The organism is Embleya scabrispora, from assembly GCF_002024165.1.
In the GTDB taxonomy this organism is placed as follows: domain Bacteria; phylum Actinomycetota; class Actinomycetes; order Streptomycetales; family Streptomycetaceae; genus Embleya; species Embleya scabrispora_A.
On sequence record NZ_MWQN01000001.1, the window covers coordinates 6,755,250 to 6,812,920 of the forward strand.

Below are 57,671 nucleotides of genomic sequence, written 5' to 3' on the forward strand. Positions count from 1 at the left end.
ACAGGTGACAGGCGCGGCGCGACCCCGGGCCGCACGGGCAGGCCCGCAATGCCTTTTGGGCGGCGGCCAGTACGGCACGCAGTTCTGCGCCGTCGCCCTCGGCGAGGCGTTGCAGGTATCCCGTACCGCTGGGCAACGCGTCGTACAGCACGAGGTAGTTGCGGGTGAGGCCGGTGTCCCGGTCGGGCGCGGTGCTGGGCGTGGAGCGGATGTGGGCGGGGTCGCCGCCGTAGCGCAGGGCCAGGCCCAGGTGGAGTGCGGCGGAGAAGGACGCGAGGCGCTCCTCGACGAGGAACGTCGCGGCGGGCAGCAGGATGCGCAGCGCCTCCGTGTGATGCTCGGTGGCGGTGATCACGCGCTGGTCCGCCGCGTGCGTGGGCCGGTCCAGCCGCAGCGTTCTGCACCAAGGGCGATGGTGTGCCATGTCGGGCCGCTTGGCGCGGGATTCGCTCAGCGACTCCTGGACCGGGGTGTGGTTGGGCTCACGGGTGGTGGCGCCGCCGCACTGCGGGCAGACGGTGAAGCCGGTGACCGTGACCGGCGTACCTGCGAAGGCGGTGTCGGGGCGGCGACCGTGTTTGGCGGCGCCGAGGTTGAAGCGGCGGATGACCGCTTCGCGCGCGTGCTCGACGCCGAACGTGGCGGTGGAGTGCCGCCAGGTCGCCTTGATCGCGGCCGGGTCGATGTCGACGGCCGTGGCGACGGTGTACGTGCCCCGGCTGCGGTTGTCGTGGTCGTCGATGATCCGTGCGTCGTCGCGCTTGTCGCGGGCGGTGACCTTGTGCGGGACGATCACCTGATGCAGGGCGCTGTGGTCGCCGATACCTCGGCCGCCACACCGCGGGCAGGCCGACTTGTCGGCAATGGCATTGGCGGTACGGACGTGTCCGCACTCCTTGCAGACCCGCCACATACGCACCGCGGAGCCTTCGTCGGCACTGGCCGGGTCCGTGCCCTGGTTGCGGCTCCCGAGGTCGAAGCCGTCCACGACGTGGCGGTATCCCCGCACGTAATAGGCGTTTCCTGGGGCGAGTTCGGTCAGGGCCGCCTCGGCGGGCCGCTCGTAAACGCGCAGTTCGCTACGCCACCTCGATGCGGGTGCGTCGTCGGTGTCGCTGCCACGTGTCTTCGGGGCGGGTTCCTTGTGCGTGAGCATCGCCTCCAGGCGCACGCCGTCCTCGACCAGGCTGTAGTTGGGCAGCAGGCCGCATTCGACCAGGAAGCCCTGGGCGCCCGACTGGCCGAGTTCCTGGAGCCGCTTGCCGACCCCGATCGCTTCCCGACCGAGGCCGCGCTTTTCGCGGGCCTGGTCTTCGATGTTGTCCTGGAGAGCGTCGGCCGCCTCGTTGATCAGCGCACGTCGCCGCACCAGCTCGATCCGTTCGGCCTCCCACGCCTTCTCGGCGTCGCGCAGCGCACGGGCCAGGCCGCCGCCTTCCACGTGGCGCCGCAACGACTTGCGGGCGTCGTGGGAGACCCCGGAATCGGGTACGCCGTCGATCGTGGGGAACAGGTTCAGGAAGTCCTCGACGAGGTCGGTGCGTTCAGTGACCGCCTTGCCGAACACACCGAGCCAGCCGACTCGTCCGAACAGGGCGGTCGCGCGGTCGGGCAGGGGTGGCACGTCGTCGAGTCGCCCGCGCGCGGCCAGGTCGATCAGGTGGGCGGTGTACTGCCGGCGCAGCAGTTCGCCCGCGGACAGAAAACAGCCGGGCGGCAGGATCGGGCCGGCGATCAGGTGGCGTGGTTCGGCGAGGTGGTACAGGGCCCGCGGGCTGGTGTCGGCCAAGGAGACCAGGAAGGCGTTGCCGGTGGCCCGGCCCGCCCGGCCCGCCCGTTGGGTGTAGCCGGCCGTGGTCGGCGGCAGCGATGCCAGGATCACCGCCTCCAACTGGCCGATGTCGATCCCGAGTTCGAGTGTGGGGGTACAGGAGAGGACATTCGGGTCGGTGTGCAACACGCCTTGTCGAAAGCCTCGTTCGACTTCCTCGCGCTCCTTGCGCTTGAGAACGCCGGTGTGTTCGGCGGCAACCACGCTGTAGGTGTCCGACTCGCGGTACAGCCGCCGGTAGTAGTCGGAGCTGTAGTCGCGCGCGGCGCGCCCGTCCGCCGCCGACGAGGGCACGATCAGCGCGCCACCGCAGCGTTTGAGCGGACACGGAAGTCCGGTCCAGACGGGAACGCGCTCGGGAGGCACGGTCTGCGTCCAGCCGCAGTCCGGGCAGGTCAAGGCGGCGTGTGCGGTTTGGTCGTCGGCGAGTGGGCGGACGCGGATGTGGCCGGGGGTGAGCCCGTACACGCCGTGGCCTCGGTTTCGGCCCTGTTTGGCGTCCCCCGTGGCTCGATAGGCGAGTACGCCGATGTCGTCGCCCGCGAGGAGCGGGATCAGTTCGGTGAGGTACCCGGCCGCGGCCGCGGCGTCCAGGCCGAGGCAGCGCAGGGTGAAGTCGACGAACCAGCTCTCCCGGGTGTCGACGCGCTCGAAGTCCGTCTTGCCGGAGCCCGCACCGACGAGCACGAACGCCGGTGCCTCGGAGTTGCGGCCGAAGGCCGGCATGCCCTCCGGGCGTCCGCCCCAGATGGAGTAGCGGCGACGGCCTTCCGCGGTGATGAACGCGTCCAGCCACGCGTGCCGGATACCGCCGCTTTGCCGTACGTGCTCCAACAGGCCGCGAATATAGCCTTCGAAGCGCCGCAGCCGTTCCGGGCCGGCGGCAGGTAGCGCGTGGCGGGCGGGGACAGTTTCATCCGGTGCTTCACCGAGCGGAAGTTGGCCCTCCAGATGCTTGAGATACAGGGCCTCGGCCGTCTTCGCCACGCGCTCGGCGTTCGGCACGTGCACCTCGGCCGCCACCGTGCGGGTCAGCTCCAAGGTGCGCCCCATGCGCGAATTGAGGCCGAACTCCAGGATGGTGTTGAGTGCCAGCCGCTCTCCGACCAGATTCCAGGCACTGGGCGAGACGCGTTTCTTGCGTGCCAGAAGAGCCTTCACCTGGTCCACGTCGTGCAGGTCGGGCGGAACGACGGAGGAGAGCAATCGCTCTTCGGAGACCGCGGCGCGACTGACCAGCGCGGCGATGAGCTCGTTGAGCGGGATCCCCTCGGTGCCCAGTACCGGATTCTCCCGCGCGCGCGACTCCAACTGCTGGTGTACGAGGGAGCGCAGGGAGAACTTCCAGGCTCGACTGGCCACGAATCCGGCGCGGTGTGCCGCGTCCTGGACCGAGTCGTTGAAGATCAGCGTGCGCCGGTGGTCGCGCCCGTGCTTGTCGCGCTTGGGCAACTCGCCACCGGTGAACAGTTGGGTGACCACGACCGAGGCGAGCGGGGCCACTCCGGCGCCGAGGAAGCGGATGCCCTGGGCCTGGGCACACGCGGGACAGCGATCCTGTTGGGAGTTCGCGTCGGCTTCGGCGTTGTCGAACCAGGCCAGCACGTAGACGCCGTTCTCGGGGGCGTCGGCGATCCGGTGGTCGTCGAGGAGGACTTCGTCGGGGTCGATCCGACGCAGCGCCTCGCCGTTGTCTTCGAGCACGAGCACGGTCGAGTCGTGATTGGCCCCACGACGCCCGCGCCGTGTGCGCTGATGGAGGATCGCCCGTGCCTGCTCGGCCGCCTCGGTCGCGGTCGCGGCGACGAGCGCTCGCACGCGGCCCTTGCCCGCACCGCCGCCCGCGCTGAGTCGGTAGATCTCGTCCGGTGCCGTCACCAGCGAATTCGGGTTGCGCTCGGGGCAGATCGCGCTCCAGCCGGACCGTCCACAGTGTCGGCAGTACACGGCGGGCAGCCGCCCGGATCGCCGGGCCAGGCGGCGGCGTTCTTCCTGCGGTGAATCGGCTCGCGGCGGGCGGCCGTTGCCCAACGCCGCAGGGGCCACGTCGACGGCGGTGGCCGCCGCCTGGTCGGCGTCGGACCAGGAGAAGACCGGTGTCGGGGCGACGAAGCGGAGTACCCGGGACAGCGCGCGCAGCCACAGGTGTGTCTCGATCATCAGCAGGGGCCGCTCACGCCCGGCGGGGGCGGCGGGGTCGTGGGCCACCGAGATCAACGCCACGAAGCGGGCCAGCGCGGTGGCCGCGATCTCGGGCTGTCCCGCCGCGGCGGTGCGCCACGCGGAGGTGGGATCGAAGGAGGACAGGGCTTCGACGGCGGTGAGCGGCGCGTCCACCTCGGCCCGGAGCAGGGCATGGGTCAAGGGGTGCGCGAGCAGTCGACGACCCAACTCACGCGGGTCGACGGCGTCACAACCGACGGTGGCACGGGCGACCGCGTCCAAGCCGGCGGGTGTGCGGGCCGGATCGGGTAGCGCGACCAGTTCGGCGGGGCTGGGCAGCGGCAGGGTCAGATCGACGGGAGACAGGAACGCGTCCAGCTCTTGGCGGTCCTCGCCGACGACCGAGTCGTCCGGAAAGCGAACGCCGAACACCTGCGACGCGAAGGTCAGCATGGGACGCGGGCCGGCGCCGGTGGCGTCCGGTGCGGGCGCGGCCGACGCCGGCAGACCCTGCGCGGCGCCCAGCGTGGCAGAGGTCGCCACCGGGCAGATCGAGCCGAGCGGACGCCCGGGCTCGCAGACCCCGACGGTGGCGGCGAGGCGGCGCAGCAGCATCGCCACGTCGGTGCCCTGCGCGCCGTCGTAGGTGTGGAACTCGTCGATCACGATGTAGGCGAGGTCCGCGTCGCGCCACAGCGGGGCGTCCTGCTGCCGCTGGAGCAGGAGGTCGAGCATTTTGTAGTTGGTGATCAGGATGTCCGGCGGGTTACGGCGGATCTCGGCCCGGTCGACCATCACCCGCCCGTACGGCGATGCCGTGCGTGACGCTTTGGCCTCGCCGATGTACAGGCCCGCCGTGACCTCGGCGAGGCGGCTGTCTTCGAGCAGTCTCCCGAGTCGGTCGGCCTGGTCGCCGGCGAGCGCGTTCATCGGGTACATCAGGATGGCCTTGATGCCGGGCCGGCCGGCTACCCGTGCCCGACGGCAGTGGTCGAGCACCGGCGTCAGGAACGCCTCGGTCTTGCCCGAGCCGGTGCCGGTCGTCACCAGGGTCGGCTGCGGGACGTGCCCGTCCTTGGTGGTCAGTCGGGCAAACGCCTCCGCCTGGTGCGCGTATGGCCACTGGTCTCCGGGCCACCAGTCCAGGTGCCGCTGCCAGCCGTCGGCGGCCGGCCGGAACGGGCGCCGGATGCGGAGGTAGGGGCCGCGGAACAGCCCGTCGGCCGGATCGGTCAGGAAGTCGGTCAGCGCGTCCTGGGTGTCGGGCTCCGCGAGCGCGAACGTCGTCGTCAGATACTCGACTGTGGTGTCGCGCAGTGTCTGCGCGGCCAGTGTGGGTCTCATGACGCTCGCAGGCCCCCGTGGTCGGTCAGGATCATCGATATCCGCTGCGCTCGATGATCCGTCCACCTTACTGGCGGTGTCCGACGGTGAGCCTGTTGTTTCACCTGGTGCCGGTTGGGTCGGTGGTGGCTACTTGGGACGTTTCCGCCGATCCGGACCGGGCCGCGTTTTCGATGCGGTCGCGTTGGGGGCGGAGGAATCGGCGTCGGCGCGGTGGAGGCGCAAGTCGGCCCAGACCGTCTTTCCTCGTCCACCCGGCTCGGGGTACCAGCCCCATTCGGTCGCGGTGCTCGCCACGAGGAGCAGGCCACGTCCGGATTCGGCGATCGGGGCGGTGTCCTCGCGAACGCGGGCGGCGCCGGGGACGGGAAGCAATCCGGAGCGCGAGTCGGTGACCTCCACGCGGATGGTCGCATCGTTCGCGGCCAGACGGAGCCGGAAATCCCGCCTGGGGGCGTGGCCATGGCATACGGCGTTCGCGCACAGCTCCCCCACGATCAGTGTCATCGCATCGTGGGGGTCGCTGTCGTACGGCACGCCCCATTCGTGCAGTCGGTGGGCCACGAGCCGCCGCGCGAGACGGGCGCCGCGCGGCGTCGAGCTGAAACGCATGGCGAAGTGGTGGGCGGGCTCGGCGAGATCCACAGGAAACGCGGTTTCGGGAGATGTGTCGGACTTGATCGTCATGCCGCCAACGTCCCAATCGGTGGCGTAGCGTGACCAGGGGTGACGCACGGACGTTTCGGGGTTGTATGCGTCGGGGTGGGACGAGTAGGCGGTGTGCGCCGTGTAGAGGACTTCGACGGCGCGTTGGGCTGGGGAGGGTGGTGAGGCCGAGTGGGTCAGAGCGAGATGGAAACGGCGGGCGCGAGACGATCGGACAACGGCCGGAAGACGAGCCGGGGACGGGCTTGGTGGCAGCTTTCGGTCGCCAGTTGAAGCTGCTGCGGATCAGGGCCGGGGTGGAGCGCGTCGAGTTCGGCGCACAGATGGGCTACTCGACCGCGACGATCGCGGCCTACGAGCAGGGTCGGCGCATCGCGCCGCCCAAGTTCATCGACAAGGCGGACGACGCGCTGGATGCGGGCGGGGTACTCAAGGCGCTGAAGGAGGACTTGGCGCGGGCGCAGTATCCGGCGTTCTTCCGGGACGCGGCGAGGTTGGAGGGAGAAGCGGTTGCCCTGTCGGTGTATGCCACGGTCGCCGTTCCAGGTCTGCTGCAGACCGAGGACTACGCGCGTGCCGTGTTTCGCATGCAGCGCCCCCTGTTGGACGACGAAGTGATCGAACAACGACTGGCAGCGCGTTTGGCACGACAGCGGATCTTCGGCCGTCGGCCTTCTCCGTTGATGAGCTTCATCATGGAAGAGGCGGTGCTGCACAGGCCGATCGGCGGCCGGATGACGCTGCGCGGTCAGCGGGAGCAGATCCTCCTCATCGGGCAAAACCGTAACGTGGAGATCCAGGTCATGCCGACCAATCGCGAGGACCACGCCGGTCTCGGCGGCCCGTTCAACCTGATCGACACCGCGCAGGGACAGCGCGTCGCGTACACCGAGGTACAGGACGACAGCCGCTTGTACACCGGGCTGCCAAAGATCCGCGAACTTGAATCCCGCTATGGCATCCTGCGGTCTCAGGCTCTCACCCCGAGTGAGTCGTTGGCCTTTGTCGAGCAACTGCTGGGAGAACGATGACCGTTCAGCGTGCCGCGCCACCTGTCCCGGAGGGCGCATGGTTCAAGAGCAGCTACAGCAGCGGCGGCGGCGGCGAGTGCGTGGAAGCGGCGACAGGCACCGAAGTCGTTTACGTTCGGGACTCCAAGAATCACGACGGTCCGATCCTCGCGCTGTCGTCCAAGGCGTGGACAGGCTTCGTCGTCTTTACGGTTGATCGGGCCCACTGACTCGAACTTGCGCACACCAGCCGAGAGGGCCATGCCTACGGATGAGCAGTGGCATGGCCCTCGATCTGGTAGCGATCACTCCCCCACGCTCCCGGGCGCCTTCGCATCTCCAGGCTCCCAGCCAGCTGCTCGCAGACGGCGGCTGAACTCGTCGTGCGCAGCACGCATTTCTCGCCTACGGTCTGCGCGATAAAGCGGGCCGACATAACTATCGGGGACAGTGGCCTCAAGCGGAAAATTCTCATGCGAACTGAGCTGCTTCCAGGCGTCCTTCGGCTGGCCGTAGCCGTGGACCTGATGTGCTTTGGTAATGCGACGCCCGGACGCATCGAACCACATATTCTCCTCATACTGCTGAAGCACTGGGAATCGAGCTTCGTATATTGCCACCAGCTCATCGGCACTGATCCCCAACCAGACAGCTACTAGGGCGTCGATCTCCACCAATGCAAAGCGGCGCAAACGCTCGGCACGGAGCGGGGTGTCGCGAGTCCACTTCGGAGTGACACCCTGAGCTAGATGCGTGTCAAACCGACCCGCGAGATCCTCAACCCAGGCGTCTTCCTGCCAGGCGGGATCATAAAGTTCTTCCCACAAGGCTGCGTAGGCGTTCGTTTGACAGTTGAGCCGTAGAGTACGCAACAAAAGTGACGCAGCCAAGGGGTGTCCAGGCGTCGGAGCTGGCAAGACCTTCGCATCAGAAGTGTCCAAATGCCCTCGCCCGGAGATGCGCAAAGCGTAGTCCAGAGGCAGTGAGGCAAAGAAGCCCGCCACCAGCACCGTGTCCACGGCGGAAGCAAGCGCAGCGCTCCGAACCGCATGGATATGATTGGCCCCTGGCGGGATCAAACTTGCGTAAAGACTACGCTCCGTATTCGATGCAATCATCTCTCGCCATGCAACACGATAGAACTCGGAAAATGGACGCATGCTCGCCGATCGAAGAATGTCTTCGATCGCAATTTGACGCTCCATGCCGCACAATTTAGGTTCCACAATATCGACTTCAGCCTCTGCCGCGGCATTGGCTGCTGAGTCATTCCTCAATTGCAAGAACCGCGCATGATCGACCCAGCGGTCCTGCCCGCGACGTATCGAGACTGCTCGGACAACTGCCGATAGTTTGTGCAAGGCACCGCATCTTCGGCAAGGTCAACATGGTCCCAAGGATCGTAATCCCGCATTGTTTTGGAACCAGTCTTGGGCGGTTGCTTCGAATATGGCGTTGCAACACCCAGCATCGTTCCCTGGATAATGACTTGATTCCAATGCTGCGCAACGCCTGGAGACCACGAGAAATATCCGGCCGTGCGGTCGTTCTTCTCGTCAAATCCGCGGCTGATACGCGGCTCCAGGGAGCCAAGGCGGTGAGACCACCGTGCCAATGCGGCGATAGCCGACTCTTCGGATCGCATAACCGGATAGAGCAGCTTCACCTCTTCGACAGGAGAAGCAACCTCTTCACCCGCCAGCGCTCCCCACTCAGCGAGTGTACGGCGGTCGACGGTGATGATGCGATCACGATGCGGCCGCAAATCCCATTTGCCCTCGTGCTTCACAGCAGGAACGGCACCGGTCCCATCATGCCGTAGCGACCTGGCCAGCACCTGCGGGTGCAGCAGCCAGCTCATGTGCTGAAACCGAATCTCACTATCGCTGGAATAGACATTCACACTGAAGTGGCTGCTATTGCCGACAGGGTTAGCAAAGAGTAGAAGCTCATTGGCAAAGTCTGCATGGAATCGCAGATGTCGATAGGCGGCCCGCCGCAGAGCCCGCTCTTTCGCCCCAGCCAGATGTGTCGATGGGTGGATGAGCCCAGCCACGCCTTGCCTCCCCGTCGTGCGCCAGGCCAGCACCATGAAAGCTCGATACAAATCCGGCTGCGTACCGGCAAGCTCAGGGTACATATCCAGCGATGCCATGAATTCGGAAGCCGCTGCATTTTCTCCTAGTTCACCCAGAAATGCCGATCGTGCACCTGGGCGCACCAGCACCGCCCCCTTGCGTTCCGCCCAAGCCTCGTTACTCGGCTTTTCGGCGAGTTCGAACCAAGGCTCGAACTCGGCGAGAACACCACCTTCCCTCCATTCCTGCTTGACCCACGGCGGGTTCCCCACCATCAGGTCGAATCCGCCCTCAACGAAGACGTGTGCGAAGTCCAATTCCCAGTGCTGAAACCCCTGTTGCGCCGAGATGTCGTACGCTCGACCGAACCAAGGGAAGGTCCCCCCAATATCGGTGGCCTCCGCCCAGGCCGAGATCGAAACCATCTTCGCGTCGAGTTCGCGCTCCACCGCATCGAGCTGTTCGAGGTCACGTACCTCCGGAATCTCAAACAATGAATCGCCATCCGCGTCCACACGACCCACGACCGCTTCGGCGAACTCCAGCCAGTCGTCCAGGGACTTGAGCGCCACCTGACGCACATCGCCGTTCTCGTCCTTGAGCCCCCGCTTGATCTTCGTCAGGTCCTTGTCCCCCACGAAGTAGGCATCCCGATCGGTACCGTCGAGCAAGCCAACCTCTTCCAACGGCCAGAACCACAGCGCGCACCACGTGTCCATCAGCTGCTTCAGCCGCCAGTACGGGCTGCCCTCCGTGCGCAGCGCTGCCAACACCGCGTCCCGGTCCATGACCGCGCCGGCCCGCGGTTGTGCCAGATCCTCCGGCCGCGCGCCCCACACGTCGATGCTCCGCGCGATCTCCTGCTCGGAGAGCCGAAGCCGCAGAACGACGAGCCCCCACAGGTACTCCACCCGCAGCGCGAGCGCCCGCAACCTGCCGGTCTGCGACCTCAGTTCCGCCTTGTCCTGGGTGTCCTCACGCTTCTGCTCCCGCCTCACAGCGGCGAGTCCGCGACCGCTGCCGCCTCCCGCGCCGGCCCCCGTGAGATCAAGCCCAGGCTGCTCCCAGATGTCCATGCCCAGGTCGAGCGCGCCCTGCCCGGAGTCCGCGTACACCGCGGGCAATCGCGGAGACTGCGCCGGCGTCGACACCTTCCCCGCCTGCTTCTTCGCCGCAGCGGCGACCGTCTTCGGGTCCCCCTTCGGCGCCCGCCGCATCGCAGCGCGCCATCGCATCATCGCCTGGATGCGTTCCGGCTCCAGCCAGTCCGCGACGGCCCCGGCCACCACACTCTTCGGGGTCTGGTCCTCCGCGTCCTTTGCCGGCTTGCGAATCGACACCGCCTCGGCGACCGATCCCCACCCCAGCGCGGGCAGCAGGAACTGGTGCACCGCCCGTCCGGGCAGCTTCTCGGTCAGCGGCACGTGCCTCGGTCGCTGCTGATCCTTTGCGTTGAGCCAGCCGCCCTCACTGAGCGATTGCCCGCCGTAAACCTTCCGCACCGCGCCGATCAGCGAGTTCCCTCGGTGCAGGTGCAGGCCGTACCAGGGGGCCTTCATCCCCGGATACATGGTGTTCAGCCACAACGAGATTTCGGCCAGCTCCACCGCAGTGTCGTTGAGGTCGACCCCGTACGCGTTGTGTAGCGCGATGTACGCCTTCACCTTTTGCAGTTCGCGCTGATAGTCCTCCGGGTCGATCTGCTCACCGCGCTCGTGCTGGGCCAGCCGCAAATACAGCTCGGCAAGCTGGTTGACCGCCTCGTTGAGGAACGCCCCCGACCCCAGGGCCGGTTCGCATACGCGCCAGCGCAACACGTCGGCGGCCTTCACCTCGGACTTCTCCGGCTCGCGTGGGTCGACGTTCCCGTCGTCGTCGAGCCGGAAGCGCAGGGCCTGTTCGACCGTGACCTGAGTCAGCGATTCGGGGGTGTAGTACGACGCGCTGGTCTGCCGATCACGGCCCGCCAGCCGGTAGACGTACGACCCCACGGGGTGCACGCGCGATACCTTCTCACCGGAGTCGCGATCCACCTCGTCCTTCACGAAGACGCTGTTGCCCGGCTCATCCGGGTAGCGGCCGGACGCGACCTGGCCGGCGTTGATCAACCACGAACCACCCTCGGGGTCACCGCCCTTGGCTACTTCGTACAGCGCTTCGCGGGCGATGAAGCCGGTGTATGACATCAGGCCCTCGTACACCGCGCCCAGGTGGTTGATGCTCAGGTTGGCGTAGCTGATGAAGCCACCACGCCCGCCCACCTTGCCCTCCTTGAGGGTCAGGTGGCGCAAAACCTGGTGCAACACCTCGTTGCGCAACCGCAGGTCGAGCGGGGCCGGGGTGGGAGCGTCCTCGGGAAGGGCATGTTCCGGGTAGGTGATCTGCTGCCCGACCAGCTTTATGGAAGCCGGGTCGAACAGCCGGGAACGAAGGGCCTCGATGCGCACGCCCTCATACCCGTCGTCTTCGGCAACACTCGCACCCGGGCCCGAGACATCAACAACCGGCTCCGCCTGGGATACCCCCGCCGAAGCCGCCGCGCCCGCGCCCTCGCGCGTGGTGAGCGTGTCCGCCGTCGGGTGTCCCCGGAATACCCGGTCGAAGAGCAGGGCGAGCGATTCGTGGAAGTGCAGGCCGCGTCGGGAACTGCTGCCCAGCTTCTCCTGGACGACCAGCTCGCGCAGCCGGGCGACGCTGTACCCGGTGACGTACTCCTCGCTCTTCATCGGCAGGATGACGAGTTCGGGTCGTGCCTCGGCGTACAGCAGGAACAAGATGCGGTACAGGTAACGCAGCGACTCGGTGGTCAACAGCTTGGGCAGATCGCCCGGTTCCTTGAGGGTCTCGGGCAGCCACTCCTGAAGGTCATCGGGCTGCACATCCTGAGCGCGGGCGCGGTTCAGTACCTCGTTGGCGATCAGCTGGACGGACTTTTGCAGGCCGACCCGCAACTCCGCGGTCACGCCCACCGAGTGGTCGCGCGACTCGGCGAGCAGTCGGGTGATGTCGTCGTCGACGCCGTCTTCGCGCGGGCGCAGCGAGGGCGCGCCGAAGAGCGCGGCGATCAGGTCGATCTCTCCCACCGTCGCTGCCTTCGCGGCCATCCGCGGCAGGGCGGTGTCGAGGTTGACCGCGAGGTAGCGGCCCCGCGCGAAGCCCTCCCGGTCACCGAGCACCAGCACCGCTCCGAAGAGCAGTACCGCGTAGCGCGGCCCGTTGGCCGCGGCGAGCACCCAGGCGGCCAGATCCGTGACGCTGTGGACGGTCTTGCCCGGAGCGACCCGTACCGGCGCGGGCAGCCGGTTCGCGAAACCGTCGCCCCGTGCGTCGTCGACGTTCTCGGCGAAGCCGCCGGCGAGGACCACGACACCCAGCTCGCTGTGCAGGACGGGTACGGCGCTCGGACCGGTGGGGCCGTGTGCGGTGAGGTGACCGGGTGTGCAACGGAATCCGAGCGCGTGCAACAGTCGCGCGTGCCAGTCGGCCAGTCCCGTGCGCCACTGGGCCTCGGGATTGCCGTCGTCGACCGGGCGAGGCGGCTGCGGCTGGAAGTCGGGCACCTCGTGCTGCGGACCGAGCGCCTTCAGCGCCGCAGTGGCGGCCTCCTGCGCGGCGAACGCGAAGGCGTCGGGGACGCTGCCGAACTTTTCGGCATCCCGACCCAGTGCCGCGCGGGCGTCGAGGTACACGCCGGCCAGGTCGCGCAGACCCTGCCGGGGCGTGGGCCTGCCCTGGCGCTCCTGGGCCGTCCAGTCCTTCAGCGGGCCGTTCTTGAGCTGCTTGGGCAGGATCTCGTCCAGGTAGAAGGACGGGAAGTACTCACCCTCATTGATCAGGGAGTCGAACGTCACGCCTGCTGCTCCTGCCCGCTGCGGTCATCGGTGTGAATGTCGTCGTGGCCTGTCATGTGCCGGGCTCCAGTACGGCCAGCACGCGCACCATCGGTTCACCTGCGGTCCGCAGCCGCTGTGCGGCAACGCGCAAGGTGTCGCCGACCCTGTCGCGAGCGCCTCGGCCGCCCGGGAAACCCGGAAGTGATTGCTGTTGCCAGCTCTGCACCCGCGTCTCGTAGTCCCGCAACGGTGCGTCGACTTCCCGATCGGCCTTCACGCGGAGCTTGTCCAGCTCCGCGCGGGTCGCGGCCACTGCCGCGGGGATCAAGGGCGTCAACGCGGCGAGGTCACCACCGGTGAAACCGGTGCTCATCCCGGGGCCGACACCCAGTTCCGCGAGCAGGTCACGGGTGAGTTCCCGGACCGTCGGCTCACTGTCGATTCCCAGGTACACGGCGAGCCACGCGACGACGGTCGGACGGCCCTCCTCGTTGGACCACACTCCTTGGGTGAGGATCACCGGCTCGGGTACACGTTCACCGTCGACCTGGAGCACCAGGGCCTGTTGGCGGCCGAGCTGTACCAGCACCTTGTCGGTGATCCATTCCACGACCGGGTGCAACTCGCCGACGTAATGCGCGTCGGGCCACAGGGAGTGCGAGTTCGTGTCCTCGCGGGCACGTCGCAACGAGTCGGCGGCGTCGTATCGGCTGAAGGTCAGCTTCATCCGTCGGTTGATCCCTTGGTCGCGCAGATACCCGGTGGGCAAAACGTCGAGCCGGTCGACCAGGTCCTTGGGGGTGTCGAAGCTGAGGTCGGTGCCGTGATCCACGGTGTCCAGGCGGAAGGACTCCAGTTCGGCGAGCTCTGCCAGACCGGCCCGAACGTATTCCTGGCGACCGGTGAAGAACCGCAGTTCGTCGACCACCGGAATGGGCGGCAACGATGTGGAATCTGCGCGGGTGTTGCTCTGCTCCGCCGAGCTGCCGGTGCCGGCCTCGTCTTCGGCGAGTGATCCGATGTCGTCGAAGTCGAAGTCGAACGCCGAGTCGTCGTCGAATTCGGCGTCGGCCGTTGGGTCGACGCCGAATTCGCTCATGGTCTGTCGCTCGATGGGGAGTCCGACTGTGCCGACGTCGTCACCCCTGTCCGCCGAGCGGACGATCAGATCGCATACCGCGTCCGCGGGGGCGACGCCCTTGAACAGCGCCTCCATCACCCGGACTTCCTCTTTCTGCGCGTCCTTCTCCTTGGTGGCCGCCTCGACCGCGCCCAACACCTCGTGCACCGTGGCCTCGCGAGCGAGGACCTTTTCGGCGATGGCCCGGTCGTCGAGCGCGAGTTCGTGTTCCGACGTGAGGATCATGGCCCGGAACTCGGGCGGCTCGGTTTGCCCGTAGCGGTCGATGCGGCCGTTGCGCTGTTCGACCCGGATCAGGCTCCAGGGCAGGTCCCAGTGGATGAGATGGTGGCACTGGCGGTGCAGGTTGACGCCCTCGGAGGCGCCGTCGCCGGTCAGCAGGACCCGTACGTCGCTGCCCGCGCGGGCGAACTCGTCGACGTATTCCATCTGAACGGTGTCCGGAATACCGCTGTGCAGGACCTTGACCGCGGCGCGGCCGTCGGCCTGCTTCTTCCAGCCGAGCAGGGCGGGCAGGACGCTGCCAAGCCAGTCGAGGGTTTCCCGACGCTCGGAGAAGACGACGACCCGCGCGTCACTGCCCGCGCCCACTCCGATTTTCTCCAGTTCGGCGACGAGACCGGCGAGCTTGGCCGTGGCGGCGAGGTCGTGAGCGCGTGCCGTCGCCCCGCCGAAGCGCTCCTCGATGGCACGGGACAGCGCGATCAGGCGCCGCAGGGCGGCGACTTCGGAGCCTTCGGCAACTTCCGACGGAGTTTCGACAGCGGGATCGGTGATCTTGTCGTGGCCCTTGGGAAGTTTGTCGCCGAGCTTGGCCAGACGTTGCCGCGCGGTCGTGAACAACGCCCGGTGTGACGAGAGGAAGGACTTGAGCAGGACATACGGGAAGAGGCGGTCCTCGGTGCTCCGGCCGGATGTTCGGGTGGTCTGTGCGGTCTGCGTTTTGGCGAGCCAGGATTCGACCAGTTCGGTGAAGACTCGCTCTTCGAGGTCACCCGCCGGACAGGTCACCGGGTAGGAGCCGCCGCGAGGTGCCCACGATCCCGCGAGGGCCTCGGTGACCTCGGTACTGGTCTTGGTGCGACGCAGCATGAGGTGATGCAGTTCCTCGGCTAGGGGCTTCTTCGGGTCCTTGATCGCCATCGGGTCCAAGAGGCGCATCAGACCGCTGAAGGAGACCATGTCGCCGTTGTGCGGGGTGGCGCTGGCGAGAATCAGCGCGTCGGTGCGCTCCGCGAGGAGGTTCGCGAGCGCACGGCGTTCGCTGCCCTGGTTGATGAGGTTGTGCGATTCGTCGATGACGACCGCGTCCCATTTGACGCTTTCGAGGAGCGGCTTATAGCGCTTCGGGTTCTTGAGGGTGTCCATCGAGACGATGACCCGCTTGTAGTACGTGAACGGGTTGCGCCCGACCGGGATCTTGCGTTCGATCCGGGCGACGCCGACGCTGTCCAGGCGTACCAAGGGAAGCGCGAAGCGCGTCCACATCTCGTGTTGGAACTGCTCCAGGACCGGGGCCGGGGTGACCACGAGGATGCGTTCGCCTCGGCCGCGGCGGATCAACTCGCCGAGCAGAATGCCGATTTCGAGGGTCTTGCCAAGGCCCACCACGTCGCCGATCAGCAGGCGCGGGCGTAGCGGGTTGGCGAGTGCCTTGGCGGCCGGACGCAGCTGGTAGTCCATCCGGTCGAGCAGAAACCCGTCGCTGAGCGCGAGGCCGCGTTCGGCCTGGGGCAGCGGGGTCTTGCGGTGTACCGCCTCCAGGAACAGGCGGCTGAGCCGGAAGCCGTCGGACGTGTCGGCGACGAGCTTTGTGTCCTCGGGGCGCAGCACGCGTGGGCGATCCAATGACGTGACGAAGCGCGCGTTCTGTCCGCGGACGAGGTCGGAGGCGCCGGTGGCCTCGATCAGGAACTCACCCGGACGCACCACGTGACTCGCCCGCACGAGCCACTCCTCGTCGCGGACTTCGATCACGGTGCCGGGCGGGGGCGGGCTTTCGGGCGTGGTCCGCGCTCCTGAAGCCAGCACGACGTCGGGCACCGGTGAACCGGGATCGACCTCCGGGGTTCCGGGCACTGCGTCGGGCATGCTGAGCGGTCCCTTCGGAAACGAGAGCTACGGCAGACTTCGGTGCCCGCCCGAGAGATAGCGCCACCACTCGGCGCGGCTCCTCGGCTGTCGGGCCATGCGTGTCTCGGGGCACGCGACCGGGGATCCCGTACGACGGACTTTATCTCGACGGCGTAGGACGTGTGGACGTGGTGGCTCTACAGACGTCCACTGTGCGAGTACGCCTTGCGCAGCCGTTCGGCGGCTTTGAGCGCTGCGGGTGGGGCAGTGTGCGACGCAGGGGGGCCTGTGGGCGAGGCTTTGAACTCCGAGCCGCTCACCGTCTGTGGCGGCGTCCAATCGGTTCGGACGGCGAAAGGCTCGGCGGCGGGGTCGACGGCCGTCGAGGCGGAGCCGTCGGCCGAGGGCGTCTTGGCAGGCGCTCCGGTTCCCGCCGGCGTCGGCGGCTCCGATTCCCCGTCGAGCACACCGGTCACCAAGGGCAGTGCGGGTTCGGGTTCCGGTATCTCGTCGTCTCCCGGAATCCGCGCACCGAACAACTCGTCGAAGAGGTCGGCTCCCGAGGTCCAGGGACCGTCCGGGGCCCCGCCGAGGTCCACGGCCCGCTGGGCCTGCACCTGTACCGCCGGGTCGATCTGTGCGGAGTCGGCCTCCGGCGGCAGGTCCGGGGTCAGGTTCGATTCTCGAACGGCCGCGCTCAGCTGCTCCGCCGCCGACTCCGGTGTCAGGTCGTGTTGTACGAGCAGTTCGAGCAGCCGTTCTTCCACGATGTCGAGAGTCGGCCGACTCTGTGGAAACTGGATCAGGATCTGGGCGAGCAGTGGAGTGCGCTCGTGGGGCACATCATCCCAAAGCGGCGAGGCGAACAGCGGCTCCGAGGGGTACGGAGGCTTCCCCGTCGTCGCGAAATAGAGTGTGGCGCCGAGAGCGTAGACATCTGCGGGAGTCTTGACGTGCTTGGTATCCCCCACCTGCTCTTTCGGCATGTAGCAGCCGGTGCCCATGGTCATGTTGGACTTGGTGAGCGCCTGGCTGGAACGGCGCTCCGCGAACACGGCAAGCCCGAAGTCCAGGACTACCGGTCCGTCGGGGCCCAGCACGACATTGGCGGGCTTGAGATCGCGGTGCAGAAGTCCCGCGTCGTGGATGGCTCGAAGGGCGTTCACCAAGGCGAGACCCACGGCGACGTAGGGGCCGATGGCCAAACGTTCATACTGAGAAACCATCGCATGCAGGGTCGGACCGTGCACGTAGTCGATGGCCAGCCAAGGCTGCTCGGCTTCAGGGTCGGCCGCGAGCAAAGCGGGGACCCGGTCGCTCACCACGGCACGTACCGCCTCGACCTCCTGGGCGAATCGTTCGCGCTGAGGCTGTCCGCCGTCGGACGCACCGTCATCGAGCAGAGACGGCTTGATCACTTTGACAACGGCCAGGCCGTCCGGCTCGGTGTCGTCGGTCGGTTCGGGAAGGTGGTACATGGCCTCCAGTTCGGGACCGAGCCGCTCCAGCGGAAGCCGGCGTGCGAGGTATGCCCGCCCCATTCCGCCCTCGCCGATCACGGCGAGGAGTTCGAAGGGTCCCAGCACGCGCGGGTCGACCGCGGCATCCAACGGCTTCATCGGCGTTCTCGTCCCCCACATGACTCGAACTCGCTATCCGGGCACCGGGCTTGCACCCGCCTTGGCGGGTTCCACCCGGTCTCGAACGACCATCCTGTTGATCAGTCTAAGACCGGAACGGCGCCGATCGGCGGTTGATCGACGTGCATCGGGTAACCAATCGATCACTGTTTCGGCAGCAGTTCGGGCGTGCCGCGGTTTTGCGGTTGCGCATCCACCGCGATGCCGAGATCATCCCGTCACACACGGTCAACGGGGGTCAATGATGCGCGCATGGGTGGTTCGGGCCGGTCGTGAGGGCGAGCGTGAGCAGGCTGCTCTTGACGAGGGGCTTCTGCTGGTCGGCTGGACCGAGTTGGGCGACCTGACTTCGGCCGAGTCCCGGGAGGATGTCAGGTCTCGGGTGGTGGAGGGGTATCCCGAGGAGGGTGCCGCTGTCGTCGCCAACTGGACCGGCCAGCTGTATCGCTTCCGCTGGGAGATCCAGATCGGTGACTTGGTGGTGCTGCCGCTGCGGTCGTTGCAACTCGCGATCGGCCGCGTCACCGGCGACTACCAGTACCGACCGCAGGCCGCCGAAGACCAGCGACATGTGCGCGCTGTGGAGTGGTTGGTCAAGGATGTCGCGCGCGATTGCCTGCGCCAGGATCTGCTGGACAGCCTGGGTTCCCTGCTGACCGTCTTCGAGCTCAGCCGATACAACCACGCCGAGCGCGTCGCCGCCGTCGTTGCGCACGGCAGCGATCCCGGGCGCCCTGATCAGGACGCGTTCGCCGCCGGGCTCACGTCACCCGGAAAGCTCTCCGACGCGGTCAAGGAGCGCACGTCCGGCGACCCGTTGACGATATCGATTCGGGATTTTCTGGCCATCTGGAACGCGACCCGCAGGTACTCGGCAGAGGTCGACAGGATCGAGCAGGATCTGGCCCTGCGCGGCCTGACCACGAGCCCGCCGTTCACCGAGGGCAGCCTCGACAGCACCATCGCCGTACTGCCGTTGGGTGAGGAACCCGACGAGTCACACACGAGTGGCATCACGCGGTCCGGCATCGCGGTCGCGGAGGAACCGGAACCGCAGTCGGTCGCTTACCTGGTCAGCAACCTCGAAGCCGCCAACCGTCCCCCGGTCTCGGTGCGGGTGGACGACAGCCTGGAGGCGGCGCGCACGCTGATGGTGAAGCACGCCTACAGCCAACTCCCGGTCCTGGACGCCGAGGACAGGCTGCGCGGCGTGGTCAGTTGGGAATCCATCGGCTCCGCAGGGATGAATACCCGCCTGGTGACCTCGGAGCCGAAGCTCGTCGACGCGATCGTGCGCGCGAGGGAAGCCGACCGATCGGACGACCTGCTGGATTGGCTCCCCGAAATCTACAAGGTCGGGTACGTCATCGTGCGCGATCAGGACCACCGGGTCTGTGGGCTCATCACCGCTGCGGACCTGACGGTCCAATTCGGCACCCGGGTACGTCCGTTCGTCCTCATCGAGGAGATCGAGCAGCGCCTGCGCCGGGTCGTGGACAGCCGTCTTCCCCTCGAAACCATCCGGAAGGTGGTGAGGTCTCGGCCGGAGTCGGTGATGTCAGCTGCGGATCTGACCTTCGGTGCCTACGGGCATCTCCTCAAGGATGACGAGAATTGGCAACAGATCGGCTGGCGGGCCGACCGCAACCTCCTCCTGGGCTGGCTCGAAGAGTGCCGCGTCTTCCGCAACGGCTTGATGCATTTCAGCCCGGATCCGCTCACCGACGACCAGTTGGCCCCTGTCGAAGGGTTGCTGCAACTCCTGCGCCGTATGGATCCGGACACCTGACTCCGTCGATGACGCCGCTACCGCCTCAGGGTCGACCGGCCAGTCGAAGTCACCGGGACGGGTTGTCGCGCGGGGCTTCGAGGCCGAGCCGTTCCTGAGGAATGCGGCGCCCGGCGGCGAAGCGCTCGGCGACGGCGTGGCGAAGGTCGGGCGGGAACCACGGAAGCAGCGCGTCGTGGGACCCGCCGGCAGAGTTGCTGCGGTCCGGGCAGAGCCAAGTCCATGGCCCGTCGACGAGGTACCGGTAGTAGGGCGCGGCGCGCTGTGGCCGGACGAGGGCGAGAGGGGCGACGCGGGCCGCTGTGGCATGGGACTTCGAGCGTGTGTCGGCGGCACGCGCGCGGTTCTCCGCATCATCGCGTCGGCTCCTCCAGGTGGGAGCTGCCGAGGCGACTGGGGCGAAGCCTTCCAACTTCGGCCAGCATGTCGGCTTCGAGGCTTTGCAGCCTTCGCCGGTTCTCCGTTTGATCCGCCGCGATACGATCCAATTCGGCGTCTGCCAGAGCGACTTCATCGCGAAGCACCTGCACGTGTCCTTCGGGGCATTCGGAAAGCAAGTCCGTGATGGCATCCCGAAGGCATATGTCCGCGGTCCGGCTGCGAGCAAGTTCCCGGTCGCGGGCCTCGTACGTTCGAGCACGTTCCCTGAGTACGCGTACCGCCGTATCTGCTTCAGCCGTGTCGACGAGCCTGGGAGGCAACCGACTCCACGCCGTCGTGGGTACAGGTCCGCCATGGTGGTCTCCACGGCACAGCTCGCTTGCTGTCGTGCCGAGTACATGCCACCCATGAGGCGGTGGTGATGTCGGCGGTTTCGAGAACCCGTGCCGCGAATCCTGCCTGGTCCGTCGGAACAACAACACCGCAGCCCAGTCGCGCGAGCGGCAGATCTTCCAAAGCGGCGGACAACGTGCTGGCCGGAAGCAGCGCCCTGAGGTGCGTCCAGGGGGTATCCGCGCGGACCCCGGCCAACGTCAGGGCGAGGGTGACGCGTTCCGCCACGCGCTGGTCGTCGAGTGCCGCCGGTGCTTTCGCCAGCTGCTCAATCCGCCAGACCTTGTGCCGTGCGGGCGCACTTCCGTATGCGACCCCGGCGGCTTCGGAGGCGGCGACAGCTTCGTCGGACAGTGCGGCCAACCGTCGTCATAGCAACCCCGCACGTCGGGTGCACTCCTTGCGCAGGGACGCGGCATCGTGCTCGTCCGCGACGGGTTCGATGACCTTGCCGTTTACAGTAGCGCGTGTCTTCAATCTCCCGTCGGGCTCCGCGGCGTGAGCGCGGTGAGGAGCCCGACGGGAGATGCCGTGCATCGGCGTGCCGGAGAAGCAGGTGCATAGTGGTTCTATTCGCCTGTTTCTCCGGGGCGGTGAGGTGCGGTGCCGGGCGTCGTGGAGCCCGGCGGGAGATTGAAGACACACGCCAGGGGTGGGACGGGTCAGGCGCGCTGTTCGGTGGCGCGTTCGGCGGCCTTTTCGGCGGCCTTGTCCGCCTGGAAGCCGTCCTCGTCGCGGCCCTTGCGCCAGTAGCCGGAGAAGGAGATGTCGGTACGGTCGACGCCGCGCTCGTCGACGAGGTGTCGGCGCAGTTCCTTGACCACGCCGGCCTCGCCGTGCACGAACGCGTGCACCCGGCCGGTCGGGAACTCCAGCGCGCGCAGCGCGTCGAGCAGGCCGGGGCCGGCGTCACGGGTGATCCAGGTGATGTCGAGATCCAGGTCGGGGTGCGTCGCGGGCAGGATGCCGGTGGGCGCCTCGGCCGCGGTGCCCACCTCGAGGAGCGCGATCGCCCGGGCGGCGGCGGGCAGCCGTTCCATCGACGCGGCGATCGCCGGGTAGGCGCTCTCGTCGCCGACGAACAGGTGCCAGTCCGCCTCGGGGTCGGGCGCGTAGGCGCCGCCGGGGCCGAGCAGGCGCAGCGTGTCGCCCGGCTTGGCGCGCGCCGCCCAGGGGCCGGCCAGGCCCTCGTCGCCGTGGTGCACGAATTCGATGGTCAACTCGCCGGCCGCCGGGTTGTTCGCGCGCACCGTGTACGTACGGGTGCGCGGCCAGTCCTCGCGCGGGAGTTCGGCCCGGATGACCTCCATGTCGAACGGCTCCGGGTAGGTCACCCCGGGCAGCGGGAAGAGCACCTTGACGTAGGCGTCGGTGTAGCCGTTGTCGGTGAAGTTCCGGTGGCCCTCGCCGCCGGCGACGATCCGGATGAGGTGCGGGCCGACCTGTTCGGTGGTGCGCACCTCGAGTTCGATCAGCTTGCGGGGCTTGCGTACCGGGCTGTCCGCCATGGGGTTCTCCTCGCCTGCACTGTGCGACTCGGCGTGTGTTTGTTAGGTAACCCTAACCTGATGTGCGCGCCGTCGGTCGTGCAGGGCCGGCAAGATCCTCGCCGGGGCCGGGCCGAGACCCCTGGCGCCACGGGGTGAGTTCGGCGCGCTTGGGTGCGCGGCCGTCGCCGGAGGAGCGGCCGGTGGCCCGGCGGGCGAGCCAGGGGCCGAGGTGGGTACGGGCCCAGCGCGCGTCGGCGCGCCTGCGATCGCCCCAGGTGCGCGGTGCGGCGGCGGGCAGCGGTGCGCGCCAGTCGTCGTCGCCGGGCAGGCCGAGCGCCCGCGCGGTGGCCTCGGCGACGCGGCGGTGTCCCTCGGTGGACAGGTGCAGCCGGTCGTCGGCCCACAGCCGGGGATCGTCGAAGACGCGCGCGGTGAACAGGTCGACCACGGTGGCGTCGTGACGGGCGCCGACGGTGTCCACGAACTCCACCAGGCGTTCGATCCGGGGCATCAGCCGGGCGGAGGAGCGCAGTCGGCGGGTGGGGTCGGTGCTGCGGAACAGCACCAGGTGTCCGCCGCCGGCGGCGAGCTTGGCCGCGGCCTGCTCGAACACCGCGCAGACCGCGCCGACGTCGCAGCGCGGGCGCAGCACGTCGTTGAGACCGCCGGCGAGGCTGATCAGCGCGCCGTCGAGCGCGACGGCGGTGTCGACCTGCTCGTCCGCGATCTGCCGGATCAGCTTTCCGCGCACGGCCAGGTTGGCGTAGCGCAGCGTGGGCGTGTCGACGGCCAGTCGGTCCGCGAGCAGGTCGGCCCAGCCCCGGTAGTTGCCCTGGGCGTCCGGGTCGGACATGCCTTCGGTGAAGGAGTCGCCTACCGCGACGAAGGTTTCGAAGGTGGGGTGTGTGTTGAGCATCGCCCTGCGAGCCTAGTGCGGGTCGCGATCGTGTGTCGGTGGGGTGGGGTCGGTGTGCTCCCGGCGTTGGGCCACTCCGAAGAAATAGTCGCCGAGGAGGGACTTGCTGCCGATGACGTCGAGGCCGTGTCGAGGAAGTTCGGCGAGGAAGTCGCGGGCGTCGAAGCGGTCCTCGGTGGGGTGGTCGAACAGCAGGGCCAGGGTGGGGCGGGCCAGTGCGCGGGCGGTCATCTCGGAGAAGTAGAACCGTCCGCCCGGGCGCAACACCCGGCCCACCTCGGCCAGGCAGGCGCGCCAGTCCGGGATGTGGTGCACGATCGCGAAGTCGAAGACCGCGTCGTAGCTCGCGTCCGCCGCGTCCACCGCGGTGCGCAGGTCGGTGGCCGAACCCTGGACGATGGCGACCCGGCTGTTGCCGTGCCAGCGCCGCCGGGCCCGGGCGAGCGAGTCGGGGTCGACGTCGATGCCGTCCACCCGCGCGGCGCCGAAGCGGTTCAGGATCAGCTCGATGCCCCGGCCGGTGCCGCAGCCGATCTCCAGCGCGTGTGCGCCCGGGTCGAGCCGGCCGCCCAGGCGCAGCAGCAGGGGTGTCTCGTACCAGATCTGCGGGCCTCGGCGCAGTGGACTGGCCACGACCATCTTCTCGACCGTGTTCATCCGCATGGCGGTTCCCCCTGGTTCGCCGGGCACCGGTTTGCGCATCCGCCCGGTTGCCGAGTGTGACCGACGCCCCACGATGGGCCATCGCGTGATATGCGTCAAGGACCGGGAGGGGCGGTGTCGGTGTGCTCTCCGTATCGGTGGACCGGAGGCGTTAGCCTTCGGAGGCGGGTCGGTGGTGCGTGCGCGCCGAGTTCGATGGATGGGTGTCGGTCCGGTCGCGGGTCGGCCGTGACCGTGATCCGAAGGTGGTGCGATGAGCCAGACCGCGATGACACGAACGCTGACGGTGTTGCTGGTGGAGGACGACCCGGGCGACGCGCTGATGATCGAGGAGGCGTTGCTGGACCGGGAGCGAGGGCACACCCTGTGTCGGGTCGCGGACGGCATGGAGGCGCTGGAGTGGCTGCGTACGCATGCGCGGCCGGACCTGGTGATCCTGGATCTGAACATGCCGCGGATGGACGGTCGCGAGGTGTTGTCGGCGATGAAGGCCGACGAGCGGTGGCGGACGATCCCGGTGGTGGTGCTGTCCACCTCGGCCGCGCCCGACGACGTGCGGCGCAGCTACGACCTGCACGCCAACGCGTTCGTGACCAAGCCGGTCGAGCTGGAGTCGTTCCTGGAGGCGGTGCGTGGGATCGACGAGTTCTTCCTGAGCCTGGTGACGCTGCCGCGCGGGTGAGCGCGGGCGCGCCCGCCGTCCCGGCGCGGCGCGCTCACCCGCCCTCGGGGATCAGGCCGGCGATGCCGTCCAGGAGGCGGTCCAGCCCGAAGGTGAACAACGATTCGAGGCTCAGTTCCAGGTCGGGGTCGGTCAACGCGGCGGAGTACATCGGGAACTCGCCGCCGGCCAGAATCAGGTCCAGGGTTTCGTCCTGGGCCTGCATCCATTCCTCGCTGGACACGCCCGTGGCGCGCTCGGCCTCGGATTCGCCCGCGAGATTGACCGCGGTGCCGCGTACGTAGTTGAGCATCGTCACCGCGATGTGGATCATCACGCCCGTCGGCAGCCCCTCGAACTCGCCCATCGCCCACTCCACGTGCCGCATGCCGCGCACCGTCGGCAGCGGGCGGGTCATCGACATGACCTGGGCCAGCCACGGGTGGCGGCGGTACATCGCCCACTGCATCCGGCACGAGGTCTCCAGGCGGGCCCGCCAGCCGATGCTCTCCCCGGCGGGGAGCGGCGCCCCGGCGAACACGCTGTCGGCCATCGCGGTGAGCAGGTCCTCCTTGCCGGGCACGTGCCGGTACAGGCTCATCGGAGCCACCCCCACCTCGGCGGCGATCTGCCGCATCGACACCGCCGCCAGGCCGCGTTCGTCGGCGATGGCGATCGCGGCAGCGACCACCCGCTCGCGGGTGAGTTCGGCGTCGGTGCGCGGCGCGTGTGTGGGCGGGACGGCGATCGCCCGGGCCCGGGGGCGCGGGGCGTCGGGGTGGTCGGCGACCACGGTGCCGACCCCGCGCACCGCCCGGACCAGTCCCGCCTCGCGCAGCACGGTCAGCGCCTTGGTGGCGGTGGCCATGGCCACGCCCCACTCGGCGGTGATCGCCCGGGTGGAGGGCACCCGATCGCCGGGACGCAACTCGCCCGTCTCGATCCGCCGACGCAGCTCGTCGGCGATCCGGATCGAGGGCGTGGCGTCGCGGGGCATCGGGGCCTCCCGGGGCTGTCGGTACTCCCTGTCCTGGTGAGTGCACTATAGGGCACCGTCGCCATCAAGCTGGTGCACTATTTTTGGTGCACTACTTAGTGAAGCCTTTGTTTGCGCTGAATATCGGGCTGTTGCTGTGCGGCGTACGGTGTGTTTACTCTGTACGCGGCAGAGCGTACGCCGTACAGGCGTAGTGCGGCGCGACAGTGCGAACGATGGGGGAGATTCCGGTGGCGATCGACGAGACGACCGAGAGGGCGGGGGCGGCGCCGTCGGCGGGGCGGCGCGAGTGGGTCGGGCTGGCCGTCCTGCTGGTGCCGCTGCTGCTGGTGAGCATGGACGTGTCGGTGCTCTACTTCGCGGTGCCGTTCATCGGCCGGGCGCTGGAGCCCACCGGCACGCAGCAGTTGTGGATCCTGGACATGTACGGGTTCGTGCTCTCCGGCCTGCTGATCGTGATGGGCGCGCTCGGCGACCGGATCGGTCGGCGGCGGCTGCTCCTGGTGGGGGCGGGGTTGTTCGCCGGGGCGTCGCTGCTCGCGGCGTACGCTCACGACGCCGAGACGCTGATCGCCGCCCGGGCCCTGCTCGGGGTCGGCGGCGCGGCGCTGATGCCGTCCACGCTGGCGCTGATCCGCACCATGTTCGCCGATCCCAGGCAGCGCGGGACGGCGATCGCGATCTGGACCGCGGTGATGACCGGCGGCATCTCGCTCGGGCCGATCCTGTCCGGCGTGCTCGTCGAACACTTCTGGTGGGGTTCGATCTTCCTGATCAACGTGCCGGCGATGGCGATCCTGCTGATCCTGGTCCCGGTCTTCGTCCCGCGCCATCGCGGCGTCGCGCACGGGTCGTTCGACCTGATCGGCGCGGTGCTCTCGCTGGGCACGCTGCTGCCGGTGGTGTACGGGATCAAGGAGATCGCCCGGTCCGGGGCACAGACGCTGCCGATCGCGAGCATCGGCTTCGGGCTGATCGTCGGCGCGCTCTTCGCGCGGCGGCAACTCACCGCCGAGCATCCGCTGTTGGATCTGGAACTGTTGCGGATGCGGGCGTTCGGCGGGGCGGTGCTCGCCAATGTGATGTCGATGTTCGCGATCGTCGGATTCGCCATCTTCACCACGCAGTACCTCCAGTCCGTGCTCGGGATGAGCCCGCTGCGCGCCGCGCTGTGGAGCCTGGTGCCGTCGCTCGCGGTCGCGGTGGCCACGCCCGTGGCCACCGTGTTGGCCCGGCGGATCGATCGGGCCTGGGTGATGAGCGGCGGATTCACGGTCGCCATCGGCGGGTTCGCGGTGCCGGCGACCGCCCGGCCACACTCGTCGCTGGGACTGCTGCTCGGCGGCGCGGCGGTGTACGCGGCCGGCGTGGTCGCGGTGATGACGCAGGTGACCGAGATGGCGATGGGCGTCGCGCCGGCCGACCGGGCCGCCTCCGCCTCCGCCGTGCTGGAGTCGGGCAGCGAACTCGGCGGCGCGCTGGGCATGGCGCTGCTCGGCACGATCGGCGACGCGGTCTACCACCGGGCGATGGCCGACGCCGGTCCCGAGGGGCCGGCGCGGGAGACCCTGGGCGGGGCGCAGGCGACCGCGGCCCGGCTGTCGGGGGACGCGGGGCGGACCCTGCTGGACACGGCCCGGGACGCGTTCTGCGACGGGATGAACGCCGCGGCGATCGGCGCGGCGGTGGTCATGGTGATCGGGGCCGGCTACTGCGTGCGGTTCCTGCGCGGGGTGCCGGTGGCCGGCGCCGGGGCGGGGGAGGCGACTTCGGCGCTCGTCGACGTGCCGGTCGCCGACGCGCCCGCGGCCGACGTGCCGGTCGACGCCCGCTGACGCCGGCGCTCGGTCGTCGGTTCAGCGGCGCGGGCAGGCACGGGCGGTGTGGATCGTGGTCGCGGCCAGGTAGAAGGCGTCCGGGCGCCACAGGATGCCGGTGTCCGCGTCCGGATCGAGCAGGGCATCGAGGGTGGCCAGGTCCTGCGCGTCCAGGCGGTCGGCCAACAGGGCGCGGCGATGCGTGAGTTCGGCGTGCAGGTGCTCGCGCGGCAGGGCGTCCAGCGGTGAGGGCAGGTCGATCAGGAACGAATGGGTGCCGGTCGGAACCAGGCCCGCGCGGGCCAGCATGGCCGGCCGGTCCTCGACCGCCGCCCGGGCGCCGGGCAGGCCCGCCCGCAGCTCGGCGAACCAGTCCTCGTGGGCGGCGTCGAGCCGGGCCTGGAGGCCGGGGCGGCCGATGCCGATGTCGCGGGGCAGGAAGCGGGTGGACAGGCCGCGCTCGGCGATCGCGATCATCCCGCCGGGACGGAGCACCCGGGCCAGGGCGTCCAGCGCGGCCTGCTGGTCGCCGAGGTGGTGCACCACGTCGCCGGCCCAGATCAGGTCGGCGCTGCCCAGGGTGTCCAGGTCGGCGGGCAACTCGACGTGGTGGGTGTGTACCCGGTGGCCCAATCCCTCCCGGTGTGCGCGGGCGCCGGCGCGGGCCAGCAGAGCGGGGTTGGGCGCGACGGCGACCACGTCGGCGTGGGGGAAGTAGCGGGCCAGCAGGCAGGACGCGACCCCTGGGCCGCCGCCCAGATCGAGGATCCGGTCCACCCGGGTCAGCGTGCGGTCGCCGTACAGCGCCAGATCGCGCAGCCGCGCGGCGGCCTCCTCCAGGAAGGGGGCGTGCAGCTCGGCCTCGCGTTCGAGGAGCGGGCCCGCGTCCCGCCCCGGGGGGTCGGTGCGGGGGTCGGTGGTCATCAGGTGCGTCTCCCGAGTTCTGGGCACCCGTCGCCGTGGTCGGCCGGGTCCGTCGTGTGCCGTGTGCCGCGTGTGAGGGACACAACGTCGGCGAAGGGCCGCGGTAATCCACGATCGGCGAGCGTCTCCGGCGGTGCATCGGACCGGTGACCCGCGCCGCGGGCGCCGCGAGCGCTCGGCGGGGGACCGAAGACACGCCGCGGGGTCGTCGGCGGCGCGGCGTTAGGGTCGGGGGAATGAACGAGGAGATCGTCTACAAGCTGGTCGGCGCCGACGAGTGGGCCGAGGCGGTGCGGGCCGGCCGGTTCGCGGGGGCCGGGATCGACCTGGCGGACGGCTACGTGCACCTGTCCACCGGCGCGCAGGTGGCCGAGACCGCCCGGCGGCACTTCGCGGGCCGCGACGACCTGGTCCTGGCGGCATGGCGTCCGGCCGCCCTGGGCGCGGCACTGCGCTGGGAACCCTCGCGCGGCGGCGCGCTGTTCCCGCACGTGTACGGCGTGGTGGACCCGGCCGCGGCGCTCTGGAGCGCGCCCCTGGACCTGCCGGCGACCCCCGACGGCGACCACGTGGCCGAGGCGGTGCTCGCGGCACTGGCCGCCCACGGGCACTGACCGCCGGGCGGCCGGTTCCGGGAGGCGCGAAGACCGGGGGCTCGGCCCCCGGATCGCCGTCATCGGGTCGGCGTGCGCAGCAGGTCGCCGGAGGTGGTGTCGTCGACGAAGGTGCGGATTCCCGGGCCGGTGAGTTCGCGCGGGGCGAAGTCGTCGAAGTAGGCCAGCGGTACGTGTACGCACAGCAGTGCCGCGGCCACCAGTATCCGATGGCGCGAGCGCACCCGGGACGGGGTCGCGTCGCCTCGCTCCCGTCCCAGCCACCACCACGTCACCACGGCCGTGTTGGCCAGGAGCAGGAACGCCCAGCGGTGGGTGTCCCATCCGGCGAACGCGGCGACCAGCGGTGCGGTGGCCGCCGCGATCGCCAGCGGTCGGCGCGGGCCCGTCACCGTGCCCCCGGCGAATGCCAGGGCCAGTGCCGCGGCGAGGAGCACCGCGAGCGGGACCAGGAACCACAACACCTCGAACGGCTCGTACATGCGCAGACTCTCCGCCTGGGTCCGGCCGAAGATCTCGAACACGTCGGCCCTGGCCGGGAATCCGCCCTCGCGCAGCCGGGCCCGCAGACCGGGCGCCGCCCCGTCGGCGGCCGGCGACACGAGCAGTACGGTGCCGCCGGCGAGCACCGCGGGCAGCAGTACGGCCGCCGCCCGGCGGATCGGCAACCGGTCCACCACCAGCAGGGTGAACAGCGGGATCACCGTCAGCATCGCGATCTCGTGCACGCACACCGCGACCGCCATCACCAGCGCGGCGGCGACCGTACGACCCCGGGCGAGCAGCCACCACGCGCCGAACAGGGCCAGGAAGAGCAGCTGCTCGAAGTAGCCGACCTCGTGGAAGAGGTAACCGCCGGTGGGCAGCACCAGCCACCCGGCCACCAGGGCCCGCCGGGCCGGCACCCGGGTGCGCGCCGCCGCGACCACCACGACCGCGAGGAGCGCGGCCAGGATCACGAACGACGTGCCGGCGAACAGCGCGTACGGGTAGTCCGTCGCCTCCGCGACCGGATGCAGCACCGTGCCGACCACGAACCGCCGGTGGAAGCCGTCCTGGAGCGAGATCGACTGCAATGTCGCGGTCCACGCGCTCGGCGCCCGGATGCCGGTGTACGCGGCCAGAGCGACGCACGCCACGAGGAGCAGCACCCGGCGGGCGGGCGCGGAGAGGCGCGGTCGGCGCGGCGCGGCCGGCGTGGAGATGCCTGCGGACATCGCTCGGACGACCGGCTGAACAACCGGTTCGTAGCACGTTTCGGGCATGACTGACCTCACCGTCGGCGCCCCGACGGAGGAGGAGCGCGAAGGAAATCGGGCGAACGGGGGCTCGGGGTCGGGGAGACCGGCGGGTTGGCTCGGCGCGCGGGTGCGGCGGCCGAACCCACTGGTGACTAGACGAGTCGAGCGGGAGGCGATCTAACGGGTGAGCCCCCGGAATTTCCTGTGGCGCTGATCACAGCGACGGGTCGGCCGCGCGCACTGCGGCGCGGCCGACGCACGGTCAGGGGGTGTCGGCGGGGATCGGCGCGTTCGTCGGCCGGCCCGGAACGCGGTCCAGGGTGATGTCGAAGTGCTCGCGGTAGGCGGCCAGGAGGGCGGCGTCGTCGACGAGTTGCTCCTCGTGGCGGTCGGCGCCGCCGGTCCGGATCAGGGTGCGGTCGGAGATGGTGATCCGGCCGTCGGGGAGCGCGAGCGAGCAGACCGGGGCGTGGGTGAAGCGCGACGCCGGCGCGGTCTGGTGCCACCAGCACCCGGTGACGAAGTCGTCCGACACGCGCGGGCGGGGCTCCAGGCGGTACGCGAGCTTGCCGTCGTGCAGGATGTCCACCTCGCCGTATTCGCCGTCGACGATCCGGAAGACCCCGCCCGGGTCCACCTGGTTCGTGCGCAGGTCCAGCCGTATGGGGTGGTGGGTGAACCGCCCGAAGCCGACGTCGACCAGCCACGGATGCTCCAGGTCGACGCGCAGCGCCAGATGGTCGAACGGGATCCCCACGCGTCCCGAGCCGCCGTAGGTGTACGCCGACAGCAGGGTGACGCGGTAGCCGAGTTCGCGCAGCAACACGGCGAACGCGACACAGAGTTCATAGCACAGGCCGCCACGCCGCCGATCCAGGACCTTCGCGAACAGCGCGTCCTCGTCGAGCGAGAGCGGGCGACCCAGGTGGATGTCCAGGTTCTCGAACGGGACGGTCAGCAGGTGCCGCCACTGCAACTCGGCCAGTGTCCCCGGATCCGGGGACGCCGGGCGAGGGACGCCGAGCAGGGCCAGGTAGCCGTCGATGCGGTTCGGGTTCACCGTGCCTCCGGGCTGTGTGCGTGGTACCGGCCGGGTTCGGCCGAGCCCCAGCATGCCCGGCGGGCATGATCCCGGCCGGCACGCGGCCTTGTCCCCCGGTGGGCGTGAGCCGGCGCGCCAGGCGCGGAGATCCGCACCACACGTCCACCCGCCGACCTGGGCGACTACTGCGATTTCGGTAGGCGGTCCTGTGGTTTCGGTAGGCCCGAGTGTCCGTAGCGGCAGGACGACGGGAGGGATCCTTCCGAACGAACCTCGAAGGGTCATCGCTCGTGGATATGGAGACCCTGACGTGGCGACTTTTCTGTATCGGCTCGGCCTCGCGGCCTTTCGGCGGCGCGGGCGCGTGCTCTTGGTGTGGCTCGGGGTGCTGGTCGTGGTCGCGGTGGGCGCCGCGCAGGCGTCGGGGCCCTCGGACGAGGAGTTCTCGATGCCGGGGATCGAGGCGCAAAAGGCGTTCGATCTCATGGAGGAGCGTTTTCCCGGAACCGCCGCGGACGGCGCCACCGCCCGGATCGTCTTCGTCGCCCCGGACGGGCGCAAGGTGACCGAGGGCGACCCGCGCAAGGCCGTCGAGCAGGCGGTGCAATCGCTGGGCGAAGGTCCGCAGGTGGCCGGTGTCGCGGACCCGTTCGCATCGAAGGCCGTGAGCAGGGACGGGGCGACCGCCTATGCGACCGTCACCTACAAGGTGGAGGCCGGCGACGTCACCGACGCCGCCCGCGCGGCGGTGCACGAGGCGGCCGACCGGGCGCGTTCGGCGGGCCTGACGGTGGAGACCGGCGGATCGGCGATGGACGACGGCGGCGGGCCCGGCGGGAGCGCGGAACTGGTCGGCCTCTCGGCGGCGGCGATCGTACTGCTGTTCACCTTCGGGTCGTTGGCCGCCGCGGGCCTGCCGCTGCTGACCGCGATCGTGGGCGTCGCCGTGAGCCTGTTCGGGATCCTGCTCCTCGCGGGCCCTTTGGGCCTGTCCTCGGACACGCTCACCCTCGGGATGATGCTGGGCCTGGCGGTGGGCATCGACTACGCCCTGTTCGTGGTCTCCCGCTATCGGGAGGAGCGCGGGCGCGGGCGGGCGCCGCACGAGGCGGCCGGGGTGGCGGTGGGTACCGCCGGGTCGGCGGTCGTGTTCGCCGGGGTCACCGTGATCATCTCGCTGGCCGGCCTGTCGGTGGTCGGGATTCCGACGCTGACGAAGATGGGCCTGGCCGCCGCGGGAGCCGTCGCGGTCGCCGTGCTGGTCGCGTTGACCGTCGTGCCCGCGCTGCTCGGCTTGTGGCCGAACGCGGTGCTCGCCCGCCGGGTACGCAAGGGCCGCGCGCGGGGTGGCCCGGCCGCCGCGCGGGACAACCTCGGCACCCGCTGGGCGCGTTTCGTGCTGCGCCGCCCCGTGGCGGTGCTGGTGCTCGGCGTGGTGGGACTGATCGCGCTCGCCGTGCCGACGGCGTCGCTGCGCCTCGGCATGCCCGGCGAGGAGGCCAAGTCCACCGCCACCACCGAGCGGCGTGCCTACGACGCGCTCGCCGAGGGCTTCGGCCCGGGCTTCAACGGCCCGCTGACCATCGTCGTGGACGCGAAGGGAGCGGCCGACCCGCAGGCCGCGGTGCGCGCCGTCGGCGACCGGATCGGCCGTACCGACGGCATCGTGTCGATCTCCCCGGCCCGCTTCAACGAGGCCGGCGACACGGCGGTCTTCCGGGCCACCCCGTCGACCAGCCCCACGGACGAGAAGACCAAGGATCTGGTGGAGACGATCCGCCGCGAGCGTCCGGCCGTGGAGCGGCAGGCGTCGGCGACGTTCGAGGTCACCGGTACGACCGCGCTGAACATCGACGTCGCGGCCAAGGTGCAGTCCGCGCTGGTGCCGTATCTCGCGGTGGTGGGCGGCTTGGCGGTGGTCCTGCTGCTCGTGGTCTTCCGCTCCGTGCTGGTCCCGGTGAAGGCGGCCCTGGGTTTCGTGCTGTCGGTACTGGCGGCGCTCGGTGTACTGGTGCTGGTCTTCCAGAAGGGGCACGCCGCGGACCTGTTCGGCGTGGAGCAGACCGGGCCGATCATGAGCCTGATGCCGATCTTCATGATGGGCATCGTCTTCGGACTGGCCATGGACTACGAGGTGTTCCTGGTCTCCCGGATGCGGGAGGCGTACACCCACGGGGAAGGCGCCCATCAAGCCGTCGTGTCCGGGTTCCGGCACAGCGCCCGGGTGGTGACGGCCGCCGCGCTGATCATGGTCGCGGTCTTCTCCGGATTCATCGGAGAGGACGGGTCGCTGATCAAGATGCTCGGCTTCGGCCTGGCCGCCGCGGTGCTCTTCGACGCCTTCGTGGTTCGGATGGCCATCGTGCCCGCGGTGTTGGCCCTGCTCGGCGACCGGGCCTGGTGGCTGCCGACGTGGCTGGGGCGGATCCTGCCCCGCGTCGACGTGGAAGGCGCGGCACTGAGCCACCCGCACTCGCACAGCCCGCACCCCGATCCGAACGGGCCGGTCCAGGCACACGTGTGACGCCCTCGGCCGCGGATGTCGCCCGAGCACGCCGGCTCGGGCGGTCCGCGGCGCCCGCTCGCGCCGTCATCGGCGACCATGGACCCCGGCACGCCCCCTCACGGAGAGCACGATGACCGGCAGCCTCGAACGGTACGCGCAGCGCCACGCCCGAGTCGCCGACGCGCTGACGGCGGTGGCGTCCTGCGTCTGCACGGTCTTCGGGGCCCGGATCGGCACGTCCGAGTCCGCGCCCCCGCACGCCCTGTGGCCCGCCTGGATCCTGGTCCTGTCCGGGGTGGCCGTGGTGGCCTCCCGCAGCCGTCCGCGGGCCGCCCTCGTGGTCACCGCCGCCGCGGCCGCCGTGCTGACCGCGCTGGGCTACCTGCCCAGCCCGCTGCTGCTGGCCCCCGTGATGACCGCCCTGTACTGGCTCGCCGCGCTCACCGATGCGCGGACCGTCGGCGTCTACGGCTCGGCGACCATGACCGTGCTCCTGGCCACCTCGCTGGCCGGCGCGCCGATCGGCGACGACTTCACCCTGCGAACCGTGGGCACGGTGCTGTGGTTGCTGCTGCCGGTGTCCCTGGGCAGTTGGAGCCGGTTGCGGCGCGCCTACGTCGAGTCCGTCCAGGCCCGCGCCGCGCATGCCGAGCGCACCCGCGAGGAGGAGGCCCGGCTGCGTGTCGCCGAGGAACGTATGCGCATCGCCCGCGAGCTCCACGACGCCGTCGCCCACCACATGGCGGTGGCCCACGCCCAAGCCGGTACCGCCGCCCACCTCGCCGACACCCACCCGGAGCAGACCCGGCGGATCCTGACCGACCTGGTCGGCACCACCACCGCCGCGCTCCTGGAACTGCGCGCCACGGTGGGCGTGTTGCGCCGCACCGCCGACCCGGACGCCGATCCGCTGGAGCCCGCCCCGGGCCTGGACCGCCTCCCGACGCTGGTCGCGGCCTGCGCGTCGGCCGGCCTGACGGTCACCGTCGACACCGAAGGACAGGCCCGACCGCTGTCCCCGGGCGTGGACCTGACCGCCTACCGGATCATCCAGGAGGCCCTGACCAACGCCACGAAACACGCGTCCGACCACGCGGCCCGGGTCCGGCTCCGCTACGACGACGCGCGCCTGTTCATCACCGTCACCAACGACGGCACCACCGACGGCGGGCCCGTGCCGCCGGTGCCCGGCGGCGGATACGGACTGATGGGTATGCGCGAACGCGCCCACTCCGTCGGCGGCGACCTGCGCGCCGGTCCCCGACCCGAGGGCGGCTTCGAGGTCGCTGCCGCCCTGCCCTTCCAGCCCCGCACCCCGGCGGACGCCCCGGCCGGACGACGACACGAGGAAACCCGTTGACCATCCGTGTCCTGCTCGCCGACGACCAGGCCCTGCTGCGCGGGACCTTCCGGCTCCTGATCGACTCCTGCGCCGACATGGAGGTCGTCGGCGAGGCCGCCGACGGTGGGCAGGCGGTGGCGGCGGCCCGCGCCCACCGGCCCGACGTCGTCCTGATGGACATCCGCATGCCCGGCACCGACGGCCTCGCCGCCACCGCCGCGATCTGCGAGGACCCCGACCTCGCCGGCACCCGCGTGCTGATCCTGACCATGTTCGAGACCGAGGAATACGTCGCCCGGGCGCTGCGGGTCGGGGCCAGCGGTTTCCTCGGCAAATACGTCACCACGGACGCGCTCCTCGACGGCATCCGAACCGTCGCCGGCGGCGAGGCGCTGCTGTCTCCGGGAGCCACCCAGGCGCTGATCACCCGCTTCCTCACCACCCCCGCCGCCGGACCGCCCCTGGCGCCGGCCGAACGCCTCGCCGACCTGACGCCCCGCGAACAGGAGGTCACGGTCCTGGCGGCGCACGGCAAGTCCAACGACCGGATCGCCGCGGAACTGGTGCTGAGCGTGCTGACCGTACGCACCCACATCCAACGCGCCATGACCAAGCTCGGTGCGCGCGACCGCGCCCAACTCGTCGTCATCGCCTACCAGAGCGGTCTGGTGCGCCCCGAACCCCCCGGCCTGTGAGGACGGCGGAGGTCGTGCCCCCGGCGCGCGTCGCCACGCCCGCCGGCCTCGCCGGACGGCGGCGCGCACCACGCCCACGGATGTGCCCCTCGTGGGCGTGGGCGAGCGCGGGAGGCTAGGTTGGAGCGCATGCGTGTGGCGTTGATCGATTCCGGGACGGGGCTGCTGCCGACGGCCGGGTGGTTGCGGCGGTTGCGGCCCGATCTGGACCTGTTGTTGTGCATGGACCCCGATCACATGCCCTGGGGCGACCGGAGCGAGGCGGTGATCACCGAGCGGGTGCTGGCCGCCGGTGAACTGGCCGTCGCGCGCGGAGTCGACGGCATGGTGGTGCCGTGCAACACGGCCACCGTCACCGCGCTCGACACGCTGCGCGCCCGACACGAGCCCGCCGTGCCGGTGGTGGGCACGGTGCCCGCGATCAAACCGGCCGCCGCCGCCGGTGCGCCGTTCGCGGTCTGGGCGACCGCGGCGACCACCGCGAGTGCCTATCAGGCCCGGCTGATCGAGGACTTCGCCGCCGGACGCACCGTGGTCCGGATCGCCTGTCCGGGCCTGGCCGAGGCGATCGACCGGGCCGACGAGCCGGCCATCGAGGCGGCCCTCGCCGACGCGGCGCGCCGCACGCCGGCGCACTGTGCGGGCGTGGTCCTGGGCTGTACGCACTACCCGCTGGTCGCCGAGCGGATCGCCGCCGCGCTGCCCGCCGAGGTGGTGCTGTACGACAGCGCCGAGGCGGTCGCGCGGCAGACGTTGCGCCGGCTCGGCCTGAGCGAGGACGCCAGGGCGACGCCGGGCGGCATCGAGGTGCTGCTCAGCGGGCGCCCCGGCGCGCTCCCGCCGAACGCGCTGGCGTACCCGCTCGGCCGGGCCCTCGCCGGTGGCCGTCCGCTGGAGGCGTCCACCGGGATCGGCGCCGGATCGGTCTGAGCCGACCGCGGCTCAGGCGTTCCAGGTGCGGGTGCACAACACCAGCGGATAGCCGTCCGGGTCGGTGACGGTGACGCCGAACCTGTCCCAGTAGGGGTTGTGCGCGGCGGTGCGGGTGCCGCCCGTCGCGATCAGCCGGTCCACCAGCTCGGGGTCGATCGGGCCGCCCAGGTAGAGCACGAACAGGTCGTCGACGGTCGGTGTCGGCGTCAGCGGGTGTTCCGGGTCGTGGGTGAGTTCGAAGTGCCAGTGGCCCCCGGGCAGTCCGACCATCACCAGGTCGTGCTCGCCGGAGACCCGCTCGGTGGTGCGCCACAGGACGCTCAGGCCCAACCCCTCGACGTAGAACCGCTCGGCGGCGGCGAGATCGAGGGAGGGACGGGCGATGCGGACGTGCGTGTCGATGTCGATCATGGCGGTGAGGCTAGCGGGCGCCCGCGCGACGGTCGGCGGCGGACGGGCGCCCGCGAGGGCTCGGGGGCGACGGGGGTCTCAACCGAAGTCGGCGGCGTGTTCCGTCGCCCAGTCCCGGAAGCCGCGCGGCGGCGTGCCGGTGAGGTCCCGCACCGTGGTGGTGGGCACGGCCGGCCGCCGCGGGGCGTCGGCGCCCGCCAGGAGCGCGTCCACCAGCGCCGGCGGGCGCCCGTCGGCGAGCATCCGGGCCCGGGCGACGGCCGGCGGGACCGGCTCGAACCGCAGCGCACGGCCGATCGCCGCGCCGATCAGGGCCACCTGGTCGGCCCGCCCGAGCACGTCCGGACCGGTCAGTACGTAGTCGGCGCCCGTGTGGCCGTCCTCGGTCAGCGCCCGCACCGCCACCGCGGCGACGTCCCCCGGATGCACCACCGGCGCGGCGGGCAGGTCGGGCCCGCGCACGACGCCCGTCTCGCGGATCTGGCCCGCCCAGCCCAGCGTGTTGCTCGCGATCGTCTCGGCGCGCAGGAAGGTCCACGCCGCGCCGGACCGGGTGATCGTGCGCTCCAGCTCGGCGTGCAGGGCGCCGATCGGGTCGTCCCGCCCGGCGAGCGCGTCGCGCACCCGCGACGAGGAGAGGTAGACGACCCGGTCGGTGTGCTCGGTCACCGCCGCCAGCACCTCCGGCGCGCCCTCGGCGGTGAGGAAGGGCCAGACCAGGAACACCGATTCCACCCCGGTCAGCGCCGCGGCCAGGCCGGCCGGATCGGCCAGGTCGCCGGCGACCACCTCGACGCCGGCGGGCAGGCCGGCGGACTCGGGGCGCCGGACCAGCGCCCGTACCTCGGCTCCCGCGGCGAGCAGTTCGGCCACCACATGGCGGCCGACGTTGCCGGTCGCCCCCGTTACCAGAATCATCCATCGTCCCTTTCGTTCCGTCGGGCGGAGGGGAAGGTGTCGCCCTCCGCCCTCGGACGCTCGCGCGACCCGACGCGGACGAGAGGTCAAGCCCGGGTGCGGCGCGGCTTATTCCAGGACCTTGGCCAAGAACGCGGACAGGTTGTCCTTCGTGCGCTCGATCTGCTCGGCCAGGGTCAGCGATTCCTCGAACCGGCCTCCGGGGGCCGGCTTCTTCAAGCCTCGGATGTAGAGCGAGCAGGCCAGGTCGGTGCACATGTACACGCCGACCGAGTTGCCGTCGCGGCCCGCTCGGCCGGTGCGGCGCGCGGTCATCAGCGAGACGCCGCTGCCCGGGTGTGTGGTCAGGCACAGCGAGCACATGCTGCGGTGCAGGTAGCCGCGCCGCTGGGCGGGGAAGCGCAGGGTGACGCCGACGAGGTCGCCGGCGTGCTCGGTCACCAGGTAGGTGCGATCCGGTGCGCCCGGATCGCCCCAGCCCAGGAAGTCCAACTCGGCCCATGGGCGTTCGGCCAGGTCACGGGGCATCGGCAGGCGTTGCGCCTCGCCCTTGGAACAGTTGACGAACGACGTGCGGATGTCCTGCTCGGTCAGTGGGTTCATGCGGCGGAAACTAACAGCGCCTGTGTAGTCTAGGCAAATACCTAGAGGGACTAGGAAACGCGGAGGGCGCGGTGACCGGCGCCTCGACGGAGGTGGCGGGTGGCGCGCAAGGGGCTGACGGCGGAACGGGTGACCCGGGCGGCCGCGGATCTCGCGGACGAGGTCGGATTCGAGAACATCACCCTGACCGCGCTGGCCCGCGGCTTCGGGGTCAAGGACGCGAGCCTGTACTCCCACGTGCGCAACCTCCAGGAGCTGCGGGTGGGGATCGCCCTGCTGGCCGCCGTCGAGATGGCCGATCGCATCGGGGCGGCGGTGGCGGGCCGGGCCGGTCGGGACGCGCTGACGGCGTTCGCCCGGGCGTACCGCGACTTCGCCCTGGAACACCCCGGTCGCTACGCGGCCACCCAGGCGCGGATCGACCCGGCCCTGCTCGCCTGCTCCGACGGCTACCGGCGCAACGTCGACTACACCTACGCGATCCTGCGCGCCTACGGCCTGGAGGAACCGGATCTGACCGACGCGGGGCGGCTGTTGCGCAGTACGTTCCACGGCTTCGCGGTTCTGGAGGCCAATGGCGGGTTCGGCCACGTGCGCCCGCCGGGGGAGTCCTTCGAGCGGGCCGTGCGGGCGCTGCACGCGGCGCTGGAGCGGTGGCCCGACTGAGCGCTTGCCGAGGCGCCGGGCGCGCGGTTCGATCATGGTGCCCGGCGGCGGGTCGTCGCTCGGGCGGCACCGGGTTCGAGGGAGGCGTGTGGTGACGAGGTACGTGGCGCTGTTGCGCGGGATCAACGTGGGCGGACACCGCCGGGTGCCGATGGCGGATCTGCGCCGGGTGCTGACCGGACTCGGCTTCGCCGAGGTCCGCACGCTGCTGCAGAGCGGGAACGCGGTCTTCGCGGCCGCCGAGCGGCCGACCGACGAACTCGCGGCGACGATCGAGGCGGGACTGGCGGCCGAGTTCGGGTTCGCGGTGGACGTGATGGTGCGCAGCGACGCGGAGTGGCGGGCGGTGGTGGCGGCCAATCCGCTGGAGGTGCGCGATCCGGCGAAGCTCGCGGTGGCGTTCCTGCGCGCGCCGTTCGACCCGGCGGTGCTGGCCGGGGTCGATCCGGCCGACTACGCGCCGGAGGAGTTCAGCGCCGGAGGGCGCGAGTTGTACATGTACTTCCCGGACGGCCTCGGGAAGGCGCGGCTGACCCCGATCCTGTCCCGCCGGCTCGGCGACGGGGCGACCGTGCGCAACTGGAACACGGTGACGAAACTGCTCGCGCTGCTGGAACCGGCGGCCTGACCCGCCCGCTCCTGATGCCGGGGCGGCCGGAAAACGCGATGCCGTCCGGATGGCGCGGACCTGGGCGAAAGCGTTGCACAATTTTGTGTGCACAGATTATTGTGCACTCATGGGAGCGACGCCGGAACGCCGCGAGGTCACCGAACTCGAAGCACTGAAGGCACTCGCCCATCCCCGGCGGCAACGGATCCTGCGACAACTGGAGGTGGGCGGTCCGGCCACATCCGCGACGCTGGCCCGCTCCCTGGACCTGAACACCGGCGCGACCAGCTACCACCTCCGGGAACTGGCCCGGCACGGCTTCGTGGAGGATTTCGACGACCACGAGGCGCACGGCCGGGAGCGGTGGTGGCGCGCCGTGCGTCGGGATCTGCGGTTCCCGCCGCGCGGCGAGCAGAGCGCCGAGGTCCGCCCGGTGGTCGACGAGATGACCCGCCTGGTCTTCGCGGCCGACCTCCAAGACTTCCTCGACGCGAACACCGCGCCCAGGGCCGGGGAGGAGACGGACATGCCGTACTCGCGCGGCACCATCCACGTCACCCCGGCCGAACTGGGCGAGTTCTTCGAGGAGTACATCGCCCTCCTGAACCGATACAAGCGCACCGGCCCGCTGCCTGACGGGGTGCGGGCGGTACAGACCCGGTTCTTCACGTACCGGTCCCCGGTGACCGGGGCGGGGACACACCTGCCCGGGACGGACGCGCCGGGGAGCGGCGAGCCGGGGGCGGGCGAGTCCTGAGCGACCGGGATCGTCCGCGACACCCCCGGCACGCCCGGCACCCCCGGCACCCCATCGCGTACCGGCCCGTCCGGCGCCGTTCGGGCCGCGTCCGCGTTCCCGCGCGGGCGGCACCGGCGGCACGCGCACCACCACGATCCGACACCCGAGACAAGGGCGACGCCGCACCATGAGTTCCCACGAGCAGATACCCGAAGCCGTGTCCCTGATCGGAGTCGGACGCGTGCACGGCAAGGGCACCGCCGCCGTCACCGCGCTGAGTGACGTCACCGTCGGCATCTCCCGCGGCAGCTTCACCGCGGTCATGGGCCCCTCGGGCTCCGGGAAGAGCACGTTCCTGCAATGTGCGGCCGGTCTGGACCGGCCGACCAGCGGCACCGTACGGCTCGGCGAGACCGACCTGTCCGGGCTGAACGAGACCGGACTGACCGAACTGCGCCGCGAGCGCGTCGGCTTCGTCTTCCAGGCGTTCAACCTGATGCCCTCGCTGACCGTGCTGGAGAACATCACGCTGCCGCTGCGTCTGGCCGGCCGCAAGGCGGACCGCGAGTGGCTTGCCGAGATCGTCCGGCGGGTGGGTCTGACCGGGCGTACCGAACACCGCCCGGCCGAGTTGTCCGGTGGCCAGCAGCAGCGCGTCGCGATCGCCCGCGCGCTGGTCACCCGGCCCGAGGTGGTCTTCGCCGACGAACCCACGGGCGCGCTGGACACGGTCACCGCCAAGGAGGTGCTGGTCCTGCTCCGGGACACGGTGGACACGATGGGGCAGACCGTGGTGATGGTCACCCACGACCCGGTCGCCGCCTCCTACGCCGACGAGGTGCTGTTCCTCGCCGACGGCCGGATCACCGACCGGCTCGCCGGGGCGAGCGCCGAGCAGATCGCGGACCGGATGACCCACCTGGGCGCGTGGGCCGCCTGATGCTCTTCCTCGCCCTGCGTACGCTGCGCGCCCGAAAAGGCGGCTTCATCGGCGCGTTCGTCGCGCTGATCTGCGCCGCCGCCCTGGTCACCGCGTGCGGCGCGCTCCTGGAGACCGGCCTGCGCGGCGACATCCGCGTCGAACGCTACGCCGCCACCGACACCGTGGTCACCGCCGACCAGAACCTGCACTGGACCAAGCACAAGAAGGGCAAGACCAAGGTCAAGTCCAAGCCGCTGACCGAGCACGCCTGGCTGGACGGTGCCGCCGTGGACCGGCTGCGCACGATCCCCGGCGTGGAGGTGGTGCCCGAACTGACCTTTTCCGCCCACGTGCTCACCGCCGGCGGGCGAGCCCTGGACACCGACGACAACGCGTGGGGGCACGCGTGGGAGTCGGCGCGGCTGACCCCGTTCGGGCTGCGCGCGGGTCGCGCCCCGGCGGCGGCCGGCGAGATCGTGCTGGACGCGGACCTGGCCCGGCGGGCCCGAGTCGAGGTCGGCGGCACGGTCACCGTGCAGGCCGGACAGGCCCCCGACACCTACCGTGTGGTGGGCGTCGCGTCGCCGCCCGGTCGGGACGCGTTGGCCCGGCAGGCCACCGTGTTCTTCGGGACCGAGGACGCCCGGCGGCTGGCCGGCCACCCCGGACAGGTCGCGGCGGTGGGCCTGTTCGCCGCCCCGGGCGCGGACCCGGGCACCGTGCGCAAGGCCGCGAAGACGGCCCTCGCGGGGACCGGCGCGCAGGTACGGACCGGTACCGATCGTGGCCCCGCGGAGTTCCCGGCGGCGGCCAAGGCCCGGGTCACCCTGATCAGCCTCGGCGGCGCGCTCGGCGGTACCTCGCTCCTGGTGGCCGTCCTGGTCGTGGTGGGCACGTTCGCGTTGTCCGTCCAGCAGCGTCGGCGGGAGATCGCGCTGCTGCGCGCGATCGGCGCGACGCCCCGGCAGATCCGGCGCATGGTGGGCCGCGAGGCGCTGGTGGTCGGCCTGCTCGCGGGCGCGCTCGGTGCCTTCGCCGGCCTCGGCCTGGCCCGTTGGCTGCACGCACGGTTCGTCGCGTTCGGCGCGATGCCGGACACGCTGGAATTGAGGCTCGGCCCCTTCCCGCTGATCGGCGCGGCACTGCTGACCCTGGTCGCGGCCTGGACCGCGGCCCGCGTGTCGGTCCGGCGCGCGGCGCGGGTGCGGCCCACCGAGGCCCTGGCCGACGCGGCGATCGAACGGCCCCGGGTGGGCGTCGGGCGACTGATCGGCGGGCTGATCGCGGCGGCGGGCTACGCCGTGCTGCTCCTGGTGCTCAGCGGGTTGGACACCGAGCCCAAGTCCACCCCCGTCACGTTCCTCACGGTGATCCTGGCCGCCGTCGCGATCGCGCTGCTCGGTCCGATCGTGGCCCGCGCGGCGACCGCCGTGTTCGGCGCGGTGGTCGGGCGCCTGTCGCCGGTGAGCGGCTTCCTGGCCGCGCGCAACGCCCGGGCCGCGGCCGAGCGGGTGGCCGCCGTGGTCACCCCGCTGAGCCTGGCGGTGGCGATGGCCTCGACCATCCTGTTCACCCAGACCACCGCGAGCCACGCCGCCCAGGAGCAGGCGAAGGCGGGCACGTTGGCGTCGTACACGCTGGCCGCCGGCCCCGGCGTACCCGGTCGGGCGGCCGAGGCGGCGCGTGTGGTGCCCGGGGTCGAGGTGGTCACCGAGGTGCTGCACACGCTCGTGCGGGCCGGCCAGGACAAGTTCCCCGCCCAGGGCGTCACGCCGAGGGGCCTGGAGCGCACGCTCGACCCGAAGACGACGTCCGGCTCGTTGGCGGCGATGACCGACACCACGGTCGCGGTGAGCGACCTGGCCGCCAAGACCAAGGGAGTCGGGGTGGGCGACGATCTCGAGGTCACGATGGGCGACGGCGTGGCGGTCACGTTCAAGGTGGTCGCGGTCTACGAACGCGGCCTCGGCTTCGGCGACCTGACCCTGCCGTACACGGTCACGGCGGCGCACGTGGACCGGCCGGCCGCCGCGGCGGCGCTGATCTCCGGGACACCCGCGTTGTCCCGGGAGCCGCTGCGGCGCGCGATGGCCGACTTCCCCGGGGTCCGGGTGCTCGACCGCGGCGAGGTCGAACAGGCCCGGCGGGACCGGGCCGGCGCCCAGGCCCAGGTCAACTACGTCGCGATGGGGCTGATCATCGCGTTCACCGGGATCGCCGTGGTGAACACGCTGGTGATGGCCACTTCGGCCCGGCGGCGCGAGTTCGCGCTGCTGCGACTGGTGGGTACCACCCGCCGACAGGTGATGCGGATGTTGCGCTGGGAGACCGGGGCGGTGGTGCTGCTCGCCGCCGGGCTGGGCTCGCTGGTCGCCTACGCGACGCTGACCGCGTACAGCGTGGGCATGACCAAGAGCGCGTCGCCGTACGCGCCGCCGTTGACCTACGCGACCGTGGTGGTCGTGGCGGCGGGGTTGGCACTGTTGTCGACGGTGGTGCCGGCGCGGGTCGCGCTGCGAGGGAACCCGGCGGACACGATGGGGCTGCGCGACTGATCGCCGGGCGAGCGGGGGAATGCCGGCCGGGCCTGGGTGGCCCGGCCGGCGCTGTGTTGTGGGGGAGTCGGGTGGAGTGGGTGCGTCAGACCGTGGTCGGGGCGAGTTCGGCGATCGCCGCCTCGGCGGCGTCCAGGATGTCGCCGTCGTGCGCGCCGGTGGCGACCGTGTCGTGGAAGAGCCGGACTCGGGCATCCTCGATGCCACAGAAGTGGGAGATGCCCACGCGGAGTCGGCGATCGAGCAGGTCGTCCCAACCGCCCTCGGCGAAGTGTTCGCGCGAGTAGCCGGCCAGGCCCAGCCACACCATGCGCCTGCCGGCCAGTCGCGGGCGGCTGCGACCGTAGGCGAAGCCGTGGTTCCAGACCCGGTCGACCCAGCCCTGGAGCAGCGCGGGCAGGCCGAACCACCACACGGGGAAGACCACGACGATGGTGTCCGCGGCCTCGATCCGGGCCATGTGTGCCCGAACCTCGGGACTGTAGAGCTTGTCCCGGTCGGACCAGTCCGGCTCGTCCTCGACCGTCATCCTCGGGTCGAATCCCTCGGCGTGCAGGTCGAGTACGTCCACGGTGTGGCCGTCGGCGAGCAGTCGGGCGTGTGCACGCGCGGCGACCCGGGCGGTGAGCGAGTCGGCGCGTGGGTGGGCGACGACGAGGAGGGCGTGCGGGGCGGTGCCGGTCATGTCGTGACCTCGTTTCCGGAGAGGGGTCAGTCGGCCAGACGAACGAGCATCTTGCCGGTGTTGGCGCCGCTCAGTACGCCCAGGAACGCGGCGGGAGCCCGGTCGAGGCCGTCGAACACGGTCTCCTCGGTGTGCAACGATCCGTCGGCGATCCAGTCGACGGCGCGGCCGATGTACTCGGGGAACAGCGCCAGATGGTCGGTGACCAACATCCCGCGCAGGTTCAGCCGCCGGATGTACGCCTGGAAGAGATTGCTCGGGCCGGGCACCGGCTCGGTCGCGTTGTAGCCGCTGATCGCGCCGATCAGCGCGAACCGGGCGCCGACCTTGGCGTTGCCGATCGCCGCTTCGAGGTGGTCGCCGCCGACGTGGTCCAGGTAGACGTCGATGCCCTCGGGCGCGGCCTGGGCCAACTGCTCGCCGATCGCGCCGGCCCGATAGTCGAGGGCGATGTCGTAGCCGAAGTCGGCGCGCAGCCGGGCGGCCTTGGCCGGGCCGCCGGCCGAACCGATCACCTTCGCCGCGCCCAGCTTGCGGGCGATCTGTCCGGCCACGCTGCCCACCGCGCCGGCCGCGCCGGAGACGAACACCGTGTCGCCCGGCCTGACCTCGGCCACCTCGGTGAGCGCGGCGTATGCGGTCAGACCGGGGGTGCCGAGTACGCCGAGATACGCCTGGGCGGGCACGGCGGAGGTGTCCACGACGATCGTGGTCGCCGCGTCGACGACCGCGTACTCGCGCCAGCCGGCGAAGTGCGACACGGTCGCGCCGACCGGGACGGTGTCGGCACGGGAGGCGATCACCTCGCCGATCGCGCTGCCGTCGAGGGCGGCGCCGAGCGCGAAGGGTGGGATGTACGACTCGACGTCGTCCATGCGACCGCGCATGTAGGGGTCGACGGACATCCAGGTGTTGCGGACCAGGACCTGGCCCTCGGTCAGGGCCGGGATCTCGGCGGTGACCAGGGCGAAGTCGGCGGCGGTGGGGGCGCCGACGGGGCGGGCGGCGAGGCGGATCTCGCGGCCGGTGGTGACGGGGGTGGTGGTGACGGACATGATGGGCTCCGGGTTCCGGTGGGCGGTTCGGGGTGTTCCGAACTCGATGGCAGGACTCTGTCGCCGGCCGCGCACGAAATCCTGGGGGTTTGCGCACGGTCCCTGGCCGGGGGCCGTCAGAGCCCGGTTGACCTGCGATAACGTGGCGGCATGCGCTTCGGGGTGATGGGTCCGCTGGCGGTGTGGACGGCGGACGGGCAACCGGTGCGGGTCCCGGAGTCGAAGGTGCGGGCGCTGCTCGCGGATCTGCTCGTCCATCGGGGGCGGCCGGTGTCGGCGGATCGGCTCGTGGAGGACCTGTGGGGCGCGGATCCGCCGGGCAATCCGGCCAATACGCTCCAGACCAAGGTGTCCCAGCTGCGTCGGGCGCTGGGCGGGCCGGAGTCGGTGGTCCGGCGGCCGGCGGGCTATCAGCTGCGGATCGAGTCGCACGCGGTGGATGCGGACCGGTTCGCCGACCTGACCGCGCGGGCGCGGGCGAGCGACGACGTGCGGGTGCGGGCGGGGCTGCTCGCGGACGCGCTCGCGCTGTGGCGTGGGCCGGCGTTCGCGGACTTCCGGGACGAGGAGTTCGCCCGCGCGGCGATCACCCGGCTCGAGGAGGCGCGGCTGACCGCCGTGGAGGAGCAGGCCGAGGCGCGCCTGGAATTGGGCGAACACGCGCTGCTGGCCGACGAGTTGGCGGAATGGGTGGAGCTGAATCCGGTGCGTGAGCGGTTGCGGGCCGCGCAGCTGCGCGCGTTGTACCGGGCCGGGCGGCAGGAGGAGGCGCTGGCCCGATATGCGGAGTTCCGCGAGCGGTTGGCGGACGAACTCGGTCTGGATCCGGGGCCGGAACTGGCGGCGTTGCAGCGGGCGATCCTGGCTCGGGATCCGAGCCTGGGTGGAGGTGCCGCGGTTGCCGCGCCGGCCGCGCCGGCGGACGGTCCTGCGGGCGGCGCGGTGGCTGGGGCGCCGGCTCGTTCGCGGAGCAATCTGCCTGCCGCGTTGACCGAGTTGGTCGGGCGTGCGGAGGCCGTCGTCGAGGTGGACGGGCTGCTGCGGGGCGGTCGGCTGGTGACGTTGACCGGGCCCGGCGGGGTGGGGAAGACCCGGTTGGCGCTGGCGTGCGCGGCGCGGGCGACGGACGACTACCCGGACGGGGTCTGGCTGGTCGAACTGGCCGGGCGGCGCGAACCGGACGGCGCCGAGATCGCCGACGCGATCGCCTCGGCGCTGGGCATTCGGGACGAGCGGGCCGTGGGTGCGGGGTATCGGGTGTCCGAGTCGCGCGCCCGGGTGGCGGACGCGCTGCGCGGGCGGCGGGTGTTGCTGGTCCTGGACAACTGCGAGCACGTGATCGAGCCGGTCGCCGAGGTGGTCGACCAACTGCTGCGGGCCGCGCCCGGGTTGCGGATCCTGGCCACCAGCCGGGAGCCGTTGGCGGTGGCCGGCGAGGTGCTGTCGGTGGTGCGGCCGCTGGTGGTGCCGGCGGAGGGGGCGGATCCGGTGGCGTTGGCCGGGTCCTCGGCGGTACGGCTGTTCGTGGCCCGCGCGGCAGCGGCGGCGCCGGGGTTCGTGCTGGACGCGCACACGGCGGACGCGGTCGCGGCGATCTGCCGGCGGCTGGACGGGATCCCGCTGGCGTTGGAGCTGGCCGCGACCCGGGTGCGGGGGCTGGGCGTACACGGCCTCGCGGCGCGCTTGGACGACCGGTTCCGGGTGCTCGGGGTGGGGCGACGCGGGGCGCCGGTGCGGCAGCAGACGTTGCGCGCGATGATCGATTGGAGCTGGGAACTGCTCGGCGGCGCGGAGCGGGTGGTGTTGCGGCGGCTCGCGATCCACGGGGACGGCTGCGCTCCGGAGGCGGCCGAGGCGGTGTGCGCGGGCGGCGAGGTGGAGCGTGCCGACGTGCTGGACCTGGTCGGTCGGTTGGTGGACCGTTCGCTGGTGGTGGTCGTCGAGGGGCCGGCCGGGCCCAGGTATCGGCTGCTCGAGTCGGTCGCCGCCTACTGTGTGGAACGGCTGGATGCGGCAGGGGAGTTGGTGGCGGTTCAGGAGCGACACGACCGCCATCTGGCCGATGTGGTCGAGCGCGCCGGGCCTCGGCTGTACGGACCGGAGCAGTGCGAGTGGCTGGCTCGGCTGGACGCGGAGCGGGTGAACCTGGGCAACGCGCTGGAGGGCGCGGTGCGGTGCGGGGACGCGGGGCTTGCGCTGCGGCTGGCGGGTGGGGCCGCGTGGTACCGGTTCCTGCGGGGGCGCTATCGGGAGGCGCGGCGGGCGTTGGCGGCGGCGTTGGCGGTGGAGGGTGCCGGTGCCGGTGCCGGTGCCGGTGCCGGCGCCGGTGCGGGTGAGGTGGTGCGGGCGGCGGCGGGGGCGTGGGAGGCCGGGTTCGCGATGTTGACCGGGGAGGGCGGGGATCCGCTGGGGCGTAGCCGGGAGGCGGTGGCGGCCTATGCGGAGATCGTGGAGGGGCGGGCGCGGGCCGAGTGGTTCCTCGGACTGGCACACCTGCACGTGGGCGACGCGGACACCGGTGGCGAGCTGACCGAGCGGGCGCTCGTGGGGTTTCGGGCGACGGACGACGCGTGGGGGATCGCGGCGGCGCTGGCCGGTCGGGCGAAGTGGGCGATGTTCCGGGGCGACCTGGTCACGGCGGGCGAGGCCGCGGCGGACAGCGCGGCGCGGTTCGCCGGGTTGGGCGAGCGGTGGGGGCGGGTGCAGGCGTCGGACATGCTCGCGTATGTGGCCGAGGTGTCGGGGGAGTACGACCGGGCCGCCGCACTGCATCGCGAAGGGCTGCGCGGGGCCGAGGAGTTGGGGTTGTGGACCGACGTGTCGTATCGGCTCTCGGGGCTCGGCCGGATCGCGCTCCTGCGCGGCGACTTCGCGCGGGCGGCGGAGTTCCACGAGCGGGGGCGGCGGTTGGCGGTGGAGCAATCCGACCGGTTCGCGGAGGAGTTCGCCGAGGTCGGCCTGGGGCTGGGGGCGCGGCGGGCGGGGGATCCGGCGGCTGCTGAGCGGCATCTGCGCAATGCGCTGGAGTGGAATCGGCGGTTGCGGGAGGACTATGGGGTGCCCTACTACGGGGTGACGCTGCTGCTGGCCGAGTTGGGCTTCGTGGCGGAGTCGCGGGGGGACGCGGTCGCGGCGCGAGCGTTGCACGAGGAGGGGTTGGCGGCGGCGCGGGCCTCCGGCGATCCCCGGGCGGTCGCGCTGGCGCTGGAGGGGTTGGCCGGGGTCGAGGCGATCTCGGGGCGGGCGAGCGAGGCTGCGACGCTGTTGGGGCGGGCGGAGGCGCTGCGGGCTGCGGTCGGTGCGCCGTTGCCTGTCGGCGAGCGGGGTGACGTGTTGCGGATCGCCGGTGTGGCGCGGGCTGCGCTCGGGCCGGAGGCCTTCGACGTTGCCCACGCGGTGGGCGTCGCATCCCCGCCCCCGGCGCGTGCGCCAGGTTAGCCCTCAAGCGCCGGCCGGGCTGTTTCGCCTCATGCGCCGGCGGGGCTGGTTGGCCTCAAGCGCCGGCCGGGCTGCTTCGCCTCATGCGCCGGCGGGGCTGGTTGGCCTCAAGCGCCGGCCGGGCTGCTTCGCCTCAAGCGCCGGCGGGGCTGTTTCGCCTCAAGCGCCGGTCGGGCTGCTTCGCCTCATGCGCCGGCGGGGCTGGTTGGCCTCAAGCGCCGGCCGGGCTGCTTCGCCTCAAGCGCCGGCGGGGCTGTTTCGCCTCAAGCGCCGGTCGGGCGGGTTGGCCTCGTGCGCCGGTCGGGCTGTTTTGCTTCGTGTGCTGGGTGGGATGGTTTTGGAGCGTTGGTGGGGCTGGGCTCGGTTGGCTTGTTGGCGTCGGTCGGTGGCCGGCCGTGGGGTCGGGTTCGTTGCCGTCGGCGGTGGGGTGTCGCCGTGATTGCGTTGCTGGGCGGATGGTTGTTGTGGGTGCACTTCCGGGGCCAGGAAGTGCACCCCACAACAGGACCCCGGTTTTACGGGGTTTCGAACGCGGCACCTCGGCCGATGGCGATGAGTTCGTTGCCGAGTACGGCGATGGTGGGGGTTTCGCGCGAGGCGCAGCCGTCGACGAGGGTGGCGGGGGACCAGGCTCCTTCGCGATGGGTGGTGAGCCACAGCAGGCCGTCGGGATCGGTTGCGAGCGCGTAGAGGTCGGTTCCGTGGGTGGTGGCGCGAGGGTCGGTGGCGGCGCGTAGGGGGGTGCCGATCGGTGTGGGCACGGTGCTGCCCGCGGGGTATTCGTACAACACGGTGTCTCCGCCCCGAACGCGCGCCACGTAGCCGAGTTTGCCGCTGTAGGCGAGGAGTTCGGCGTCGCCGCCGGAGGGTGGCGTCGGAACGTGTGCGGCGTGTTCGGTCCAGGCGCCGTCGCTTCCGCGCCGGTGGATCGTCCAGCCGAATTCCTCGCTGCCGCCGACGCCGTACTTGCGCATCACGGCGTTCATCCGAGTGCCGTCCCACGCCAGGGACACGCCGCCGAGGTCGGGTGCGGGCATGTCCGTCTCGGGGCCCCAGGCCGTAGCCGACGTCGTGACGCTGTACCGCTGCTTCCCGGCGTGGTCCACCCGGGCGCAGGCCAGTTGGCCGCCCATGGAGGTGAGGGAGATGGGCGACTCGACGGCGGCCCGGCCCGGTGAGGCGGATTGGTGACGCCAGATTCGGCCGTCGAAGGTGGCCCAGGCGAGCACATCGACGTCGTGCGGGCGGTACACGAGGTGGAGGAGTCCGTCGTGGACGGCGATGGCGGGCGGCGCCCCGACCGGCGCGATGTCCAGGGGAACAAGCCGCGTCCAGGTGCCCGCACGCAGGTCGTAGCGCCTCATCGACAACTCGGGCCGATGGACGAACCCGCCCGCGGGGAGGATCGGCAGAGGTGTGTCGTAGCCGACGAGATTGTCCGTCACCACACCGGTTTCGACAGTGAGCGAGGGCGTGACGATGTTGGGCCGGTCGACGGTGAGCAGCACCGTGCGCACGGCTTCGAGTTCCCCGGACGGGGACGACGCCGAGCCGTGCAGTTCGACCACCAGGTCGCTGCCGATGTTGTGCAGGACGAACTCGGTGCGGCCGGTGACGTCGATGTCCGCCCCCGGGTAGCGCAGACCGAACGAGCCGCCCTCGGCGTCCCAACTCAGCGTCGACGAGCCGCCCTGTTGCACGCGCAACGGGTGGGCGACGAGGTTTCCGAGATGGAAGGTCGGCGGGAACTTGGAGACGGGCAGCGTTACCTCCTCCTCCGTCCAAGGGTCGTCGGGAACCGCGGATCGGCGCACGGTCGCGGTCACCCGGACCACTGCTCGGCCGACCGTCCTGTTCACCGGAACATCCCCGACGGACAGCGTGAGCCCCGTGTCCAGGGCGATGTCGTCGAGGCCTCCCGACGGGGTGAACACCACGTCTCCGAACGGGCCTACGGTGCTGTGCCATCCGTCGCGGTCGGCAGCGGCGGTCACTCCGGTCATCGTCGTGGCGAGATGCGCGGCGCTTTCGCCGACCGGCAGCGTCACCTTGATCTCCCGGCACTGCACCGGGTCCTGGGCGCGGCGGATGAGGGTCACCGCGAGCAGGGCCTTACGCGGGTCGCCGGACGTCGGTGACACGGCGATCGGGTGCGGTGTCGTGGTGAGTCCGTACAGGAGCAACCGCGCGGTCGAGACGCGCGGCGCGGCGGGGGCGGTCATGTCGTTCCTCCGGGAGTCGAAGCGTGCCTCAGACGATGAAGAGGCGGTTGTGGAGGGCGATGAGGCCCGGGGATCGGTCGAGGGGCCAGTCGTCCATCACGGGGACCCCGGCGCTCCACAGTTCGCCGTCGAAGCGCGCCATGTACAGCGTGCGCGAACCCTGTTCCCGGCACACGCAGTAGAGGTGGCCGGCAAGCTCGGCGAGGGCGGGCGTGCCGGTGACGGCCACGGAGCTCATCACGGTCTTGACGGTCCACCACGCGGAGGCCGAGTCGGGCGGTGCGTTGTCGACCTCCGCGCGCAGGTGGCCGGTGGTTTTGAGCCGGTAGACGCCGACGCGCAGGTTCCCGAACTCGGCGAACGCGACGCCGTCGACACCGTTCGTGCCCGACAGTGCTCTGACCGTGCCCCCGCCTCCCGGCACATTGCTGTAGTGCACGTTCGTGGTACCGGAATGGTGGAACAGGTATGTCAGGCGTTCGCCTTGGTTGGCCGCCACTCCCGGCAGCGTCTTGTCTCGCTGGTAATCGCTGGGTCCGTGGATCTCCGACCACGACAGATCGCGGTCGAGCCGCCGGTGCAGGAACTGGTCCCATTGAGGATGCCGGAAGATCCACACGATCGCCGTGCCGTAGCGGGTGATGGCGGCGTCCCGCCCCCGAGCGCGATGCCGGTCCCGGCGAGGCCAGCCGTAGCCGTCGTAGGTCGACCACAGCAGTTCGGTCGCGTCCGTCTGGGTCGCGATCACCGTCCCCTCGTGGCCGGATGCCGAAGCGGGGCGTTGGGCGGAGTATCCGTACCACGGCCAGGTGCTGTCGCTCAGGGTTCCGGTGACGGGTTCGTACGCCCAGGCCGGAGAGAGCGGCATCCCTTGGGGAACGACGATCGGTTCCGTGGGGTCGGACGGTTCGAGCGCTCCGGCCCGAAGTGTTCCCTCGACGACGACGCGTCCCGCGAGCCGTTGGGGGTCGAACACGTACACGGTGATCGACAGCGTGCGCTCCACGAACCCGGATCCGGATTGCGCACGGGCGTTGAGGTGGAACGTCGTGGTCTCGGTGAGCCCGCCCACCTCGATCGACTGCCGGTCGCCGACGGGAAACTCGTGGCCGTTGTACATCAGGGACACATGCGTCGCCGCCGACGCGTCCCAGCGCAGCGTCGTGCCGCCGCCGGGATCGACGGACAGGGGTTCGGCGACCAGGGAGCGCAGATGGAAGCCCAGCGGGTATTTCCCGACCTGGATTTCGGTGGTCTGCGTCTGCCACGCGGTGCTGCCGGTCGCACGCCACGACGCGGATACGGTGACGACGCTCGATCCGACGAGCCGGTTGACGCTCAAGCCGACGGCCTGGAACGTCACCCCGGTGGAGGCGTCGAACGCGGTGTGCGGCGGCTCGTCGGATGCCGGCGCGAACACTGTCGTGCACCGGCCCGATGCCGTGGTGGTGGTGCCCGTCCACCCCGCCAGGCTGATGCGGGTCTGCAGGTCCCGAACGTCGAGTGCGAGGTCGGCCTCGGCATCCCCGACTCGGAAGGCCACTTCGAAGCCGCGTACTTCGATCGTCCGCGGTTCGGCGAGCGACGTGATGAAGATCAGGTCGCCGAAGCCCGGTGTGCCCTCGGACGGCGAGACGCGCAGCGGGTCGGGATTGACCGCGAGATCGAAGAACAGCGGGTCGTTCGCGGCCGCGATCCTCCCCGATGCGGGCGCGACAAGGTGACGGACGAGGGTCATGACGGCTCCGTTTCCCCGGCCGCCTCGGCGAACGGCCGCCGTGCGGTGTCGGATTCCGGCGTCGACGCGGCCGCGAAGCGCACGCCGTGGGCCACCCGGCTCTCCAGTCGGCCCGTGGTGAGGGTCCCGGTGACCGTGAGGTCGTTCACCCTGATGTCCGGGTCGTGCACGCTGACGATCTTGGACAGCGTCGTCCACGCCGCGCCGGAACTGCCGCGTAGATAGAAAACGGTGGTGTGCCGGACACCGGCGACGTCGATCCTCTCGCGACCGGTGACGTCCACCATCACGTCGTCGTAGAGCAGTTGGAGTTGCGTGACGCTCGACGAGCGCCACGTCAGTTCGGCGGTGTCGCCACTGCCGATGACATCCTCGGCGGCGCGGAAGTCGGTCAGCGCGAATGCCTCGGGCAGCTTCGCGATCATGAACCGGGCACTCGCGTCGACGTCGAAGGTCTCCAGCGTGATCTCGGCCATGCCGACCGCGGCGTTGACCTTCACGCCGTCGAGCGTGACGATGACGCCCGCGCCCTGCGGCAGGTGCTCGCCGCCGTTTTCGTGCGCGAACGCGAACGTGCCCTGGCCGCTTTCGACGAGCAGCCACCCGGCACGGTCGACGGAGGGCTTGATGGAACCCACGTCCGAACTCAGGTGCGCGGACGTCGTGCCGATCGGGACCCGGACGCCGAACTCCGCGACGTGGGCACCGCCCGACGCGGCGGCCGAGACCGCCGCGGTGACGGTCACGTAGCTGTCCTGGCCGGGACGGGACACACGAACCCGGTCGGGCTCGGTCCGCACATCGAACGCGAGCGCGCCGCGGACGGTCGTGGGTGTGGATGTGGTCATGGGTGCGGCTCCTGGGGTCACGGGCGATCACCGGAAGCGGACGGGGTCGAGGCCGGGGCGTGCGGGTCACCGGGCGCGGTCGGTCCGGGGACGGCGGCGGTGGGTCCGGCCGAGGCGATCGTGGCCGCGTCGCCGAGCACGACGAAGCCGGTGCGGATGCGCGGGTCGCGTCCCAGCGGCCACAGGTCGGGGTCGGGAGCGGCCATGGGCAGGTTCAGCCACGTATCGCCGCGGCGCTCGGCCCAGGTCCACGAGCCGCCGGCGAGCGCCGGGTGCAGAGCCAACAGGTGCTCGGTGCCCGCCCCGTCGGTCGTTACCGGAGCCACCAGGGGCCCGGCCCGGAAGGCGATGGCGATCGACCGCAGGGCGTCGTCCACGAACGCCGGCGGGATGTGCGCCGATACGACCGGCAGCACACCGGTGGTGGCGTGTACCGCGCCGCGCGGGTCGATCAGCAGGGTGACTTCGGGGGGCGGACCGTCGACGGTGGTCAGGAGCCGTTGGCCACGGTCGATGGACCGCAGGTAGTCGGCTTCGCCGCCGGTCGGCAGGACGGTCTCGATGTGGTCGGCGTCGCCCGCCCGGACGTAGCCGATGAGCCCGTCGTCGAGTTGCCGGGCCTCACCGAGGCGCACGTTCCACGTGTATCGGCCGATCTCCGGCTCCGGCTGCTCGAAGATGGTCCTCCAGGAGACGTCCCTGCGTGGCGCGCCGAGCAGTTCGATGCCCACGGACATGCGCACGAGGGCGACCGGGCGGCCGAAGAAGTACGCCGGCGCGGGAGCCGCCGGGCCTTGCGGGTCGATGAGGGCATGCGCTTCCTCCAGGTGCTCGACCAGCGCGGTGAACCCGGCCGGGCCCCGGCGCACGACCCCGGCGAGGAGTTCGTGCGCGTACGGCGCGAGTTCCGCGAGGTCGTCGAGGTCGAACACGGTCGACCCCGGAAGGGCGTTCCACGACACGCGGCGTCCGGCGCCCACCCCGGTGATGCGCAGGTCGCCGAGCGCCGCCCCGGCCGGGCCGTAGCACGCGAGCGAATCGTCGACGCGGTTGTGCAGGAGCCATCCGGACACGGGGTTGCCGTCGGCGACCAGGTCGGCTTCGGTGCCGGTGCGCTGGTCGAGGAACCGCAGGGCGAGTCTGGCCGGTTGCAGGATCCGCGGGGTCAGCTGCACGAACCGGTCGGGCTCGATGCCGCCTGGTGCCTGGTCCGGGACGAAGGAGTCCGGACGGGCGATCTCGAAGCCCGAGGCGTGCTCGACGAGAACGACGGCGCGGCCGAACCGGTCCACGATTGCCAGCTCGCGGAACTCCACCAAGCCTGCCCGCAGTTGCTGGAAGTCACTGGGCATCCACGACTCCCACTCCTCGGCGGGGAATATCCCGGGTCGTGGCGCGCCGGCGCTGTCGCCGTCGCCGATGTCCGCCGCGAGATCGCCGTGCGGGCGCAGACCGCTGCCGATCAGACGCTGGCCGATCTGCGCGGAGAACCCGTCGAGGCGCTGGGAGAGTTCGTCGGTTTCGAGGAGGATCCGGCGCAGCGCGTCGATGGCCTCGCGGTCCAGGTCCTTGCGGTCCTTGGCGTAGGCGTCCAGGCGCCCCGCGGTGACGAATCCGCTGGTGGGGGTGAGGATTTGGCGTCCGGAGATGGTACCGCCGTAGTCGTGCCGCCCGGTGCCCCTCCAGCGGTACCGCTGTCCGTCGAACTCCCAGTGGCGTTCGCCGTTCGCGTCGGCGTAGTCGATGGCCTTGTAGTCCGCTCGCCAGGCCAGGAAGAGGGGTTGCCACGGTTGACGCCACGTCCGGGTGCCGTACTCGGGGAGCAGTCCGTCCACGGGCGACAACGGGCTCTGGTCGGCGCGTACACGATCCACGATGAAGTGCTCGGTGAGCAGACGGGGGACGATCGCGGGGAGCGCCTCCGTGTTGACCTCGGCCACGTCGGCGGCGACCGAACGGGCGGTCACCGTGCCGATGCGCGTGACGAGGCGTTCCTCCACGCGGCACGGAAGCGCCGAGTCGCGGGTGAGTGGGGCATGCGTGCCGGCGCCGCGCAGGAGCAGGACGGGGTCGGCGGCTTCCTGGTACTCGGCCGCGGGGTACCGCTGCAGCACTCGGGGCGCGGCCAGCCACGCCGAGGCGTACGCCTGCGCCTTGTCGTCGAGTTCCTCCTGGTCCAGCGCCCACGGGATGGCGGCGCGGGCGGCGGCGAGGCGGGTCGCGAGGTCGGCGACGGCGTGTGCGGGGGATCCGGCGACGGTCGCGTCGAGCCTGTCGCGGATGCCCTCGCCGAAGAACGGCGGCCTGGAACGACGCCTGTCGAGCGCCCACAGGTGGTAGAGGTACTCCCGCGCGTCGTGGAGCTCGCGTTCGAGCAGGTCGTGGGCACGTTGGAGGCGGTTGAGCTCGGCGATCCGCTCGGCCTGGACGGCGGCGCGTGCGGCGGCCGCGGCCGGGTCCTCCCGCGGTGCGTCCGCGGGGTTGCCGCGGTCGACGACGCGCCACACGTATCCGCCGGGCAGTGGGCCGAAGCCGGACAGGAGTGCCGCACGAGCGGGGAACAGATCGCCGTCGGTACGCTCGGCCCGATCGAGGCATCCGAGTGCGAACGCGTGGAAGAGACGGGCCTCTTCGGCGTCGAGCAGGCCGTACTCCGCCTCCACCGCGGCGGCGGCCTCGGCTGTGGAGTGGCCGATGCCCACCACGATCGTGTCCGCGGCCGGGATGTCGGAGGGCGGGGCGGGCGCGCCCCGGTCCGGCCGCCAGTCGAGGCCGATGACGCTGCCCGCGTACACCGACGCGCCCGGGCGGCCGTACATCGACGGCAGGAGCCAGCCCAGGTCGGCCATGACCTCGTCGAACCCGCCGCGCTGCAGGATGTCCGCGGACTCCTGCGCGTACCAGCCGATCACGCGATAGCTCACCCGGGCATCGCCGGAGACGTCGTCGAGGGTGTCGTGCATCGACAGCACGTTCCGGTTGTAGGGCTGGAAGGCCGCGAAGCTCAGCAGCCCGGGCCCGAGAGCGGTGAGGAACGGCTCGGGCCGCCGGTCGGGTTCGCGCCACGGAGCAGTCGCGGTGAGTTCGTGCAGTCGTCCGCACCTGGTGGCGGTCGGGCGATCCGTGAACGGGTCGAGAAACGCGCTGGTGCCGTCGTTTCCCAGGTGGTCGCTCTCCACGATCCAGCTGCGCACGCTCCCCGTGCCGTGGCTTCGGACCACCAGCCAGCGGTTGGGCACGAGCGGGAACTCGATGTCCGCGTCGCCGCTCTCGTGGCCCTGGGTGAGGCCCTCGGGAAGATGCCACATCAGATGCACGCCCAGGCGCGAGGGGTCGTCGCGCCACGGTTGCAGTTCCGTGAACGGATCGGGCTCGGGCGACATCCGGCGGGTCCCGAAATCCTGGAAGACCGCCGTCCAGCGGTGGATCGCGTACGTGCCGTCCGTGTCGCGCGCCGCGGGGTTGACCGCGAAGGCCGAGACCTCGATCGGCACCACCAGGGTGTCGTTTGCGGCCATGGTCACACGTTCCCTTCGCGGCGGTCGGCGGGTTCGTCGGGTTCGTCGGGTTCCGGGGTGGCGTATGGCGAGCCGGGTCGCAGGATCTTCTGCAGTTGCGGAGCCTTGATCAGCTGCAGCGCCAGTTGTGCGGACCCGAGCCGGGCGACGCCATGGACCTCGGCGAGCGCCGGTCCGAGCTTGTGCTCGATGTCGAGTACGTCCTGGTCGTTGTCGCGGAGGAACTGCCCGTAGTCGCCTTCGTCGGGGAACTGCCCCCGCGGATCGCCGATCGGCGGCACGATCGAGCGCAGCGGGGTCGCGCCGTCGTCGCCGATGCCGAACAGCAGGCCCTGCGGCGGCTCGCCCATCGCGAAGCCGTCCACGACCACGTCGAACAGCCGGAGCACGAGGTCTTCGTCGATGGTCTCGATGTGGATCGGCTGGATCTCGGTGTCGCCGTGGTAGCAGGTGTAGAGCGTGCCGGGCCATTGCGGGATCAGCCGCGAACGCATGAGGATGCCGGATCGGGGCTGGGTGATGGCGCGCATCTGCCGAGCGAGGTCGTTGAGGTCGGCGTC

Annotated in this window: 40 protein-coding genes (2 of these 40 cut by a window edge); 16 read left to right on the forward strand and 24 right to left on the reverse strand. The window is 71.0% G+C overall.

Going from position 1 to position 57,671, the window contains the following annotated elements:
- Both B4N89_RS29730 and B4N89_RS29735 read right to left on the reverse strand, forming a co-directional pair.
- Positions 1 to 5,338, reverse strand: the 5' portion of a protein-coding gene (locus tag B4N89_RS29730; RefSeq protein WP_078978840.1) for a DEAD/DEAH box helicase. The gene continues 1,733 nt to the left of window position 1, outside the view; 5,338 of the gene's 7,071 nt are visible here — the first part of the coding sequence; it begins with the start codon at positions 5,336 to 5,338; its stop codon lies off the left edge, out of view.
- A 129-nt stretch (positions 5,339 to 5,467) separates the two neighbouring features.
- Positions 5,468 to 6,025: an ATP-binding protein gene (locus B4N89_RS29735; RefSeq protein WP_078978841.1), complete on the reverse strand. Its 558-nt coding sequence runs from the start codon at positions 6,023 to 6,025 to the stop codon at positions 5,468 to 5,470.
- A gap of 65 nt (positions 6,026 to 6,090) precedes the next feature.
- Between B4N89_RS29735 and B4N89_RS29740 the strand changes: the two genes are divergently transcribed.
- Together B4N89_RS29740 and B4N89_RS29745 are read left to right on the forward strand one after the other, a co-directional pair.
- Positions 6,091 to 7,035, forward strand: a complete 945-nt coding sequence (locus tag B4N89_RS29740) for a helix-turn-helix domain-containing protein (protein WP_078978842.1) — start codon at positions 6,091 to 6,093, stop codon at positions 7,033 to 7,035.
- A complete protein-coding gene (locus tag B4N89_RS29745; RefSeq protein ID WP_078978843.1) occupies positions 7,032 to 7,244 on the forward strand; it encodes a DUF397 domain-containing protein in 213 nt (70 codons plus the stop codon). Before B4N89_RS29740 ends, B4N89_RS29745 begins: the two co-directional genes overlap by 4 nt.
- Positions 7,245 to 7,319: 75 nt before the next feature.
- Here the strand turns inward: B4N89_RS29745 and B4N89_RS49150 are convergent, their stop codons facing one another.
- The 4 genes from B4N89_RS49150 to B4N89_RS49155 all read right to left on the reverse strand — a co-directional run bounded on the left by B4N89_RS49150 (position 7,320) and on the right by B4N89_RS49155 (position 17,758).
- The gene (locus B4N89_RS49150; protein WP_143658127.1) at positions 7,320 to 8,219 is read right to left on the reverse strand and encodes a hypothetical protein; all 900 of its coding nucleotides are present in this window, start codon (positions 8,217 to 8,219) and stop codon (positions 7,320 to 7,322) included.
- A gap of 68 nt (positions 8,220 to 8,287) precedes the next feature.
- Positions 8,288 to 12,943 (reverse strand): DNA methyltransferase, encoded by a 4,656-nt coding sequence (locus B4N89_RS29750; protein ID WP_078978844.1) that lies wholly within the window; start codon positions 12,941 to 12,943, stop codon positions 8,288 to 8,290.
- Positions 12,944 to 12,995: 52 nt separating this feature from the next.
- Positions 12,996 to 16,157, reverse strand: coding sequence for a DEAD/DEAH box helicase (locus B4N89_RS29755; RefSeq protein ID WP_078978845.1), 3,162 nt, complete (start codon positions 16,155 to 16,157; stop codon positions 12,996 to 12,998).
- Between the two features lie 179 nt (positions 16,158 to 16,336).
- Positions 16,337 to 17,758, reverse strand: coding sequence for a serine/threonine protein kinase (locus tag B4N89_RS49155; RefSeq protein WP_161500860.1), 1,422 nt, complete (start codon positions 17,756 to 17,758; stop codon positions 16,337 to 16,339).
- A gap of 262 nt (positions 17,759 to 18,020) precedes the next feature.
- Between B4N89_RS49155 and B4N89_RS29765 the strand changes: the two genes are divergently transcribed.
- A complete protein-coding gene (locus B4N89_RS29765; RefSeq protein WP_161500861.1) occupies positions 18,021 to 19,568 on the forward strand; it encodes a CBS domain-containing protein in 1,548 nt (515 codons plus the stop codon).
- 672 nt (positions 19,569 to 20,240) lie between these two features.
- Here B4N89_RS29765 and B4N89_RS49160 read toward each other — a convergent pair.
- The 4 genes from B4N89_RS49160 to B4N89_RS29780 all read right to left on the reverse strand — a co-directional run bounded on the left by B4N89_RS49160 (position 20,241) and on the right by B4N89_RS29780 (position 23,411).
- A complete protein-coding gene (locus B4N89_RS49160; protein WP_143658128.1) occupies positions 20,241 to 20,705 on the reverse strand; it encodes a hypothetical protein in 465 nt (154 codons plus the stop codon).
- Positions 20,706 to 21,004: 299 nt separating this feature from the next.
- Complete coding sequence (locus B4N89_RS29770) at positions 21,005 to 21,850, reverse strand: siderophore-interacting protein (RefSeq protein WP_078978847.1); 846 nt, start codon at positions 21,848 to 21,850, stop codon at positions 21,005 to 21,007.
- A 52-nt stretch (positions 21,851 to 21,902) separates the two neighbouring features.
- The gene (locus B4N89_RS29775; RefSeq protein WP_078978848.1) at positions 21,903 to 22,748 is read right to left on the reverse strand and encodes an SGNH/GDSL hydrolase family protein; all 846 of its coding nucleotides are present in this window, start codon (positions 22,746 to 22,748) and stop codon (positions 21,903 to 21,905) included.
- Between the two features lie 12 nt (positions 22,749 to 22,760).
- On the reverse strand, positions 22,761 to 23,411 hold the full coding sequence (locus B4N89_RS29780; protein ID WP_235618848.1) for a class I SAM-dependent methyltransferase: 651 nt from the start codon (positions 23,409 to 23,411) through the stop codon (positions 22,761 to 22,763).
- A 253-nt stretch (positions 23,412 to 23,664) separates the two neighbouring features.
- On the opposite strand from B4N89_RS29780, the gene B4N89_RS29785 reads away from it, so the two are divergent.
- Positions 23,665 to 24,093, forward strand: a complete 429-nt coding sequence (locus B4N89_RS29785) for a response regulator (RefSeq protein WP_078978849.1) — start codon at positions 23,665 to 23,667, stop codon at positions 24,091 to 24,093.
- Between the two features lie 34 nt (positions 24,094 to 24,127).
- Here the strand turns inward: B4N89_RS29785 and B4N89_RS29790 are convergent, their stop codons facing one another.
- Positions 24,128 to 25,069, reverse strand: a complete 942-nt coding sequence (locus tag B4N89_RS29790; RefSeq protein WP_078978850.1) for a TetR/AcrR family transcriptional regulator C-terminal domain-containing protein — start codon at positions 25,067 to 25,069, stop codon at positions 24,128 to 24,130.
- Between the two features lie 215 nt (positions 25,070 to 25,284).
- Between B4N89_RS29790 and B4N89_RS29795 the strand changes: the two genes are divergently transcribed.
- On the forward strand, positions 25,285 to 26,904 hold the full coding sequence (locus B4N89_RS29795) for an MFS transporter (protein ID WP_078978851.1): 1,620 nt from the start codon (positions 25,285 to 25,287) through the stop codon (positions 26,902 to 26,904).
- Between the two features lie 21 nt (positions 26,905 to 26,925).
- On the opposite strand, the gene B4N89_RS29800 is transcribed toward B4N89_RS29795, so the two are convergent.
- Entirely contained in the window at positions 26,926 to 27,810 is an 885-nt protein-coding gene (locus B4N89_RS29800) for a class I SAM-dependent methyltransferase (protein ID WP_078978852.1), read from the reverse strand.
- Between the two features lie 236 nt (positions 27,811 to 28,046).
- Here B4N89_RS29800 and B4N89_RS29805 point away from each other — a divergent pair, with 236 nt between their 5' ends.
- Positions 28,047 to 28,424 carry a DUF952 domain-containing protein gene (locus B4N89_RS29805; protein WP_078978853.1) on the forward strand — a complete coding sequence of 126 codons (378 nt, stop codon included), beginning with the start codon at positions 28,047 to 28,049 and terminating at the stop codon, positions 28,422 to 28,424.
- A 59-nt stretch (positions 28,425 to 28,483) separates the two neighbouring features.
- Here the strand turns inward: B4N89_RS29805 and B4N89_RS29810 are convergent, their stop codons facing one another.
- The gene (locus B4N89_RS29810) at positions 28,484 to 29,641 is read right to left on the reverse strand and encodes a hypothetical protein (protein ID WP_078978854.1); all 1,158 of its coding nucleotides are present in this window, start codon (positions 29,639 to 29,641) and stop codon (positions 28,484 to 28,486) included.
- Between the two features lie 286 nt (positions 29,642 to 29,927).
- Positions 29,928 to 30,725, reverse strand: a complete 798-nt coding sequence (locus B4N89_RS29815; protein ID WP_078978855.1) for an arylamine N-acetyltransferase family protein — start codon at positions 30,723 to 30,725, stop codon at positions 29,928 to 29,930.
- A gap of 292 nt (positions 30,726 to 31,017) precedes the next feature.
- Here B4N89_RS29815 and B4N89_RS29820 point away from each other — a divergent pair, with 292 nt between their 5' ends.
- The 4 genes from B4N89_RS29820 to B4N89_RS29835 all read left to right on the forward strand — a co-directional run bounded on the left by B4N89_RS29820 (position 31,018) and on the right by B4N89_RS29835 (position 36,180).
- Complete coding sequence (locus B4N89_RS29820) at positions 31,018 to 33,231, forward strand: MMPL family transporter (RefSeq protein WP_078978856.1); 2,214 nt, start codon at positions 31,018 to 31,020, stop codon at positions 33,229 to 33,231.
- 112 nt (positions 33,232 to 33,343) lie between these two features.
- Entirely contained in the window at positions 33,344 to 34,573 is a 1,230-nt protein-coding gene (locus tag B4N89_RS29825) for a sensor histidine kinase (protein WP_078978857.1), read from the forward strand.
- The gene (locus B4N89_RS29830) at positions 34,570 to 35,250 is read left to right on the forward strand and encodes a response regulator transcription factor (protein ID WP_078978858.1); all 681 of its coding nucleotides are present in this window, start codon (positions 34,570 to 34,572) and stop codon (positions 35,248 to 35,250) included. Before B4N89_RS29825 ends, B4N89_RS29830 begins: the two co-directional genes overlap by 4 nt.
- Positions 35,251 to 35,379: 129 nt before the next feature.
- A complete protein-coding gene (locus B4N89_RS29835) occupies positions 35,380 to 36,180 on the forward strand; it encodes a glutamate racemase (protein WP_078979736.1) in 801 nt (266 codons plus the stop codon).
- 12 nt (positions 36,181 to 36,192) lie between these two features.
- Here the strand turns inward: B4N89_RS29835 and B4N89_RS29840 are convergent, their stop codons facing one another.
- The 3 genes from B4N89_RS29840 to B4N89_RS29850 form a co-directional block, all read right to left on the reverse strand.
- Positions 36,193 to 36,594: a VOC family protein gene (locus B4N89_RS29840; RefSeq protein WP_078978859.1), complete on the reverse strand. Its 402-nt coding sequence runs from the start codon at positions 36,592 to 36,594 to the stop codon at positions 36,193 to 36,195.
- A gap of 78 nt (positions 36,595 to 36,672) precedes the next feature.
- Complete coding sequence (locus B4N89_RS29845; protein ID WP_201260935.1) at positions 36,673 to 37,512, reverse strand: NAD(P)H-binding protein; 840 nt, start codon at positions 37,510 to 37,512, stop codon at positions 36,673 to 36,675.
- Between the two features lie 108 nt (positions 37,513 to 37,620).
- Positions 37,621 to 38,115, reverse strand: coding sequence for an FBP domain-containing protein (locus B4N89_RS29850; protein WP_078978860.1), 495 nt, complete (start codon positions 38,113 to 38,115; stop codon positions 37,621 to 37,623).
- 99 nt (positions 38,116 to 38,214) lie between these two features.
- On the opposite strand from B4N89_RS29850, the gene B4N89_RS29855 reads away from it, so the two are divergent.
- From B4N89_RS29855 to B4N89_RS29875, 5 genes are all read left to right on the forward strand, one after another.
- Positions 38,215 to 38,781 carry a TetR/AcrR family transcriptional regulator gene (locus tag B4N89_RS29855; protein WP_078978861.1) on the forward strand — a complete coding sequence of 189 codons (567 nt, stop codon included), beginning with the start codon at positions 38,215 to 38,217 and terminating at the stop codon, positions 38,779 to 38,781.
- An 88-nt stretch (positions 38,782 to 38,869) separates the two neighbouring features.
- Entirely contained in the window at positions 38,870 to 39,409 is a 540-nt protein-coding gene (locus tag B4N89_RS29860) for a DUF1697 domain-containing protein (RefSeq protein WP_101897211.1), read from the forward strand.
- A 109-nt stretch (positions 39,410 to 39,518) separates the two neighbouring features.
- Positions 39,519 to 40,148, forward strand: coding sequence for an ArsR/SmtB family transcription factor (locus tag B4N89_RS29865; RefSeq protein ID WP_078978863.1), 630 nt, complete (start codon positions 39,519 to 39,521; stop codon positions 40,146 to 40,148).
- A gap of 169 nt (positions 40,149 to 40,317) precedes the next feature.
- On the forward strand, positions 40,318 to 41,070 hold the full coding sequence (locus B4N89_RS29870; protein ID WP_078978864.1) for an ABC transporter ATP-binding protein: 753 nt from the start codon (positions 40,318 to 40,320) through the stop codon (positions 41,068 to 41,070).
- Complete coding sequence (locus B4N89_RS29875; RefSeq protein WP_414646432.1) at positions 41,070 to 43,607, forward strand: FtsX-like permease family protein; 2,538 nt, start codon at positions 41,070 to 41,072, stop codon at positions 43,605 to 43,607. Before B4N89_RS29870 ends, B4N89_RS29875 begins: the two co-directional genes overlap by 1 nt.
- Positions 43,608 to 43,692: 85 nt before the next feature.
- On the opposite strand, the gene B4N89_RS29880 is transcribed toward B4N89_RS29875, so the two are convergent.
- Together B4N89_RS29880 and B4N89_RS29885 are read right to left on the reverse strand one after the other, a co-directional pair.
- The gene (locus tag B4N89_RS29880; protein WP_078978866.1) at positions 43,693 to 44,292 is read right to left on the reverse strand and encodes an NAD(P)H oxidoreductase; all 600 of its coding nucleotides are present in this window, start codon (positions 44,290 to 44,292) and stop codon (positions 43,693 to 43,695) included.
- A gap of 26 nt (positions 44,293 to 44,318) precedes the next feature.
- Complete coding sequence (locus B4N89_RS29885; protein WP_078978867.1) at positions 44,319 to 45,347, reverse strand: NADP-dependent oxidoreductase; 1,029 nt, start codon at positions 45,345 to 45,347, stop codon at positions 44,319 to 44,321.
- A 150-nt stretch (positions 45,348 to 45,497) separates the two neighbouring features.
- Here B4N89_RS29885 and B4N89_RS29890 point away from each other — a divergent pair, with 150 nt between their 5' ends.
- Positions 45,498 to 48,785 carry a BTAD domain-containing putative transcriptional regulator gene (locus B4N89_RS29890; RefSeq protein WP_078978868.1) on the forward strand — a complete coding sequence of 1,096 codons (3,288 nt, stop codon included), beginning with the start codon at positions 45,498 to 45,500 and terminating at the stop codon, positions 48,783 to 48,785.
- 515 nt (positions 48,786 to 49,300) lie between these two features.
- Here B4N89_RS29890 and B4N89_RS29895 read toward each other — a convergent pair.
- The 5 genes in view from B4N89_RS29895 to B4N89_RS29915 are tightly spaced (at most 28 nt apart) and all read right to left on the reverse strand, a layout consistent with a single transcriptional unit that may run on beyond the window.
- Positions 49,301 to 51,007: a hypothetical protein gene (locus B4N89_RS29895; RefSeq protein WP_078978869.1), complete on the reverse strand. Its 1,707-nt coding sequence runs from the start codon at positions 51,005 to 51,007 to the stop codon at positions 49,301 to 49,303.
- A 28-nt stretch (positions 51,008 to 51,035) separates the two neighbouring features.
- Entirely contained in the window at positions 51,036 to 52,745 is a 1,710-nt protein-coding gene (locus B4N89_RS29900) for a hypothetical protein (RefSeq protein ID WP_078978870.1), read from the reverse strand.
- Positions 52,742 to 53,593, reverse strand: a complete 852-nt coding sequence (locus B4N89_RS29905; protein ID WP_078978871.1) for a hypothetical protein — start codon at positions 53,591 to 53,593, stop codon at positions 52,742 to 52,744. The genes B4N89_RS29900 and B4N89_RS29905 overlap by 4 nt, the downstream gene beginning before the upstream one ends.
- Positions 53,594 to 53,610: 17 nt before the next feature.
- Positions 53,611 to 57,111, reverse strand: coding sequence for a hypothetical protein (locus B4N89_RS29910; RefSeq protein WP_078978872.1), 3,501 nt, complete (start codon positions 57,109 to 57,111; stop codon positions 53,611 to 53,613).
- 2 nt (positions 57,112 to 57,113) lie between these two features.
- Positions 57,114 to 57,671: the 3' portion of a hypothetical protein gene (locus B4N89_RS29915; RefSeq protein WP_201260936.1), read on the reverse strand. It continues 1,647 nt past the right edge of the window; the window shows 558 of its 2,205 coding nt (coding positions 1,648–2,205); its start codon lies off the right edge, out of view; its stop codon occupies positions 57,114 to 57,116.

Excerpts from the sequence above, each read along its gene's own strand:
- B4N89_RS29735 (WP_078978841.1), bottom strand. The coding sequence starts at position 6,025 with ATGACGATCAAGTCCGACACATCTCCCGAAACCGCGTTTCCTGTGGAT.
- B4N89_RS29740 (WP_078978842.1), top strand. The coding sequence starts at position 6,091 with ATGCGTCGGGGTGGGACGAGTAGGCGGTGTGCGCCGTGTAGAGGACTT.
- B4N89_RS29745 (WP_078978843.1), top strand. The coding sequence starts at position 7,032 with ATGACCGTTCAGCGTGCCGCGCCACCTGTCCCGGAGGGCGCATGGTTC.
- B4N89_RS49150 (WP_143658127.1), bottom strand. The coding sequence starts at position 8,219 with ATGGAGCGTCAAATTGCGATCGAAGACATTCTTCGATCGGCGAGCATG.
- B4N89_RS29755 (WP_078978845.1), bottom strand. The coding sequence starts at position 16,157 with ATGCCCGACGCAGTGCCCGGAACCCCGGAGGTCGATCCCGGTTCACCG.
- B4N89_RS49155 (WP_161500860.1), bottom strand. The coding sequence starts at position 17,758 with ATGAAGCCGTTGGATGCCGCGGTCGACCCGCGCGTGCTGGGACCCTTC.
- B4N89_RS29765 (WP_161500861.1), top strand. The coding sequence starts at position 18,021 with ATGATGCGCGCATGGGTGGTTCGGGCCGGTCGTGAGGGCGAGCGTGAG.
- B4N89_RS29770 (WP_078978847.1), bottom strand. The coding sequence starts at position 21,850 with ATGGCGGACAGCCCGGTACGCAAGCCCCGCAAGCTGATCGAACTCGAG.
- B4N89_RS29775 (WP_078978848.1), bottom strand. The coding sequence starts at position 22,748 with ATGCTCAACACACACCCCACCTTCGAAACCTTCGTCGCGGTAGGCGAC.
- B4N89_RS29780 (WP_235618848.1), bottom strand. The coding sequence starts at position 23,411 with ATGCGGATGAACACGGTCGAGAAGATGGTCGTGGCCAGTCCACTGCGC.
- B4N89_RS29785 (WP_078978849.1), top strand. The coding sequence starts at position 23,665 with ATGAGCCAGACCGCGATGACACGAACGCTGACGGTGTTGCTGGTGGAG.
- B4N89_RS29790 (WP_078978850.1), bottom strand. The coding sequence starts at position 25,069 with ATGCCCCGCGACGCCACGCCCTCGATCCGGATCGCCGACGAGCTGCGT.
- B4N89_RS29795 (WP_078978851.1), top strand. The coding sequence starts at position 25,285 with ATGGGGGAGATTCCGGTGGCGATCGACGAGACGACCGAGAGGGCGGGG.
- B4N89_RS29800 (WP_078978852.1), bottom strand. The coding sequence starts at position 27,810 with ATGACCACCGACCCCCGCACCGACCCCCCGGGGCGGGACGCGGGCCCG.
- B4N89_RS29805 (WP_078978853.1), top strand. The coding sequence starts at position 28,047 with ATGAACGAGGAGATCGTCTACAAGCTGGTCGGCGCCGACGAGTGGGCC.
- B4N89_RS29810 (WP_078978854.1), bottom strand. The coding sequence starts at position 29,641 with ATGTCCGCAGGCATCTCCACGCCGGCCGCGCCGCGCCGACCGCGCCTC.
- B4N89_RS29825 (WP_078978857.1), top strand. The coding sequence starts at position 33,344 with ATGACCGGCAGCCTCGAACGGTACGCGCAGCGCCACGCCCGAGTCGCC.
- B4N89_RS29835 (WP_078979736.1), top strand. The coding sequence starts at position 35,380 with ATGCGTGTGGCGTTGATCGATTCCGGGACGGGGCTGCTGCCGACGGCC.
- B4N89_RS29840 (WP_078978859.1), bottom strand. The coding sequence starts at position 36,594 with ATGATCGACATCGACACGCACGTCCGCATCGCCCGTCCCTCCCTCGAT.
- B4N89_RS29845 (WP_201260935.1), bottom strand. The coding sequence starts at position 37,512 with ATGATTCTGGTAACGGGGGCGACCGGCAACGTCGGCCGCCATGTGGTG.
- B4N89_RS29850 (WP_078978860.1), bottom strand. The coding sequence starts at position 38,115 with ATGAACCCACTGACCGAGCAGGACATCCGCACGTCGTTCGTCAACTGT.
- B4N89_RS29865 (WP_078978863.1), top strand. The coding sequence starts at position 39,519 with ATGGGAGCGACGCCGGAACGCCGCGAGGTCACCGAACTCGAAGCACTG.
- B4N89_RS29870 (WP_078978864.1), top strand. The coding sequence starts at position 40,318 with ATGAGTTCCCACGAGCAGATACCCGAAGCCGTGTCCCTGATCGGAGTC.
- B4N89_RS29875 (WP_414646432.1), top strand. The coding sequence starts at position 41,070 with ATGCTCTTCCTCGCCCTGCGTACGCTGCGCGCCCGAAAAGGCGGCTTC.
- B4N89_RS29880 (WP_078978866.1), bottom strand. The coding sequence starts at position 44,292 with ATGACCGGCACCGCCCCGCACGCCCTCCTCGTCGTCGCCCACCCACGC.
- B4N89_RS29885 (WP_078978867.1), bottom strand. The coding sequence starts at position 45,347 with ATGTCCGTCACCACCACCCCCGTCACCACCGGCCGCGAGATCCGCCTC.
- B4N89_RS29890 (WP_078978868.1), top strand. The coding sequence starts at position 45,498 with ATGCGCTTCGGGGTGATGGGTCCGCTGGCGGTGTGGACGGCGGACGGG.
- B4N89_RS29895 (WP_078978869.1), bottom strand. The coding sequence starts at position 51,007 with ATGACCGCCCCCGCCGCGCCGCGCGTCTCGACCGCGCGGTTGCTCCTG.
- B4N89_RS29900 (WP_078978870.1), bottom strand. The coding sequence starts at position 52,745 with ATGACCCTCGTCCGTCACCTTGTCGCGCCCGCATCGGGGAGGATCGCG.
- B4N89_RS29905 (WP_078978871.1), bottom strand. The coding sequence starts at position 53,593 with ATGACCACATCCACACCCACGACCGTCCGCGGCGCGCTCGCGTTCGAT.
- B4N89_RS29910 (WP_078978872.1), bottom strand. The coding sequence starts at position 57,111 with ATGGCCGCAAACGACACCCTGGTGGTGCCGATCGAGGTCTCGGCCTTC.